45 protein-coding genes and 1 pseudogene (1 of these 46 running past the window's edge) are annotated in these 57671 nt (G+C 34.6%); 19 read left to right on the plus strand and 27 right to left on the minus strand.

Translation table 11 applies throughout. From position 1 onward, the window contains the following. Window positions 1-64: 64 nt before the first annotated feature. Together Q0838_RS04005 and Q0838_RS04010 are read left to right on the plus strand one after the other, a co-directional pair. Window positions 65-1678: a hypothetical protein gene (locus tag Q0838_RS04005; protein WP_298951633.1), complete on the plus strand. Its 1614-nt coding sequence runs from the start codon at window positions 65-67 to the stop codon at window positions 1676-1678. An 83-nt stretch (window positions 1679-1761) separates the two neighbouring features. Continuing rightward, complete coding sequence (locus tag Q0838_RS04010; RefSeq protein WP_298951635.1) at window positions 1762-3414, plus strand: aromatic amino acid hydroxylase; 1653 nt, start codon at window positions 1762-1764, stop codon at window positions 3412-3414. Here the strand turns inward: Q0838_RS04010 and Q0838_RS04015 are convergent. Beyond that, on the minus strand, window positions 3411-4067 hold the full coding sequence (locus Q0838_RS04015; RefSeq protein ID WP_298951638.1) for a histidine kinase: 657 nt from the start codon (window positions 4065-4067) through the stop codon (window positions 3411-3413). The two genes, Q0838_RS04010 and Q0838_RS04015, sit on opposite strands and share 4 nt — an antisense overlap. A 126-nt stretch (window positions 4068-4193) precedes the next feature. Here Q0838_RS04015 and Q0838_RS04020 point away from each other — a divergent pair, with 126 nt between their 5' ends. Both Q0838_RS04020 and Q0838_RS04025 read left to right on the plus strand, forming a co-directional pair. Next, window positions 4194-4496 carry a rhodanese-like domain-containing protein gene (locus Q0838_RS04020; protein ID WP_298951641.1) on the plus strand — a complete coding sequence of 101 codons (303 nt, stop codon included), beginning with the start codon at window positions 4194-4196 and terminating at the stop codon, window positions 4494-4496. A 34-nt stretch (window positions 4497-4530) separates the two neighbouring features. Further along, complete coding sequence (locus tag Q0838_RS04025) at window positions 4531-5361, plus strand: AraC family transcriptional regulator (RefSeq protein WP_298951644.1); 831 nt, start codon at window positions 4531-4533, stop codon at window positions 5359-5361. 184 nt (window positions 5362-5545) lie between these two features. On the opposite strand, the gene Q0838_RS04030 is transcribed toward Q0838_RS04025, so the two are convergent. Continuing rightward, on the minus strand, window positions 5546-6085 hold the full coding sequence (locus Q0838_RS04030; protein WP_298951647.1) for a carboxymuconolactone decarboxylase family protein: 540 nt from the start codon (window positions 6083-6085) through the stop codon (window positions 5546-5548). 235 nt (window positions 6086-6320) lie between these two features. Here Q0838_RS04030 and Q0838_RS04035 point away from each other — a divergent pair, with 235 nt between their 5' ends. From Q0838_RS04035 to Q0838_RS04050, 4 genes are read left to right on the plus strand one after another with little or no spacing between them, the layout of a single operon-like run. Next, window positions 6321-7607 carry an APC family permease gene (locus Q0838_RS04035; RefSeq protein WP_298951650.1) on the plus strand — a complete coding sequence of 429 codons (1287 nt, stop codon included), beginning with the start codon at window positions 6321-6323 and terminating at the stop codon, window positions 7605-7607. Window positions 7608-7663: 56 nt separating this feature from the next. Next, complete coding sequence (locus Q0838_RS04040) at window positions 7664-10792, plus strand: glycosyl hydrolase (RefSeq protein WP_298951652.1); 3129 nt, start codon at window positions 7664-7666, stop codon at window positions 10790-10792. Continuing rightward, complete coding sequence (locus Q0838_RS04045) at window positions 10792-11211, plus strand: hypothetical protein (RefSeq protein ID WP_298951655.1); 420 nt, start codon at window positions 10792-10794, stop codon at window positions 11209-11211. The genes Q0838_RS04040 and Q0838_RS04045 overlap by 1 nt, the downstream gene beginning before the upstream one ends. A gap of 5 nt (window positions 11212-11216) precedes the next feature. Continuing rightward, on the plus strand, window positions 11217-11678 hold the full coding sequence (locus tag Q0838_RS04050) for a hypothetical protein (RefSeq protein WP_298951658.1): 462 nt from the start codon (window positions 11217-11219) through the stop codon (window positions 11676-11678). Between the two features lie 313 nt (window positions 11679-11991). Here the strand turns inward: Q0838_RS04050 and Q0838_RS04055 are convergent, their stop codons facing one another. From Q0838_RS04055 to Q0838_RS04065, 3 genes are read right to left on the minus strand one after another with little or no spacing between them, the layout of a single operon-like run. Next, on the minus strand, window positions 11992-12951 hold the full coding sequence (locus Q0838_RS04055) for a sodium-dependent bicarbonate transport family permease (RefSeq protein WP_298951661.1): 960 nt from the start codon (window positions 12949-12951) through the stop codon (window positions 11992-11994). An 18-nt stretch (window positions 12952-12969) separates the two neighbouring features. Continuing rightward, entirely contained in the window at window positions 12970-13263 is a 294-nt protein-coding gene (locus tag Q0838_RS04060; RefSeq protein ID WP_298951664.1) for a hypothetical protein, read from the minus strand. A gap of 1 nt (window position 13264) precedes the next feature. Then, a complete protein-coding gene (locus tag Q0838_RS04065; protein ID WP_298951667.1) occupies window positions 13265-13543 on the minus strand; it encodes a hypothetical protein in 279 nt (92 codons plus the stop codon). An 89-nt stretch (window positions 13544-13632) separates the two neighbouring features. Here Q0838_RS04065 and Q0838_RS04070 point away from each other — a divergent pair, with 89 nt between their 5' ends. Next, window positions 13633-14565: a LysR family transcriptional regulator gene (locus tag Q0838_RS04070; protein WP_298951670.1), complete on the plus strand. Its 933-nt coding sequence runs from the start codon at window positions 13633-13635 to the stop codon at window positions 14563-14565. Window positions 14566-14612: 47 nt separating this feature from the next. Here the strand turns inward: Q0838_RS04070 and Q0838_RS04075 are convergent, their stop codons facing one another. From Q0838_RS04075 to Q0838_RS04100, 6 genes are all read right to left on the minus strand, one after another. After that, window positions 14613-14789 (minus strand): hypothetical protein, encoded by a 177-nt coding sequence (locus Q0838_RS04075; RefSeq protein ID WP_298951673.1) that lies wholly within the window; start codon window positions 14787-14789, stop codon window positions 14613-14615. Window positions 14790-14886: 97 nt separating this feature from the next. Further along, on the minus strand, window positions 14887-17289 hold the full coding sequence (locus Q0838_RS04080; protein ID WP_298951676.1) for a glycoside hydrolase family 31 protein: 2403 nt from the start codon (window positions 17287-17289) through the stop codon (window positions 14887-14889). 152 nt (window positions 17290-17441) lie between these two features. Next, window positions 17442-19343 carry a 1,4-alpha-glucan branching protein GlgB gene (gene glgB, locus Q0838_RS04085; RefSeq protein ID WP_298951678.1) on the minus strand — a complete coding sequence of 634 codons (1902 nt, stop codon included), beginning with the start codon at window positions 19341-19343 and terminating at the stop codon, window positions 17442-17444. 3 nt (window positions 19344-19346) lie between these two features. Beyond that, a complete protein-coding gene (locus Q0838_RS04090) occupies window positions 19347-20612 on the minus strand; it encodes a glucose-1-phosphate adenylyltransferase (protein ID WP_298951681.1) in 1266 nt (421 codons plus the stop codon). After that, the gene (locus Q0838_RS04095) at window positions 20609-22021 is read right to left on the minus strand and encodes a glycogen synthase (RefSeq protein WP_298951683.1); all 1413 of its coding nucleotides are present in this window, start codon (window positions 22019-22021) and stop codon (window positions 20609-20611) included. The genes Q0838_RS04090 and Q0838_RS04095 overlap by 4 nt, the downstream gene beginning before the upstream one ends. Window positions 22022-22118: 97 nt before the next feature. Further along, entirely contained in the window at window positions 22119-22505 is a 387-nt protein-coding gene (locus Q0838_RS04100; protein ID WP_298951685.1) for a hypothetical protein, read from the minus strand. 492 nt (window positions 22506-22997) lie between these two features. Between Q0838_RS04100 and Q0838_RS14350 the strand changes: the two are divergent. Then, a pseudogene (locus Q0838_RS14350) lies at window positions 22998-23447 on the plus strand (chondroitinase-B domain-containing protein). A 143-nt stretch (window positions 23448-23590) separates the two neighbouring features. After that, entirely contained in the window at window positions 23591-23761 is a 171-nt protein-coding gene (locus tag Q0838_RS14355) for a chondroitinase-B domain-containing protein (RefSeq protein ID WP_366942011.1), read from the plus strand. Here Q0838_RS14355 and Q0838_RS04105 read toward each other — a convergent pair. The 6 genes from Q0838_RS04105 to Q0838_RS04130 form a co-directional block, all read right to left on the minus strand. Further along, window positions 23737-24585 carry a DMT family transporter gene (locus tag Q0838_RS04105; RefSeq protein ID WP_298951689.1) on the minus strand — a complete coding sequence of 283 codons (849 nt, stop codon included), beginning with the start codon at window positions 24583-24585 and terminating at the stop codon, window positions 23737-23739. The genes Q0838_RS14355 and Q0838_RS04105 overlap by 25 nt on opposite strands. A gap of 162 nt (window positions 24586-24747) precedes the next feature. After that, window positions 24748-27165: a glycoside hydrolase family 2 TIM barrel-domain containing protein gene (locus Q0838_RS04110; protein WP_298951692.1), complete on the minus strand. Its 2418-nt coding sequence runs from the start codon at window positions 27163-27165 to the stop codon at window positions 24748-24750. 29 nt (window positions 27166-27194) lie between these two features. Further along, a complete protein-coding gene (locus tag Q0838_RS04115; protein WP_298951694.1) occupies window positions 27195-28385 on the minus strand; it encodes a glycoside hydrolase family 88 protein in 1191 nt (396 codons plus the stop codon). Window positions 28386-28574: 189 nt separating this feature from the next. After that, the gene (locus Q0838_RS04120) at window positions 28575-30098 is read right to left on the minus strand and encodes a RagB/SusD family nutrient uptake outer membrane protein (RefSeq protein ID WP_298951696.1); all 1524 of its coding nucleotides are present in this window, start codon (window positions 30096-30098) and stop codon (window positions 28575-28577) included. Window positions 30099-30113: 15 nt separating this feature from the next. Further along, window positions 30114-33128 carry a TonB-dependent receptor gene (locus Q0838_RS04125; protein ID WP_298951697.1) on the minus strand — a complete coding sequence of 1005 codons (3015 nt, stop codon included), beginning with the start codon at window positions 33126-33128 and terminating at the stop codon, window positions 30114-30116. 207 nt (window positions 33129-33335) lie between these two features. Then, window positions 33336-37367: a two-component regulator propeller domain-containing protein gene (locus Q0838_RS04130; RefSeq protein WP_298951700.1), complete on the minus strand. Its 4032-nt coding sequence runs from the start codon at window positions 37365-37367 to the stop codon at window positions 33336-33338. Window positions 37368-38331: 964 nt separating this feature from the next. On the opposite strand from Q0838_RS04130, the gene Q0838_RS04135 reads away from it, so the two are divergent. From Q0838_RS04135 to Q0838_RS04170, 8 genes are all read left to right on the plus strand, one after another. Beyond that, the gene (locus Q0838_RS04135) at window positions 38332-39159 is read left to right on the plus strand and encodes an SDR family oxidoreductase (RefSeq protein ID WP_298951703.1); all 828 of its coding nucleotides are present in this window, start codon (window positions 38332-38334) and stop codon (window positions 39157-39159) included. 66 nt (window positions 39160-39225) lie between these two features. Next, window positions 39226-40425 (plus strand): mannonate dehydratase, encoded by a 1200-nt coding sequence (uxuA, locus tag Q0838_RS04140; protein WP_298951705.1) that lies wholly within the window; start codon window positions 39226-39228, stop codon window positions 40423-40425. Between the two features lie 126 nt (window positions 40426-40551). After that, window positions 40552-41391 (plus strand): 5-dehydro-4-deoxy-D-glucuronate isomerase, encoded by an 840-nt coding sequence (gene kduI / locus Q0838_RS04145; RefSeq protein ID WP_298951708.1) that lies wholly within the window; start codon window positions 40552-40554, stop codon window positions 41389-41391. A gap of 6 nt (window positions 41392-41397) precedes the next feature. Further along, complete coding sequence (locus tag Q0838_RS04150) at window positions 41398-42186, plus strand: gluconate 5-dehydrogenase (protein ID WP_298951713.1); 789 nt, start codon at window positions 41398-41400, stop codon at window positions 42184-42186. After that, window positions 42187-43407 (plus strand): DUF4861 domain-containing protein, encoded by a 1221-nt coding sequence (locus tag Q0838_RS04155; RefSeq protein ID WP_298951716.1) that lies wholly within the window; start codon window positions 42187-42189, stop codon window positions 43405-43407. It begins immediately after the preceding gene. A 12-nt stretch (window positions 43408-43419) separates the two neighbouring features. After that, window positions 43420-44394, plus strand: a complete 975-nt coding sequence (locus Q0838_RS04160) for a TRAP transporter substrate-binding protein (protein WP_298951719.1) — start codon at window positions 43420-43422, stop codon at window positions 44392-44394. Window positions 44395-44396: 2 nt separating this feature from the next. Further along, window positions 44397-44867: a TRAP transporter small permease gene (locus tag Q0838_RS04165; protein ID WP_298951722.1), complete on the plus strand. Its 471-nt coding sequence runs from the start codon at window positions 44397-44399 to the stop codon at window positions 44865-44867. Window positions 44868-44871: 4 nt separating this feature from the next. Further along, the gene (locus Q0838_RS04170) at window positions 44872-46173 is read left to right on the plus strand and encodes a TRAP transporter large permease (protein WP_298951725.1); all 1302 of its coding nucleotides are present in this window, start codon (window positions 44872-44874) and stop codon (window positions 46171-46173) included. 75 nt (window positions 46174-46248) lie between these two features. Here the strand turns inward: Q0838_RS04170 and uxaC are convergent, their stop codons facing one another. The 10 genes from uxaC to murC form a co-directional block, all read right to left on the minus strand. Then, window positions 46249-47658 (minus strand): glucuronate isomerase, encoded by a 1410-nt coding sequence (gene uxaC, locus Q0838_RS04175; RefSeq protein WP_298951729.1) that lies wholly within the window; start codon window positions 47656-47658, stop codon window positions 46249-46251. 689 nt (window positions 47659-48347) lie between these two features. Then, the gene (locus Q0838_RS04180) at window positions 48348-48488 is read right to left on the minus strand and encodes a hypothetical protein (RefSeq protein WP_298951731.1); all 141 of its coding nucleotides are present in this window, start codon (window positions 48486-48488) and stop codon (window positions 48348-48350) included. A gap of 75 nt (window positions 48489-48563) precedes the next feature. Beyond that, window positions 48564-49982: an acetylxylan esterase gene (locus tag Q0838_RS04185; protein ID WP_298951732.1), complete on the minus strand. Its 1419-nt coding sequence runs from the start codon at window positions 49980-49982 to the stop codon at window positions 48564-48566. 120 nt (window positions 49983-50102) lie between these two features. After that, window positions 50103-50759 (minus strand): bifunctional 4-hydroxy-2-oxoglutarate aldolase/2-dehydro-3-deoxy-phosphogluconate aldolase, encoded by a 657-nt coding sequence (gene eda, locus Q0838_RS04190; protein ID WP_298951735.1) that lies wholly within the window; start codon window positions 50757-50759, stop codon window positions 50103-50105. Then, window positions 50759-51775, minus strand: a complete 1017-nt coding sequence (locus Q0838_RS04195) for a sugar kinase (protein WP_298951738.1) — start codon at window positions 51773-51775, stop codon at window positions 50759-50761. The genes eda and Q0838_RS04195 overlap by 1 nt, the downstream gene beginning before the upstream one ends. 181 nt (window positions 51776-51956) lie before the next feature. Next, window positions 51957-52400, minus strand: coding sequence for a GatB/YqeY domain-containing protein (locus tag Q0838_RS04200; RefSeq protein ID WP_298951740.1), 444 nt, complete (start codon window positions 52398-52400; stop codon window positions 51957-51959). A gap of 159 nt (window positions 52401-52559) precedes the next feature. Next, window positions 52560-54578, minus strand: a complete 2019-nt coding sequence (ftsZ, locus tag Q0838_RS04205; RefSeq protein WP_298951742.1) for a cell division protein FtsZ — start codon at window positions 54576-54578, stop codon at window positions 52560-52562. A gap of 96 nt (window positions 54579-54674) precedes the next feature. Continuing rightward, on the minus strand, window positions 54675-56024 hold the full coding sequence (ftsA, locus tag Q0838_RS04210; protein ID WP_298951744.1) for a cell division protein FtsA: 1350 nt from the start codon (window positions 56022-56024) through the stop codon (window positions 54675-54677). A 4-nt stretch (window positions 56025-56028) separates the two neighbouring features. Next, a complete protein-coding gene (locus Q0838_RS04215) occupies window positions 56029-56703 on the minus strand; it encodes a cell division protein FtsQ/DivIB (protein WP_298951746.1) in 675 nt (224 codons plus the stop codon). 34 nt (window positions 56704-56737) lie between these two features. Beyond that, window positions 56738-57671: the 3' portion of a UDP-N-acetylmuramate--L-alanine ligase gene (murC, locus tag Q0838_RS04220; protein WP_298951748.1), read on the minus strand. Its footprint extends 428 nt past the window's final position; 934 of the gene's 1362 nt are visible here — the last part of the coding sequence; its start codon lies off the right edge, out of view — the gene reads right to left on this strand; its stop codon occupies window positions 56738-56740.

The following is a 57671-nucleotide window of genomic DNA, read 5'->3' on the forward strand; positions in this document are numbered from 1 at the left end:
TAATCTAATGATAAAGATGGTGAAACATGACAGGATGAATCAATCAGAATTAGTAAGTAATTAAGTGACTACCTCTATAAATTTAAATATTCCGCTTTCTCCTAAGAATCAGAAAAAAGACTTTCTACTGTTTAAATTTTATAATACTTGGGAGGATTTCGAAAACGAATCGCAAAAACGATCGTTAATATTTGATGGCAATAATGATATTTCCAGAACCGAAAGGCTTTTAGAAAATGTACAATTTCAAGGAAATAATTTTTACTTAGAATATAAGAAAAAATGGAAAAAATATTTTGTTTTCTCAAATTTGTATTTCAATAAATCGATACTTAATGAAGATAACGATAACACAATAAATCAAGTTGAAAATCGGTTTAATCGTTCATATAAAAATGAAATGTTTTCTTCAAACTTAACCTTAGAAAAAAAAGGGAACAACAACCGGCTTACTACCTTAAAACTAGACTTATTTAGCGGTAAAAATCTTGATAATAAAATATCCAGTGGCCTTATTGACTTCGAACAAGTGTTGTTTAATAACGGTTTTGGTGTTTTTACAAATTTTAAAACGGATTTTATAAATAATGAATCAATACTCATTCAGGGAATGGTAGATTATAAATGGAACAGCTACTCAATTAAACTTGAAGACTTAGACCAATTAATAGAAGAAGATAAAACCATAGAAGAAATAAATGATAGTAAAAGCTCGATACAGATCACTTATAAACAAATGAAAAACTTTATTTTTAAATCATCGTTTTCAGGATATTCTTTTAACCTTTCTAACAATAATAACAAGTTTAAAAGTGCAAGATTAACTTACCCTTCTATTGAACTGACTTATAAAATTAACAGAAATAGACATCAATTAAGTTATCAAAATAACATCAACAGAAATTCACAAAGAATAAGAAACACATTTTTATTGTTTAACAATACGACCACCGCCAGTGTCCAAAATGCTTATAATCTACCTGTTGACTCTCATATTATCAATTATTCATATTCTAAAAGTAATGGGATAAATCGTTGGGAATCAAACATACAGTACACCTCAAATAAAGACATCCTATTAGAATCATTCGATATTAGTAACGATTTAAGTGTTTCAAATAAACGAAATTCAAATAAGGACAGTCAAACATTAAATATTTTAAATAGTTATGATTTTTTATTTTTAAAAAAATGGAGTGCAATTATTCAGTCTAATCTTTTTTATGGTAGTAGTTTTCAACTTTTTGAAAACGATATAAAACCAATTAATTTTTCAGGTGTTCAATTAGATGCAAAAATCAGTAAAAGACTTGGCAAGAGATTTTTTCTAAATAGTGGATATCAATTTCAGTACAATGTTTTCGAGTTACAAGGTAATAACGCCAACTCGCAGTCTAATAACTCATTTGATATGGAATTAGATTATAACTATAATTCTTATCAAGGAAACATACAGATAATGTCAAATAATTTTGGCTCCGATAAATATAATGTTTTTATTAACATCGTTACTTCGTACGAATTGAATAATTGGAAAAGTAATATTAAATTAAGGGTTTTAAATCTTTTAAATATTGATAAATTAACTAGTCAAAATTCAAGCTCCAATAGTCAATCAAATTTTTCTCAATTTATACCAGGGCGAAGAGCATCATTGTCTTGTACATTTCACTTTTAAGTAATAAATATTGATGTAAATTACTCTGATTATACAGAGTTCATATTTTGAATTTTACTAGCTTTGAACTTTACCCTAGGAAAATGTTAGAGAATATAGAAATTAATCCGCTTCTTGAAAGATTACCACCGCATTTAAAACAGTTTATAAAGCCTCAAAATTATGATCTTTATACCTATCAAGATCAGGCAGTGTGGCGATATGTGATGAGGAAGAATGTGAATTTCTTGAGTCAGGTGGCTCATGGATCTTATACTGCTGGACTTAAGAAAACTGGGATTTCTATAGATAACATACCGTCTATGTATGGTATGAATCGCATTCTTAAAGAAATAGGCTGGGCTGCTGTTGCAGTAGATGGTTTTATACCGCCAGCAGCTTTTATGGAGTTTCAGGCTTATAAAATATTAGTCATTGCTGCTGATATTAGAAAACTGGACAATATAGAATACACTCCTGCACCAGATATTATTCATGAGGCTGCTGGACATGCACCTATTATTGCAAGTCCAGATTATGCAGAATATTTGAGACGTTTTGGCGAGATAGGCAGCAAAGCTATTTCTAGCGCACACGATCATGAAATGTATGAGGCAGTGCGCAAAATTTCCATTCTTAAAGAAACTCGTAGTGAGACAGAAAACCCAGAGCTGGATAAAGAAATCGCAGCTGCCGAGGCAAATATAGAGCGTCTTCAAAATAAAGATGTAGAACCTAGTGAAATGTCCTTAATTAGAAATTTACACTGGTGGACGGTAGAATACGGTCTGGTAGGTACGCTAGATAATCCTAAGCTTTATGGCGCCGGATTATTATCGAGTCTAGGAGAAAGTAGAAGCTGTCTAGAGCCTGCGGTAGAAAAAAGACTTTATACTATTGATGCAGCTTATCAAGATTTTGATATCACACGCAAGCAACCTCATCTTTATGTAACACCTAATTTTGCGACGCTAAGTGAGGTACTAGAAGAATTTGCTAATACGATGGCAGTGCGTAAAGGTGGACATCGTGGTTTACAGAAATTAATTAATTCTAAATCTCTAGGGACTATTGAGTTAAGTACTGGATTGCAAATAAGCGGCCATTTTACACGCATGATTACTAATGATGACAACGAGGTGGTTTTCTTTGAAACGACTGGAGAGAGCGCTCTTGCTTATAGAGAAAAAGAGCTTATAGGTCATGGACGCAGTACACATAAAAACGGTTTTTTGAGTCCGCTGGGGAAACTTAAGGGAATCAATCTAGCTATAGAAGATATGGGACCTCGTGATTTACAGGCTTATAATTTTTATGACAACGAGCGCATTGAATTTACCTATGAAAGTGGAATTAGAGTAGAAGGTTTAAACGTCACTGGACAGCGCAATTTGAATGGTAAATTAATGCTCATTCAGTTTACCGACTGCACCGTAACTTATAAGGACGAGGTTCTATTTACACCAGAAGACGGCATGCTTAATCTAGCCGTAGGAAAAGAAATAGTTAGTGCCTATGCTGGCCCTGCAGACTATTACAGCTTTGACCTTGTTTTTCATGAAAGTAATACTAAAACTATAAAGCCAGTTTTCTCAAAAAGAGAAATAGCTATTCAAGGTTTATACGAGAAGGTGCGCAATTATAGAGAAGAAGATAAAATAAATAAACCGTTACTTGAGGAATTAAAAGCTCAAGTAGAAAATGATTATCCTGAGCAGTGGTTGCTTATTGAGGAGATTAAAGAATTGATAGGTTAACTAAAATTATTTAATGGTATCACTGCGTTTACCACAGTACCATTACCTTGTGTGCTGGTCAGTTTTAAGTCACCATTTAATTCATTTACAGCTGTCGTGATTTGTTGAATACCATCTCCATTTGCGACAGCTATGCGATCATAACCTAGTCCGTTATCGTGGGTAATTATATGTAAAAAATCGTTTTCTATAGATGCGATATTGAATATATAATTGGCTTGAGAATGAATAGCTGCGTTGTGCAAGCCTTCATTAATAATAATTAATAAAGACAAGATCTCTCTAGGTTCAAAATTGAGTAATTCCTTTTCTGGAAAATTAATTTTATAGACAGATGGACCTTCTATATTATGGCTATAGAGATTATGAAGTTGTTGAGTGGTATGCTCTATATCTTTTAAAGTAAATTTATTTTTACTGGCTGCAAATTTATAAATCAATGAGACTGCCTTTGTTTTAACGACTGTTTTTTCTGGAGACTTTTGTTCTAATTCTAGTAAAATCGCATTGCGCTGTAATTCAAATTTATGAAGTCCATTTGCTCCTTTTAATCTTCTAGCCTGTGCTTCTTTTCTATCCATCGCTTTTAAAAACTGAATAACTACTAGTCCTACTAGTAAACCGATAAAAATGTACCCAATAATTGCTCCCATGGTTCTAATGTAGGTATTAAAAAGTGATATGTTGTGGTTCCGCTTTCGCGAAAGCGAAATTATAATAACAATTTACTACTTTGCAGGTAAGTAAACTAAAAACAAACGTCTCAATAAAGAAAAACTATGTTCGGTCTATTTAAAAATAAGAAAAAAGAAACAATACAGAAATACCTTAAAGAGGGCGCGCAATTACTGGATGTGCGTACCGCATCTGAATTTAACGGCAGTCATATAGAAGGGTCTAAAAATATTCCTGTACAGGTAATAGATCAACAAATGACTGATCTGGATAAAGAAAAACCATTAATCGTGTATTGTGCCATGGGAGGACGCAGTAATATCGCTGCTGTAAAATTAAAAGCCAAAGGTTATAAAGTAGTAAACGCCGGTGGTATAGGTTCTATGAGGAAATATTTAAAGTCGTGATACTTTAGTTATATATTCTTCCTATTTTTAATTTATGAAATTAGATTACCATAATATCAAAGACGAAGGAAGGTTTACTGTAACAAGTTTTCAATGTGGCCCTTCATTACAGCTTCTTAAAGAAAAAGGGTTATATAAAATAGTCTGGTGTACAGAAGGTGAAGAACAACTGGTTGTGGATGGTTATAATGTCGTGCTTAAAAAGAATCAAGTATTGTTTTGCACACCTGTGAACATAGTAGAGATCCCAAAGGATAATTATGGTTTAATAGCTTTTGTATTTAATCGTGAGTTTTATTGCATACAGCATAATGATTCTGAGGTATCGTGTATGGGAATGCTATTTTTCGGTTCTTCTACAGCACCTATCATAGACTTAACTGTAAAAGAACAAGCTAGTTTTAATGCGATGCTGGTTTTATTTCAGGAAGAATTTGATACTAAAGATCATATACAGGGCGAGATGCTACGTACTTTATTAAAAAGAATGTTGATTACCTCTACCAGACTGATAAAACAAGAAAGTTACCAGCCCGATTTAACGGTAAAACAAGTGGATCTAGTAAGACGATTTAACATACTAGTAGAACAGCATTTTAAAGAAAAGCACCAGGTTGCAGACTATGCAGACTTGCTTTTTAAATCTCCTAAAACACTTTCTAACTTTTTTAAGAAGCATGATGTAAAATCACCTCTTAAGATTATTAACGAGCGCATCGCTGCCGAGGCTAAAAGACTTTTACTTTACTCAGATAAAAGCGCTGAAGAGATAGCTTATGAACTAGGTTATAATGAGCCTAGTCATTTCTCTAAGTTCTTTAAAAAACAAACAGGTTCTAGCCCGCTATCTTTTAGAAAACAATAAATTAAAAGAGACAACATATTTCATTTATTATAAAAGTGGGTTGCTATCCTAAAAACTAGGTGGCAACTCACTTCTTTTTTGGTTTATTTTCATCTTAGACATAAAAAAACAGGCCCGTACTCCTAAGAGACAGACCTGTTTCAACTAACCAACTATGAAAAATTTAACTCTTACCTAAATGTTATTAAGCATTTAAAGGTTGTACCGCTGGGAAATCAACTGGCACTTGAGTTGTATTGTGTAAATAGTTTGAGATGGTTTTATCACCTACTAAAACTATCGTATCTACTAAGTTTTCTTGAGTATAACCTGCCGCTAGAAAAGAATCTACCACAGCTTTATCTGCTCTACCTCTATTCTCTGTTATATTTTTTGCTAGACCTGCAAGAGCATTGTAACTAGTCTGAAAAGATGCTTTACCAGCTCTTAATTCTAGTGTTTGTTCTTGAGTAAAACCATTCATTTGTGCAATTGCAGTATGCGCTGCAAGACAGTAATCACATCCGTTTACTTCACTTACTGCTAGGTTTACTACTTCTTTTTCTTTATTGTTTAAAGATGTTTTTGCTCCAGATAAAGAAAGGTAATTATTTAATGCGTTATTAGATAATGCATAAGTGGCATATAAATTAGGAACAAAACCTAATTGCTTTTCTAGGTTATCAAAAATTCCTTGATTCACTTCGTTTACTTCACTTCTTTGTGGTACATTAAATGTTGCCATGATATTATATACTTTTAATTATTGTTATTTTCTTATCCCTTAGGACACTACAAAGATGCGACAGTAAGTAGCCTTTAAAAATGTGTTCATTTCCCGAGTACTGTTCTATTCTTCCCTAAACCTTTAATTCGACAGGTTTTAATACTTTATGAAATGCTTTTTTACTATTTATATCACTAGCACCTCTTATAAAGCAGTACTTTACTTATTTTTATAATCACAAACCAAAATATTTATGAGCGATAAACAAATAGATCTTAAAGGCGCCATAGCTATAGGTATAGGTGGTATGGTAGGCGGTGGAATCTTTGCCGTACTAGGTCTAGCTATATCACTAGCTAAAGGTGCCACGCCTGTAGCATTTCTTATCGCAGGTATCATAGCCATATTCACAGCCTATAGTTATTCTAAATTATCTCTAGCCTATCCAGACACCGGTGGTACAGTACGTTTTATTAACGAAGGTTTTGGTAAAGGAGTTATAAGCGGCGGACTTAACAACCTGCTCTGGATAAGTTACATCATCATGTTGGCGCTTTACGCTAGTGCATTTGGTTCTTATGCGCCCAATCTAATTACCATCACAGGTGACACCAGTATAGACACCCATATATCTATAAGTGCTGTAGTGATTATCGCCACTATAATTAATTATGCTAGTGCAAAGCTGGTAAGCGCAATAGAAAGTTATGCGGTAATCATAAAGCTTATCATATTGCTTGGTTTTATAGCAGTAGGCATGTACGGTATGAATTCCAGTGCAAATCTAGAACAACTAGACCCTTCTAATTGGGAAGGCACGTTTCAAATCATCACTGGTGGTATGGTCATTTTTGTTGCCTATGAAGGTTTTGAACTCATTGCAAATGCCGTATCGGACTTAAAAGATCCAGAAAAGAACATTCCTAGAGCTTATATGATTTCGGTACTTTTTGTAGTAGCTCTATATATAACCATCGCAATTATTACCGTAGGATCCTTGCCCTTTGATCAAATTAAAGAAGCTAAGGATTATGTGTTATCCGAGGTAGCAAAACCTACTTTGGGACAGGCTGGATTTACCATCATGACTATTGCAGCCTTGATTTCTACGTTTTCAGCTATAAACGCAACACTTTACGGCGGTGCTCGTGTAAGTTATAAAGTAGCAGAAGATGATGAGTTGCCACATGAACTCACCTTTAAATTCTGGAATCACCCTATTGGGCTTTTAATTATCGCAGTGGCTACTTTACTTCTTGCTAATCTTGCACCACTAGAAAGCATATCAACCTCTGGTAGTGCTGGTTTCTTATTATTATTTGCTGTAGTAAATTATATTGCTTTTAAACAGCATAAAAAACTAAATGCAAATAAGATAATCACGCTGTTAGGTACCATTTTATGCGTGGTAGCATTGGTCATGCTTATTATTCAACAATCACAAAGCAGTTTATCTGGTGTTATCATTATCGCTTCTATAATAGCAGCTTGTTTTATAATGGAATATTGGTACAAAAGAACAGAAAAACCAACTTCTTAAACTACTAACTTGTAGTTATCAATTCTCAGCTTATATTTAAGGTAAATTTTCCTACCATGAATAAGTTGTACTATATCCTATTTGCATTTGTTGTTCTCGTTTTCGCGAAAGCGGAATCACAACAATTACCAGAACCACCAGAAGAACAGAAGTTCTATGAATCGCAGGAATTTAGACTCTTGGGACCTTTCCGTGGTGGACGTAGTGCTGCAGTAACCGGAGTTCCTGGAAAACCTAACTTATTCTATTTCGGTAGTACAGGTGGTGGTGTCTGGAAAACCGTAGATGGTGGAAGAACGTGGACTAATATTTCTGATGGCTTTTTGGGCGGCTCTATAGGTGCCGTAACTGTTGCGCCTAGCGATCATAACGTAATTTATGTAGGTGGTGGCGAGAAAACGGTGCGTGGTAATGTCTCTAGCGGCTATGGAATATGGAAAACAGAAGATGCTGGTAAAACATGGACCGAGGCTGGATTACCTAAAAGTCGTCACGTACCTAGAATAGTTATAGATCCTAACGATCATAATACCGTTTATGCAGCAGTGTTAGGAAATATTTATAAGCCTACCGCAGACCGTGGCGTTTATAAAAGTACTGATGGTGGAAAAACATGGAGTAAAAAACTATTTACTAATGATCTAGCCGGTGCGGTAGATTTAATCATAGACCCTAGTAATTCACGTGTATTGTATGCAAGCACCTGGAGATTACAACGTACACCATACAGTCTATCTAGTGGTGGCGATGGCAGCGCTTTATGGAAAAGTACTGATTATGGAGAAACGTGGAAAGAAATCTCAAAAAATGAAGGCTTTGCTATAGGAACTCTAGGAATTATGGGAATTACCGTCTCACCTGTAGATTCTGACAGATTATATGCCATCGTAGAAAATAAAGATCAAGGCGGATTGTACCGCAGTGATGATGCAGGTTTAACATGGAAAAAGACCAATAGTGATCGCAGTTTAAGACAGCGTGCCTGGTATTATACACGTATATATGCAGACACAAAAAGTGTCGATAAAGTTTATGTAGTTAATGTCAACTATCATAAAAGTACCGATGGTGGTAAAAACTTTTCTAGCGCGAGAGCACCACATGGTGATCATCACGATTTATGGATCGCACCAGAAGATTCTGATCGTATGATTATGGGAGATGACGGTGGCGCACAAATCACTTATGATGGTGGCGAGACATGGAGTACCTATCACAACCAGCCTACAGCACAATACTATCGTGTGACTACAGATAATTCTTTTCCTTATAGAATCTATGTAGCACAACAAGATAATGGGACGATAAGAATACCTCATCGCACTACTGGACGTAGTATTACAGATACCGATTGGGAAGGAACCGCAGGTGGCGAGAGTGCACATATTGCTGTAGATCCTAAAGATAACGACATCGTTTATGGTGGTAGTTATGGTGGTTATTTAACTCGTTATAATCACAAGACTAAATCACAACGAGCGATTAATGTATGGCCAGATAACCCTATGGGACATGGTGCCGAAGGAATGAAATACCGCTTTCAGTGGAATTTCCCTATTCTATTCTCTCAACACGAGCCTAATAAACTCTATGCATTTTCTAATAATGTTCATGTAACTACTAATGAAGGACAGAGCTGGGAAACCATCTCACCTGATTTAACTAGAAATGACCCAACAAAACTAGTTTCTAGCGGTGGACCGATTACTCAAGATAACACGAGTGTAGAGTATTACTGTACCATTTTTGCCGCAGCAGAATCTCCTTTAAATGCCGGCGAGCTGTGGATAGGTAGTGACGATGGACTCCTGCATCTCTCTAAAGATGGCGGTAAAAACTGGAGCAACATTACACCTAGGGGATTACCAGAATGGACACAAATTAACAGCATAGAACCTAGCCGTTATGACGCGGCAACTTGCTATGTCGCTGCTACACGTTATAAATTAGGCGATTTCACACCTTACTTATATAGAACTACAGATTATGGTAAATCATGGAAAAAAATAACAGATGGCATCCCATCAGAGCATTTTTCTAGAGTAGTAAGAGAAGATGATCAAGTACAAGGAATGCTGTATGCAGGAACAGAAACTGGTTTATACATTTCTACCGACTATGGAAAGTCATGGAAATCATTCCAGATAAATTTACCTATCGTACCAATTACCGATCTTGCAGTAAAAAACAACAACCTTATCATAGCGACACAAGGTAGAAGTTTATGGATACACGATGATTTAGGACTGGTGAGAGAAGCTTTTTCTAGTTCGCTTGCGCGAAAGCAAGACGAAAACAAACTTTTTAAACCTAAAACCTCTTACCGTATGGCAGGAAATGGTCGTGCAGGTTCCCTTACCGCAGGAGCAAATCATCCTGCAGGAGTACAGGTTCATTATTACTTACATGAGTTGAAAGAAAAAGATAGTGTATCACTTTCTTTTTATGACTCAAAAAACAAGTTGATAAAAACCTATGCTACCTATGATAAAAAGAACAAATTAAAAGTAAAAAAAGGTGCCAACTCTTTTAATTGGAATACGGTTTATGACGGTGCAGAAAAATTACCAGGTATGATTCTATGGTGGGCAAATATGTCTGGACCTAAGGCCGTACCTGGATCATACAAAGTAGAATTATCCATAAATGGTAAAAAGCAATCACAACCTATTACCATTATAGCTGCTCCTAATAGCGAGGCTAGCGATGCAGACATGCTGGCACAATTTAATTATGTAAATGAAGTAAACGCTACGGTAGACAAAGCTCATAAATCAATTAAAAACATACGTGCATTTAATAAAAAACTAAGTGCTTTTGAAATGTTATATGGAGATAGAGAAGAACAAGGTGTTAAAGATATGATTGCGATGTCTAAGGACATGAAAAAGAAATTTAGCAAGGTAGAAAAAGCACTTTATCAAACTAAAAACCGCAGTGGTCAGGATCCTTTAAATTTCCCTATTAGATTAACTAATAAACTAGCTCACTTAAATAGTCTGGCACAAATAGGTGACTTTGCTCCTACTTCACAAAGTATAGAAGTTAAAGATGAATTAACTGCTGAAATAGAAAAGCAACTCGCTATTTTTGACCAAGTTTTACAATCTGATATTAAAAAATTCAACGAGCAATTTAATGCCCTGAATTTAGAGTACCTCGTGATTGAGAAAGAGAAGAAATAATGGAGAGTTTAAAAGGAATTTGGATAGGTTATTATGAATACGGTATAGGGTATGAATTACCCTATTTTGGTCAACGTGTTAAATACCAAATTGAAATCACTTTTGATGACGAGAATATTATAGGAACTGCCAGTGAAGAAAAATCTGAATTCTCAGTAGATTCAGATGCAATTATAAAAGGTTATATCGAAGATGATTTGATTTCTTTCGTAAAGACTTACCCTGTAAAATCCATAATTAACGAAAATAATAAAGTGGAGTCATCAAAAGGTGAACAATTTGTAAATCATACAGGCTACCTTGATAGAGATAAAAAAACGATGTATGGATTATGGACCATCGAACAAAACTATTTAGATCTAGATTACCCAAATGAAATGGATCAAGTTGAAGGAATCTGGTTATTAGAAAAGCAGTAAATAATATGGAGGAACTAAGCGGTTATTGGGAAGGTTATTTTATCTACGGATTAGGTTTTGACCTTCCTTTCTTTGGTGAGAGAGTTAGGCTATTTACCGAGATGGAATTTAAAGACGGTATTATAACTGGACATCATACAGAAGAAAAAGGACCATTCTCAACTGGTAGAACGGTTAATTTTACTGGGTTTTGGGAACAAAATCTAATTTCTCTAACCGTATCTTACACTAGTAATGATGTTATTCTAGAAGATGGTTTCAGTACTGAAGAGATAGAACATGATTTTGAAATCGTTTATAATGGCTCTTTTGATTATAAGAAGAAAGCCATGAATGGTATATGGTTTATGCAAAATGAAATGGACAGAAATATAGATCTAGAAATACCACCTGCCGAAGGTCTCTGGGTATTAAAAAAAGTAAAAAAGCCAGTGAGTGACTTTGACTATTCACTTCTTGGACTCTAATAAGTAAATCTTTTACCATAGCTCTTTTACATGGTTCATACTAGAAAAATCAAAAGGACTGCCATCTAGAAACTCGCCTTTACGACATTGTGGACATTTAAAAAATAGCGAGCTGTATAAAATGGAATTTTTTGAACATTTCTTTTAAATCAAATTTAAAAAGAAGTATTATCTAGCTAGGTAACCTTTGTTACACAACAAGTAATGAGTTTAAATAATTTAAAGAAATATATTAAGTAACTGAAATCCTAAAAAAGAACTTCTCGCTTAAGGAATAGACCTATAGCATAGAAGTTCTTTACATGTTTTTAAACTATTGTATTAAGTATAAATATAACGGTAAACCTATAGTAATATTTATAGGAAATGTTATAGCGAGAGCCATAGGTAAATACAAACTAGGATTAGCCTGTGGAGCAGCAATTCTCATAGCAGCAGGAACAGCTATGTAAGAAGCACTTGCCGCGAGTATCGCTAGTAATAATCTATCACCTGTTTCAGTTAAAGCATAACCTGATAAGATAGCTACTAGACAACCGTTAATAAGAGGTACAATAATGGCAAACACTAATGCAAACCAGCCTTTCTTAATCAAAACACCTATTTTCTTACCACTAGTTATCCCCATGTCTAATAAGAAAACGGCTAGAAAACCTTTAAAAATGTCTGTAGTAAATGGTTTTATTCCAGCAGCCTGTGCATCACTAGCTATGTAACCTATCACAAGACTTCCTAGAATAAGTACCACACTTCCATTTGTAATAGCATGTTTAACGAGGCCTAGTATTTTACTAGTAGAACGATCTCTTCCTTTAGAACATAAACTCATTAATAAAACTCCTACAATAATAGAAGGTGCTTCCATCAATGCCATAACTGCGACCATATGACCACCGAATGGAATATTCTCCATTTCTAAAAAACTTACCGCTGTCACAAAAGTCACCGCACTTACAGACCCATATGCCGCTGCGATTGCTCCTGCATTTTCTAATGAAAACTTTAATCTCAAAATAAAGAAGGTATAAAGTGGGACCAATATAGCAAGGGCTATTCCTATAAATACAGCCCAATAAATATCTGCAGTAAAATCACTATGTGAAAGCTCCTGACCTCCTTTAAAGCCGATGGCAAATAATAAATAGAGAGATATAAATTTTGAAGAATTCTTAGGTATTTCTAAATCACTCTTAACCTGTGAAGCAAATAATCCTAAGATAAAAAACAGTAATGCTGGGTTAGATAAGTTATCTGTTAAAAGATGTAAATCCATAAATAATGGTAGTGTAAATTAATCTATAATTTCAATTTCTAGAATGCCATTTATCTTAATGTTTTTACCCATCGTTAACGCTTCTCTACATACTGCTTTAAATTCTTTTCTTTCTATAGTTAACTCTTTCACACGGCTGTCGTCATAACCTGTATCGCTATGCATATTACCTTCTGAGAGAGAAAGTCTACGCAGTTTATGGAAATTTATTTTTCCTTCTATTAAACTACTTACCACATCTGCAGCTTCTGATGGGGTAAACTGGCCATCAATAAGTTGAACTTTGTTGAGTACTTCTTTACTTGTATTCATCTTAATTTGATTTATTATTAATTTTAATTTTAGATACTATCATTATACTCATTATTAAAATGAGGATGAACATGGGCATGATAAGAAAACGAGACATAGGATGATTTTGAATGAAACACATCACTGAGATAACTAAGTACATTGCTCCTATTAATGCAATCATACTATACCGTAAAACAGTACCTATGGCTTTTAAATTGACATCTTCCATAAACGTCCATACATATCGCAGTTGCTTTTGATAGTTTATAGAATCCCTTCTGTTAAATTGATGTAACATAGATTTTTAGTTCATTTACCGTGCAAATATGCATTACCTAATCCATTAGTTTTTATTTATATTTGTAATGAAATACATAATTAATATTTATGCATTATACTCTGCACCAACTTCAAATATTTCTTCAAATAGTGGAGAAACGTAGCATCACAAAGGCATCAGAAGCCTTGTTTCTTACACAACCAGCGGTCTCTATTCAGCTTAAAAAACTGCAAGACCAATTCCCCATTCCTTTAACAGAAGTAATAGGACGGCAGTTATATGTGACCGACTTTGGTAATGAAATTGCTGAAATAGCAAAACGAATCGTCAAAGAACTTCAGGTTATTGATTTTAAGACAAGCCAATATCAAGGTAAACTAGCTGGAAAACTAAGTTTATCTATAGTCTCTACTGGTAAATATGTGATGCCATACTTTTTATCAGGATTTTTGAACGAGCATAGTGGTGTAGATTTCTCTATGGATGTAACTAATAAGAAGAAAGTTGTTCAGGATTTAGAAAATAATAGCGTAGATTTTGCATTAGTATCTGTATTACCTGCTCATTTAGATCTGGAAAAGCTACCGCTCATGAAAAATGAGTTGTACCTAGTAGGAGGCTCTGAAAGAGTAAAAAATAAAAAAGGAAAAAAAGAAAGCATTTTTTTTGAGGAGCCTTTATTGTATAGAGAACAAGGATCTGCGACTAGAAATGCAATGGAAAATTTTATACAGGGTAAAAACTTAATGACTCGCAAAAAAATAGAATTAACATCTAACGAGGCATTAAAACAAGCTGTCATTGCAGGATTAGGATTTTCAATTATGCCCATGATAGGAATAAGGAATGCCGTAGAAAAGGGAGACATAAATGTTATTCCTTATAACGGTTTACCTATAAAAACTCAATGGAATCTTATATGGCTCAAAAAGAAAAAACTATCACCAGCAGCTCTCGCATTTAAAAATTATATTATTGAAAATAAGGATCAAATAACTGCTCAATATTTTGATTGGGTAAATAACATGGCTTCTTCATAAAAACCTTCTCAAGGACCTTGCAACTATTTGATTTTATTTTGTTTAAATTAAAAAACAGGAGTTGTTTTTAAGCGCATCCAGAAATCTTTGCACCATAAATAGCGATCTGCTATTTTAAATGATACAGAACTTGCAATTCCCACTAATTTGTATCTATCAAAAATTAAGAATTTATTTACGAGCATCCCTTGAGTAGAACGCTCGTTAAATAACGTGGTTATCATATGAGGAGAATGCAAGAAATTTTACTTGTAATTTGTTATTCCGCTTTCGCGAAAGCGAAACACTTACCATCTCCTCAAACATAAGTAGTAAAAGAGGTTATTTACCCACTACATGTAGCTCTACAAAGTTCTTATCGATGTACATAGTTTGAGTTTTTACATCGTACTGTAATTCTTGAAAAGATATTTTTACATTATCTACCTCCACATAATCTATCTCAAAGGGAAGACCTATAAAGTTAAAACGCAATGTTTTATAGGTAGTAGTAAATTTACCATCTTTAAACTGAGAGATGACCATTTCTTTCTCATAACCATTGAAGGATAGATTTCTAAGACTATAACGTCCTTTCTTATAATCATATCCATCTGCGGCGTCTTCATAGACCACAGATTTTTCTTTACCCATAGTATAATATACGTCTAGAGTTAAGAATTCTATTTCCTTTTCACCTACATACTGCATTACAGGATAACGTGGTATCACTGCTCCAGCTTTTACAAAAAGAGGGATTTGATCTATGTCTGCATCTACCCAGGTTTCTTTACCGCCAGATGTGGTTGCTCTAGTCCAGAAATTATACCACTCACCTCTAGGTATGTACATTCTACGTCCTTTGGCATTAGGTTCTAGCACAGGACATACCAGTATTTTATCACCGAACATGAACTCATCATTTCTATAATGGGTTTGCGCATCTTCTTGATCATAAACTACAAGAGATTTTAACATAGGTGTACCTTCTTCTGCATATTGCCAGAAAGTGGTGTATAAGTAGGGTAAAAGTTTATATCTTAATTCAACAAATTTTCTAGTGATGTTCGTCACGTTCTCGTCAAATGTCCATGGTTCTTGATCTCCATGATCGCCGCTAGAATGGACACGACAGAATGGATGAAAAACACCCAGAGCAATCCATCTTGCAAAAAGCTCTCCTGTAGGCTGCTCTGCAAACCCTCCTATATCAGAGCCTGCAAATGACATTCCTGAGAGCGCCATGCGTTGTGCCTGAATATTTGCAATACTTAAATGTTCCCATGTAGCTACATTATCACCGAACCAGCTAGATGTATAACGTTGTGTACCAGAATAAGCAGATCGTGTAATGACAAATGGGCGTTTAGGGTAAATAAATTTCTTTACACCTTCATAAGTGGCACGTGCCATTTGCGCTCCATAGATGTTGTGTGCTTTTCTATGTGAGCATGGATGCCCATCAAAATCGTGACGTACGTCATCTGGAAATGTTTTATTAGGCACTTCCATAACAGCTGGCTCATTCATATCGTTCCATATACCTGCCAGACCATTATCTGCAATGAGGCCTTTAAAAAGATCGGCCCACCATGTTCTTACTTTAGGATCTGTATAATCTGGGAAGTAACACTGTCCTGGCCATACTTTACCCTTCATATAAGGGCCATCTGCTCGTTTACAGAAATAATCATTTTCCATTGCTTCTTTAAAGACACTGTACTCGGGATCTATTTTTATACCTGGATCAATGATCGCTATGGTTTTAAAACCATCTTCTCTCAGGTCACTTATCATTTTAGTTGGGTCAGGAAACTTTTCATTATCCCAAGTAAAACACCTAAAACCATCCATATAATCTATATCTAGATAAATGGCATCACAAGGTATTTGTAACTCTCTGAATTTAGAGGTTATTTCTCTTACATTACTTTCTGGATAGTAACTCCATTTACACTGGTGAAAACCTAACGCCCATAAGGGTGGTAACTCAGGTTTACCAGTAAGCTCTGTATAACCACTCACTACATTATTGACATCTGGTCCATAGATAAAATAATAATCCATAACACCACCTTGTGCCCAAAAACTAGTTACATGATGACGTTCTTGCGCAAAATCAAAAAAGGATCTAAATGTGTTATCAAAGAAAATACCATAGGCTATCTTATTTTGCAAGCCCACATAAAAGGGAACGTTTTTATATAAAGGATCTGTAGTTTTACCAAATGCATACTGGTCTGTGCCCCACATTTCAAATCTCTTAGAGCGCATATTATTATCTGCTGGTTTATCTCCTAGACCGTAATAACTCTCACCAGGTTGTGCTTTTTTAGACATTTTAACTACCTCACCTCCATACTCATAACTTTCCTCAAAATGAAAACCTAATTCATCTTCACAAACAATTTTACCCTGTAAGTCAAATATGCGAGATCTTAGATCTGATTTTGCGATATGACATATAATTTTAGAAGTCGTTATTTCATAATGACTTTCTTTTTCTACTACCTCTAGTTTATTGTAACCACGGTTACTATCTTCATCAATAGCATAAGAAAAATCTTCTTCTAGCTTACCGCCTGTACCATATTTAAATCTAATAACGCTGTCGCGAAAGATCTGTACACGCAAGATTACACCATTATTTGCATGAAAAGTGAGTGTATCTACCACGTGTTCAAAAGAAGTCAACTGACCTGGAAAAACATTTCCTTTACTGTGCAATTCTGTATTTGTAATCATAAGGTTATAATATTCAGTGTTTTGAATACAACTTAAATAAGCTGTAATAAAAAGTTAAATTAAGAAAAAGATTTTTGATTATCCTTTTAAAAAAGAGATAGTTACGCAACCGTTTGAGTTATGGGGTTATTATTAAGAACCACCCTACCTTTCTAAATACTTCCATATACTAACGCAGCTAGCGGTGGTAAATGTAATACGGCACTTTTATCCCTGTTGTTCCAGTTATTATTTTCAGGTACCAATCTTTTTTTTACAGACATGGAAGAACCACCATACTTAGAGTGGTCGCTATTAAATAATAATTTATACTCAAGACCAGATGGCACGCCTACACGGTAGTTCTCTCTAACAACAGGTGTCATATTACAAATAATCACTACATGAGAATCGATACCTTTTCTTATGTAACTAATAACAGAGTTTTCATGATCCTCATAAGAAATCCATTCAAAACCATCCTTATTAAATTGCTTCTCATGCAGCGCTTTTTGATTTATATAAAGTTTATTTAGATCTTTAATTACTTCTTGTATTCCTTGATGGGGTTTAAACTGAGTTAAATGCCAGTCCAGACTGCCATTAAAATCCCATTCTTCATGCTGTCCAAATTCTGACCCCATCATCATTAAATTACTTCCTGGGTGTGTGAACATGTAAGAGTAAAGTAATCTTAAGTTAGCAAATTTTTGCCAGTCATCTCCGGGCATTCTTCCTAGAATGGAACTTTTACCATAAACTACCTCATCATGAGAAAGTGGTAACATAAAATTCTCTGAAAATGCATAGGTCATTGAAAAGGTCAAATCATTTTGATGATGCCGTCTATAGATAGGTTCTTTTTTAAAATACTGTAAAGTGTCATGCATCCAGCCCATCATCCATTTCATACCAAAGCCTAATCCACCGATAGAAGTGGGCTTGCTAACCATAGGAAAACTGGTGCTTTCTTCGGCTATGGTTTGTGTATCTGGATAATTGAGATAAACGGCTTCATTCATTTCTTTGAGAAATGCGATAGCTTCTAGATTTTCATTTCCTCCATAGATATTTGCATCCCACTCTCCTTCTTCTCTAGAATAATCTAAGAATAACATACTAGCTACCGCATCTACTCGCAAGCCATCTATATGGTATTGATCTAGCCAAAACAACGCATTAGAGATCAAAAAGCTTTTTACTTCATTGCGACCATAATTAAAAATAAGAGATTTCCAGTCGGGATGATAGCCTCTTTTTCTATCTGGATGCTCATATAGCGATGTACCATCAAAATTTCCTAATCCATGAGCGTCTTCGGGAAAATGAGATGGCACCCAGTCTAGAATAACTCCTAAACCTGCATGATGACATGCATTTACCAGCTCTTGGAATTCTTCTGGATAACCTAATCTTGCCGTAGGAGCAAAATAACCTGTAATTTGATAGCCCCACGAGGGATCATAAGGATACTCCATAATAGGCATGAACTCGATGTGTGTGAAATTCATCTCTTTGGCGTAAGCTACCAGATCCAAAGAAAGTTCATGATAACTTAAACTTCTATTTTCTTCTAACTTCTTTTTCCAGCTACCTAGATGTACTTCATATACAGAGTATGGAGCGTCTAGAGCGTTGTGTTTTGCACGTGATTGCATCCACTCATGATCATCCCAATTAGGTTTATAATCATAAACTATACTAGCGGTTTTAGGTGGGTGCTCACAGCGGCGTGCATAAGGATCTGCTTTTTCTGTTATAATGCTATTGTGAGATGACTTTATTTTATACTTATAAATGGCTCCATGTTTTACCCCAGGAATAAAACCTTCCCATATACCACTGCTGTCCCATCTTACTTTTAAGAGGTGCTCTTCTCCATTCCAGAAATTAAAGTCTCCTATTACTGCTACACTTTTTGCACTGGGTGCCCACACTGCAAAGTATGTTCCTTTTACACCATCTACGTTTATTAAATGAGCACCTAATTTCTCATAAAGACGGTAATGCTTACCGCTTTTAAATAGGTCGATATCAAAGTCTGTAAATAAACTGTGTATTATAACCTGTCCCATATGTTAAATGGAAAAGCCTTTAGGAATAACTACATTTTTCTTTATAACTACTATTCCTTCTTTTACTACAAATTTATCTGTTTCTATATCCTCTAGGTGTTTACCTCCATTAATTCTAACATCATCTCCTATTTTCACGTTTTTATCAATAATGGTATTTTTTATAAAACATCGCTCTCCTATCCCTATCAAAGCTTCTGGCTTTTCTTTTTCCATGTTTTCTAGGGTCTCATAATCATCATTACCCATCATATAGGTATTAATGACTGTACTTTCTTTTCCTATTCTAGATCGTATCCCGATGACAGATTTTTCAATTTTTGCCGCATTAATTATGCAGCCTTCTGCTATTACTGCTTTTTCTAAGTGGGTTCCTGATATTTTTGAAGTAGGTAGTATTCTCGCATTAGTATAGACACGTTGTTTAGAATCGTAAAGATTAAATTGTGGCATGTCATCTGTTAGTCCCAAATTTGCCTCAAAGAAGGAATCTATATTACCTATATCTGTCCAGTATCCTTCAAATTGATAACTAACTGTTTTATGAGTCGCTATAGCTTGTGGAATTATCTCTTTTCCAAAATCAATATTGGCATCATTTTCCATTAACTCGATAAGCAAGTCTCGATTAAATATATAAATTCCCATGGAGGCCAGATGATTTTTTTTCTGACGTTTCATTTCCTTACTTACGTCAGACTTCCATTCTGGTAATAAACTGGCGTCTGGTTTTTCTATAAAAGAAGTAATTACGTTCTTATTATCTGTCTTTAAAATACCGAATGATGTTGCATCTTTTTCTGTAACTGGTATAGTCGCTATAGATATTTTTGCATTTGCCTCTATGTGAGCTTTTATCATCCCATTAAAATCCATCTGGTATAATTGATCTCCAGATAGAATTAATGCATATTCAAAATCATGACGTAAAAAATGATGCATACTCTGCCTTACTGCATCTGCAGTTCCTTGAAACCAGCCTTTATTATCAGGTGTTTGTTCTGCCGCTAGTACATCTACAAAGGCCGAACTGAAAAAACTAAAATGATACGTATTTTTAATGTGTCTATTTAATGAAGCAGAATTGAATTGAGTCAATACAAAAATTCTCTTTATACTTGAGTTGATACAATTAGAGATAGGAATGTCGACTAGTCTATATTTTCCCGCAATGGGCACTGCTGGTTTTGAGCGACTCTCAGTAAGTGGATAGAGTCTAGTCCCTTGTCCACCACCTAAAATAATACTTAAAACTTTGTCGTTAATCATGATCTGTTGGTTAAAGATTTATAGAGTTGTATGTATGTACTTGCAGACTTATCCCAAGAGTGATCTATGTTCATGATCTGCTTTCTTATTTTTTTAAATCGTTTTTGGTCTTTATAAAGAGTGACTGCCCTTTTTACCGTTGAAAATATATGAGCTGCCGTAGCCTCTAGGTGAATAAAACCAAAACCATCATTTTCTATATCTACAATAGTATCTTTTAAACCACCTGTGCCTCTTACTATAGGTATAGTTCCATATCTAAGAGAGTACATTTGATTTAATCCACAAGGTTCTACTCTGGAAGGCATAAGTAAAAAATCTGCCCCTGCATAGATTACATGAGATAACGCCTCATCATAACCTACATATAGGTTATAAGATCCTTCATATTTCTTTTTAAGTTCAACAAGTCTTTGTTGTGTATTTTTATCTCCAGATCCTAATAATAAAATAGAAACCTCTTGATCTTGTAATATTTGTTCAAAAGCTTCAGGAAAAAGGTCTGATCCTTTTTCATAGACTAACCGCCCTATAAATGCAAACAACGGTTTCTTAACATCTAGATTATAGGTAGTACACAGCCATTTTTTATTTGCTTTTTTACCGCTTAACACACTGCTTTTACTGTAATTCTTTTTAAGAAAAGAATCTGTATTAGTATCCCATACAGTGGTATCGATTCCATTTAAAATCCCTACACATTTTGCGGCTTCATGAGTTAATAAAATTTCTAGCCCATTTGCCTCTTGTTTAAGCTCTTCCATATAACTAGGAGAGACTGTATTTACTCTCCAGGCACATTTTATCGCGCATCCTAGCGGATTTATACTACCGTCCCAATCTAACAGACCAGTGTGTTTTCTATCAAATTGAGGTATAAGATCTATTAATTTATGTGAAAACCAGCCTTGATATTGCGCGTTGTGAATACTTAAAATAGATGGCGTTTTTTCAAAAACCTCGTACTCATGGCAATATTGAGCCATAAAAGGTATCAATCCTGTATGGTGATCATGACAGTGTATCACATCTGGCAGTTGCTCTTTACTAGCTAACCAGTTTAAACATGCTATTTGAAAAGCAAGAAATCGCTTTGCATCATCATCAGAATAAACATAATTTGTAAATAGTAAATCTGGTATTTTAATTAAGTAGAGTTGAAACCCTAGATTTAAATCAACAGGTTCCATTACACTATATCTATAAGAAGAGCTACCTAACTTTAAACTACCTTTATAAGTGCATTTAAACTTGTTTTTTTGCGTAAAAGAAAGGTCATAAAACGGCATGATAACACATGCTTCATGTCCTAAACCGTTTTGATATTTAGGTAATGCACCGACTACATCTGCGAGGCCACCTACTTTGGCCACTGGATAACACTCTGCACTTAGATGTACGATATTCATAATAACACCAGTTAGTTTAAAATAATGAAATAAAGTCCCTTTACACTCCTAAAAATAGTTGAAATTCACAAAATAAACGACTTTCAATTATAAAAATCTAAAATTGTTTTGAAGCCCACATTACTGCCTCGTCTAGTGAAGAGTAAATTTTAAAAGGTTTTGATGAAAAGTTTTTTTCAAAACTTGCTATGTTGACTTTAATGTCATTATCGGCAACCACTACCATACCTATTAAATTTTCTACCATCGCGACTCTAGGGTAAATCAATGGATTTACTGAATAAGAGTTCACTCTGTTAGAGATGTAAATAAATTTTCTATCTTTAAAATATTTATCGTTCAACGCATGGAAGATTTTTAAATCCTCCACATCGACAGAATACCCTTCTTTAACTTGTACCATCAAATAAAGTTCAAATATGAATATATCTGCATATCCTACATCATGATGTCGTATCGATTTCATAAAACTAAGTTGGCTCATAAAGATAGGCTTTTTATTATTTAAAGATAGTTATTTGTGTTCCGCTTTCGCGAAAGCGAGATGACCACAAACATCTATCTCAGAATCACAACCCCAGTTTTTAAACGGCTTTTAAAAGAATCAAGCTGATAAAACGGTACTTTTACATACTTCATTTAGGACTCTTTAGAACTCGTTTTATCGTTATGGTAGATATCTTTAATATTCATAAATCCACCATGTAAAAATCTTATTTTCACTAGCGCTAGCCATAGCTTTAATATTTTGTAATGATCAAAACTGACTTCTCTTACCGTTTCCAGTACAGAAGAGCTACCTACTGCAATTAGTGACTTTAAAGCTGGAGATGTTATCCTAATGAAAAACGATATATGAAAAGATGCGCAAGTTAAAATTCATGGAATGGAAACAAAGCAGAAACACCTGGTAAGGTCATTTTAAAAGGACAGTCTTTTCTTTTAAATGAAGTGGTGAATATCTAGTAACCGGAATATTTATTTTAAAAATGGATACACACCAGACAAAGCTGTTCTAATTTTTAAAAAACCTCTAGATTCTATCGTTGTTAGCTGTCGTGTTACTAGAACTATTATAGAAGATTTTACACAACCTGACCTTCATAGAAAAGATCTCCACATAGAGCTTTATGGTAAACATAATGAACTAGATCACAATTACATCGCTAGGAAATCTAATAAGGGACCTGCTTTAAAGGTATATCTTAATAATTATGAACATGTAAATAATTATCATAAGAGACATCATAAAGATTTCTGACCTAGATCTAAAAAAAATAAACTGAAAGCTGAGACCATGCAAGTAGGTGCTGGTAAAACGTCTAGGACACTTTCATATACTCCAGTAACTTATAATCTCTTTAAAGTACAGAATGACGAGGTGGGAATTATTTCTAACAAATCCAACCTTAATACCTTTTTTTAATCATGTCATTCCATAGAGTGAAGGATCTTTAATTACTAAGCATGGTGATTATGCTAAAACAAGTGCTAACATTATTAATAGGTAATGATAACACCGCTGTAAATGTAAATACAGATCGGGCACAGGTTTTACAACCGTCTTAAATAAGATCTGCACGACATGATAAGGTCCTAATTATAAACTATCTTCTGTATAATGACAGGTTTATATCTTATCCTATAAAGACATATGATAAAATAGATGATGTAATATTTAAGAATAATCTATTACTAAGCAATAAACATATATTTCAGCCTGCTTTTCTTGACTTATAAAAGATATTAAGCAACAGCCCTGTAATAACCATTACCATACCTAAAATAGCCCACACTGTATAAATTTCCATAAACCAAAACGCACCTATGAGGACAGTAAAAATAACTTCTAGATATTTAAGTGGGGCAACCTGATTTGTAGATGCTATTTGAAAAGCCTTAGTCATAAAAAGCTGCCCTACAAAACCTACAATACCTAGACTACTTAAAATAATCCATTCATTACCTTGAGGATTTCTCCAATTATTAAGAGCTAGTAAACCACCTAGCAGGGTGCCTATCGCCATAAAATAATTAATGATTACAACAGGATGATCTTGCTTACCTATCTTAGAAATAGTAACAAAAACGATTCCCATCATTAATGCAGATGAGCATATCATGAAGACACCTATAAAACTAAGATCGTTATTAAAACCCTTCATTACCAGTACTCCAGAAAAAGCTAATAAAAAAAATAAACACTGTATAGGCCTTATCTTTTCTTTAAGCCATATCACAGCAAAAATAGCTGCAAATACAGGAGATAAATACCTAAGCACAACGGCAGTACCTACAGCTAAATATTTTAAAGAAAGGAAAAACAGTATTAAAGATATAGCGCCAGCAACACCACGAGTAATCAACAAGATGCGTTTATTTCCTAAAACTGGTATTTTCTTGTAAAATAAAAATCCCATTGTAAGAATTAAAGTACCGAGCGATCTAAAAAACACTAATTGATAGGCGCCGAATTCTATCAAATATTTTACAAGACCGTTCATAAACGCAAACGCTAGTGTACTTAATAACATGTAAACGATGGCTTTATGTAGGTTTTTCACATTAAATAAAATAAAGCAGGCATGATGTTAGTAAATAATGCCTACGCGGCCTAGAATGGACAAATTTACAAGTTCTTCTTATTTTTTTACTCTTAATTTAAAATGGAAAACAATTAGAACGTCACAAGACGCAATAATTTTTTTTCTAATTAAAAGATAATTTTATTCTATAGTTAAATAGGTCCCTTTAAAGCTTTGATTGAGAACCATCACCTCAATAGGTGCTCTATTTTTATTAGGTATAATTTCTATAGACGCTCTACCATTTGCCATTTTAATAGATTCACTTCCTGTAGGTGTTCCTAGACTTTTTAAAGTAGTCGCACCTGACAAAGCTTGAAAATATACACGCTCTTCATAATCTAGGCAGGTTAGCCCATCAGCATCTTTAGCATAAGCGGTAAGCAAGTAATTACCATTATCTATTTTTTTATACTCTAGATCTAGTTGAACTGCTTTGCCATTTTTAATAAATCTATAATTCACATCTAACTCATCATTTACAACAGTTCCACCCTTCATTATACCTACTGCTTTCATGGTATTTACTCCTTCTTTAAAATCTACCATCCATGTTAATCCTGAGGCAGGAAATTTAGCAATGTCCTTTGTTTTAGTTCCCATAGAGATTCCATTCATAAAAAACTCTACTTCTTGAGCATTAGAATAAACACTTATCTCACGTTTAATTCCTTTGAGACCTTGACGCTCTGTCCAAGTGTGTGATTCTATCCAGGCAAATGGCTCATCACTCCAGTAACTTTTAAAAACATAATAAGAATCTTTAGGATTGTTATCGCGATCTACGAGACCTTTTTGATTCATGTAAGGAATATCATTTTCTGGACGTAATGGTGTCCCAAAATCTTTAAAAGCCCATTGAGCATTACCTACAAAAGTAGAATCAGTTTCTGAAATACGTAAATGCCAGTCAAAAAGGTCTACCATATAATTTTCACTCCAGTCTCCTATTTGCGCAATATTTGCAATGCCAGTCTGGACTATTGCTTCTTCCCATCCATCTGCCTGTATAGCACCTTCTCCTGTAATTGGGTTTTCCGTATGACGTCCTACATGGCTAGAACCACCATATTCTGTATGGATAAAATGTTTGTACTGCGACTTATATTGTTCTATGGCTTTTCCATAACTTTTATAACTACCAGAGTACCATCCAGACCATATAGACGGAGAAAAAACGTCTACAATATCTGCACCTTCATAATATTTTCTGATGGCCGTTACTCTATATGGATCCATCTCATGAGAAAGATCATGAAGAGATTGTAGGTATTTGTTCATTTCTACCGTGTCATCGCCATTTTCAAAATCTGGCAACCAGTACATCTCGTTTCCTAATGACCAGAAAATGATACTGGGATGATTATAGTTTTGATTGATCATTTCCTTTAACATGCTCGTGGTGTTTTTTTTCCAAGTTTTATTTCCTAGTCCACCGCGACACCATGGCAATTCATCCCAGACTATTAGACCTAGCTCATCACATGCTTTATATATTTCTGGATCTTGTGGATAATGTGCTAGACGCACAAAATTAGTCCCCATACTTTTTATTAACTCCATATCTGCACGATGCTGTTCATTACTCATCGCTGCCCCTACTCCTGCATGTTCTTCGTGCCTGTGCGTCCCTCTTAAAAGCAAGCGTTCACCATTTAAAAAAAAGGCCCCATGATCTTTAAACTCAAACCAGCGTAATCCTACTTTCTCCTCGGTTTGGTCTATAATTTGATCACCGTTTTTAATCACAGTAGTTAACGTATAAAGATTAGGGTTTTTAGGACTCCATAATTCTGGGTTTTTAATATTATCAAAAGAAATACTAGTAAATCCATCTATCTTAAGAACTTCGTTTACAAACATTTGTTTACCAGATGGAGATTGAAGAGTAGCATATATTTCATAACCTTTTATGGTATTAGCTACATCTACATCTATAATTACATTTGCTCGTTCTTTAGATACGTGAGGTGTAGAAACTTTTACTCGCTTTATATGACTCTTTGGTAAAATCTCTAAAAAAACATCGCGAGTAATACCTCCATAAATAAAGAAATCGCTTTTTTGAGAAGGAATCACTTCTGGATCATAACTATTATCTACTCTTACATGTATTTCATTCTCTCCAGGTTTTACAACATCTGTAATATCTAGTGTAAATCCTATGTAACCACCTATATGACCTCCTACTTTTTTTCCATTCACAAAGACTTCAGAAACGATATTCACTCCTTCAAAATACAATTGATAAACAGCATTTGAATAAACTGTTTCTACATTCAATTTTTTCTTGTACCAGCTAGAACTACGGCGGTATCCTGGATCGAGATCTGTTGCATCTAGTGCGTTCCAAGAGTGCGGCAAGTCTATCCTTTCCCATTCCTTTATATCTTGAATTTCAGAAAACTTCTCTTCAGGTCTTTCTAGATAGTACCAGTTCTTATTAATATTAATTTGGCTGCGTTTTAAATCTGGCTTTACACTACTAGAAACACCAGAATTACATGAGGTCACTAGAATATAAAGAATTATAGAGAGGTATTTAAAAGTAGTTCTCATTAGATAGAAATTTGAAATTGTGGTGTTCTTTATTTTTTTACATCTTTAAGTCTAATCATTAATTCTAGGAAATAATAGTCCCCATAAACAATAGGCTCATCCATTTCAGACCTTTTAGACCAGTCTCCAGAACTGTGTTGTAAAATAAATGGAGCATCTACAGTTGCAGGAAGTATGTATTTTTCGGTTTTTAAAGTGTTTAATACTTTATTACTGTAATCAAGGTAAATTTGATTATTAGTATAACCATATAACTCAACCATAGCAGACGCTACGATTGCACCTGCTGACACATCTCTAGGTTCTTCTGGAATATTAGGAGCATTAAAATCCCAATATGGAATACCATCATCAGGTAAATTTTCATGATTTAAATAAAATCCAGCCGTTTTTTCAGCTTGCTCTAGGTACTTATTATCTTTAGTATATCGATAAGCCATGGTATAACCATATATACCCCATCCCTGACCGCGTGCCCAGGAAGAGTCATCGCTATAGCCTTGATGAGTCACTTTATCTTTAACCGCTCCATTAATGGTATCATAAACAACTACATGAACGGTACTATTATCTTCTCTGAAATGATTTTTTAAAGTAGTATTTGCATGCGTAACTGCTATTTTATGAAAAGTAGAATCTCCAGAAAGTCGAGTCGCTTCAAAAAGCAATTCTAGATTCATCATATTATCTATGATCACAGGAAATTCCCATTCTTCTTTTTTAAAATCCCAAGATCTTATCGATTGTACATTAGGATTAAATCTGGTGGATAATGTTTGAGCACTTTTTATTAAAACATTTTTGTAGTTTTCATCAAGTGTACGATTGTACCCTAATCCAAAACTGTTATATACCTTGAACCCCATATCATGAGTACCACTATTATATTTTTCTTTTTCTATAAAGGAGGTCCATTTTATTGCGCTTTCGCGAAAGCGAGATTCACCAGTAAGATCGTGCAACATCCACAAATTACCTGCATAAAAACCACTGGTCCAGTCCTTAGATGGTCGTTTTAAGATTTGTTTTTTATGCCAGTTGTAACTTCTAGGAAATGCTGTAGAATCGAGTGGATAGTTCACCACATGATCAAAACGTTTTTCTAATAAATCATCGATCGAGGTAACGTTTACTTCTTTTGTATCTTTTATTTCGTTCTTACAGGATATGAATGTAGAAACCAAGATAATAACTAGGACAGTTTTAAGGTTTGAAATCATTTAATTGAGGATTTAAGAGTTATCAAGAGTTTATCATACTCACTTAAACATATAAGATGCTATAGTTTTTTGAAATTGTAACGAGTTAAAAATAAATCAATAGCTTGAATTAAAAATTCAAATTACGGTATACAAAAATCCCAATGACCTAGAGCCATTGGGATTTAAGCAGTTGATTAATACAAATGATTAATATCCTGGATTATTAGGTAGAAGATTTGGGTTTCTAGCTATTTCATCTGCAGGCAATGGTAAAAGGTAATCTCTAGAAGGGTCAAAATTAGGTCTCTCTTCAAAGGCGTTAGGCCCAGAAAATACTTCATTTCCTAAATTGCGACGTTTAATATCATACCATCTTTTAAACTCAAAGGCTAACTCATATGTACGCTCTGTAAGTACTGCATCTCTAAAATCGTCCTGAGATAGTCCATTTATACTTAAAGGTGTGCTTCTTGTTGAACCACCTGCATTTCTAGCTCTAGCTCTTACACGATTGAGGTAACCTTCAGCAATTGCACTAGGACCTGCTTCATTAAGTGCCTCAGCAGCGATTAATAACACCTCTGCATAACGCATCTGCGCATAATTGAGCTCAGATCCACGACCATTAGAATTTGAAGTGGTTCCTATATTACGATTATATTTTGCTATAAATGGTTCTGCTAGGTTTCTTGAATCTGCAGTAGACCAGGTTTGATACGGCAACATGGTAGGTATACCGTTTACTAGAAACATACTTTCTGTAACAAAACTTACATCTCTTCTATAATCGTCAGATGGCCATGCATTATAAAAAGCTTCATTAGACATGATCACAGACCATCCTTCTCCATTAGGTGTGATATTATCTCTTATTCCAGTAAGTGCTGGCATATAGTCCTGTCCAAAGTCACCATCTCTAAAACCGTTAAAATCCAAAGAGAACAAAGGTTCTTTAGAAGATTGCTGCTTTGAAAAATCCCATAAGTCAGCAAAATCATCTTCTAGTTCTAGGTCAAATAAAGCTTCATCGCGTATAATATCTTGTGCTTTTACAGCTGCCATAGGGTATTCACCTCTGGTTAAATATACAGAAGCTAGGTAAGCCATAGCTGTAGCCTTAGAAGGCAAAGCTCTAGTAGGCTGCGTGTTTGGCAACCATTGCTCAGCAAACATAAGGTCGTTGATAATGTTTTGATAAACATCTGCTTCAGAAGTTTTTGCAATACTACTAGCAGCAGAGAGGTCTGTTACAGGTGTATCTAAATAAGGAATATCTCCATGTAGCCTTACTAAATGATAATAAACGTATGCTCGTACAAAATAAGCTTGAGCGATAATAGGATTTAAAGTCTCCGGAGAAGACCCTACAGATTCTGAGCCTGCAATGGCTTGATTACATGTGGCAATTACTTGATATGCTCGTGGCCAATATTCTATTATCATTCCGTTATCATCGCTGACTGTAAACTCGTCATGATCACGTCTTCTTTGTGATGTATTGATACCTATGCGAGCAAGGTCACCTCTAACCATTAAAGGCAAAGACAATTTCCTACCCCAAAAGGCCTCTTCTCCCATTAATCCATATGCTCCATTAATAGTGGATTGAACCGCAGTGTTAGAGGTATAAAATCCATCTGGGGTTAATTGCCCTATAGGTTCTTCTTCTAGATCGGAGCAACCGATAAAAGCTATGCTAAAAGCAAAAAATAAATATTTTATATTTTTCATGTCTCTATTTTTTTATTAAAATCTTAATCCTAGACTAAAAGTTACTGTTTTGATATTAGGGAAGTTACCATATTCAAACCCCTGGCTGGTATTATTTTGTAAATTGTTCCCTCTATTATTGTAGCTCACTTCTGGATCTAATCCAGGATAGTCTGTAAAAGTCAATAAGTTTTGAGCACTCAATCCTAAACGAATGCTCTCAAATCCTATTTTAGAGGTAAGGTCTTGAGGTACATTATATCCTACAGCAAGGTTTTTTAACCTCACGTAACTACCATCATAAACAAAACGTGAGGAAACACGTTGTGCTCTCACTGCTGCGATAGGTACAGAACCATTAGGATTAGAAGCAGAAAATCTGTCTAATGCCTCAGTCGTAGCGTTTGCTGCTCCACCAGCTAACTCACTAAATGTAAAACTATAAATATCTCCACCTACGGCTCCTTGAAAGAAAATATTCATATCAAAGTTCTTATATTTAAAGGTATTATTGATACCAAATGTAAAATCCTGATTAGGATCTCCTATAATGGTTCTATCGTCATTATTAATAACCCCATCATCATTTAAATCTGTAAACAACTCACCACCAGCTGCAGCATCACTAGTTATAGATGCAGTTCCAGCAGGTGCAATTCCTGTAGTATTAACACCTCTATACTCAAAACCATAAAATACACCTACAGCTTCTCCTTCCCTTAATAAATGCGTTTGATCGATCAAGAAACTACCAGGGGAAGCGTCTAGAAAAATATCTTCACCATCGACTAAAGAAACAACTTCATTAACGTTTCTTGAAAAATTTAACTCAGTAGTCCATGAAAAGTTTTCCTTAACTATGTTTCTAGAGGTAAGTACGATTTCTAAACCACGATTATTAACTTCACCAGCATTAACTAATCTTTCAGTATCAAAGAATCCAAAATATTCTGGTGTACTACTATCTCCTAGAATAAGGTCTTCTGTATCCATGTTATAAGCATCAACACTTAAAGTAAATCTATCCTTTAAGAAACTTACATCCACACCTATATTTCCTTGATAAGTAGTTTCCCACTTTAAATCTGGATTTTCAATGCGTAAAGGAACGATAGCATTAACTGTTTGATCTCCTGCAACGGAATATATAGACTCAAAAGCTGCTAAAGAAGCATAAGGATCAATCCCTGGATTACCTGTGGCACCATAACTTAATCTTAACTTAAGATTTGAAATATTTTCACTATCCTTTAAAAAATCTTCGTTGCTTATATTCCAACCTAAAGCTGCAGATGGGAATAAGGCATATTTTTCATTTTCTGCAAATACTGAAGATCCATCACGACGTAAAGTGGCGGTTAACAAATACTTGTCATCAAAAGAAAAATTCACTCTTCCGAATTGAGCCTGAAAAATACGTTGTATCCTTGATGATTGAGGTGTTAAAGGACTAGAACCTTGATTTAATCCATAAAATGAACTGCTATCAGATATAAAATTTTGAGCTCCTGCAAAGCTATCTTCTCTTAATTCATTTTGATGAGAATATCCTAAAACTGCTGAAAAATCTAGCTTATCAAAAGTTTTTGCATAGGTAAAATAAGTTTCAGAAAGAATGTTAGTTGTTCTAGCATTTTGAATAGTTGCCTCTCCTCCATTTGCACCAGAAAGCAAAGTTGACGGAGAATAAGTTCCTAAGGTCTGATTAGTAGTGTCAAAACCTAATGTAGATTTTAAAGATAGTTCATCTGTAAAAGAATATTCTGCGCCGGCATTAATTCTAGCTATATCTCTTTTTGTGTTTTCAATTTCAGAAGTGGCTACTGCAAATGGATTATCTACTGTATCACCTACATCATTAAGAGTAAAAACACCTGCATTATCACGAATACCTAAAGACGGATTGAAGCGTCCTGCTAGAGATATTACATCTCCACTACCTGTTCCACCTGTACTTGCTTGAGAAGACACACCATCTTTTTCACTTCTAGAAACAAAAAGACTGGTTGATAATTTTAATCTATCTGTTACCTGTGCATTTAAATTTCCTAGTAGAGAGAAGCGATCAAAGTTAGAGTTAATAACTACTCCATCTTGCTCAAAATAGTTCATAGAAGTATAAAAATTAACTCCTTTTCCTCCTCCAGAAACAGAGACTTGATGTTGTTGAGTAGATCCACTGTCGTAAATTAAATCTTGCCAATCTGTATTTGAATCACCACCTACAAAACTAGGGTTTATCTCTTGTTGATAAGCTGTAAATTGATCGGCATTTAATAAATCTAATCGATCACTAGTAGATTGAAAAGCGTAGCTACTATTAATTTCAACTACGGTCTTTCCTTCACGTCCTTTTTTAGTAGTTACTAAAATAACACCGTTAGAACCACGAGCACCATATATAGCTGTTGCACTAGCATCTTTCAATATTTCAAGAGATTCTATATCTGTAGGTGGCGGTAATGCGCCTCCTATAAAACCGTCAACAACTATTAAAGCGGCACTACTTGCTCCTATAGAAGTATTACCACGAACTCTAATATTAATAGGAGCACCTGGCTCACCACCATTTGATGTTGAAACAGCAACACCGGCAGCACGTCCTTGTAAGGCCTGTTGAACGGTTTGTACCGGGAAGGCATTTAATTCCTCAGAATCTACAGAAGAAACAGAGCCCGTAACATCGCTTTTCTTCACTGTTCCATAACCTATAACTACTACCTGTTCTAGTAAAGCTAGATCATCCTGTAAGGTTACATTAATTACCGTCTGTCCATTTACAGGTACATCTAATGTCGTATATCCTATAGAACTGAACATTAAAACAGCATCTGCATTAGGAACAGTAATGCTATAATCACCATTAAAATCTGTAGATGTACCTGTAGATGTACCTTTAATGGAAACACTTACACCTAATAACTCTTCTCCTTCACTACTTACAACTTTACCAGTTATCGTAGAAGTTTGCGCATAAGTTAAGAATGAACCAAAAATGCAAATTAGCAAGAGTCCATATCTTAATAATTGCGGTTTGTTTTTTTGTTGCATAAGATTTTGTTTAAATTGAATTATTTTAAGTTAGTTGATAAAAATGTCCTACATCGATTGCGAAAACTATCTAACACCGAACACCCTTTTAAAGATGTGATAAAATTAACTGAAGCTTAGCGATCAATAATTCAGAAAAGGGTATACAAAAATCCGAAACCCTTAAAAATACAGGGCTCTCGGTGAAAATCACACATTTATTATAAATTACTCTGAGAATTTCTTAGAATAGTTTGATGGAGTTTCCCCATATGCTTTCTGGAAGCATTTACTGAAATATTTAGGGTTTCTAAACCCAACTTTATAACTCACTTCAGAAATATTAAGCGTTCCTAATTCTAGAAGTTGAGCCGCTCTTTTCATTCTAAAATGTTGAATAAACTCATTTGGAGTAAAGTTAGTCCATGCCTTTACTTTAATAAATAACATCGTGCGGCTTACCCCTAACTCAGAACTGAATGATGGTATATCAAACTGTTCGTTTGGAATGTTCTCCTCTACTATAGCGATAGCTTTTTTGAGTAGTTGCTCATCTACAGAGGTTACATTTATCTCTTCGGGAGAAAAGTCATTTGAAGAACTAAATTTCTCTTTGAGCTTTGCCTTACTGTGCAATAAGTTTTTGATGCGTAGTTGAAACTCATTTATATTAAACGGTTTACTTATATAATCATCTGCACCTCTTTCTAGTCCCTCTAGTTTATAGATTAAAGAAGATCTAGATGTTAATAGGATCACCTGTATATGGCTGGTTCTAATATCCTTTTTCACATTTGCACACAGCTCTGTACCTGCCATTTTAGGCATTACCACATCACTTACTATCAAGTCTGGACTGTTTTTAATAGCCAGTTTAAAAGCATCTTCCCCATTATCTGCCTGGATAACGTTAAAATCTGATTTTAATAAATTAACCATAAAAGAAAGTAAAGAGTGATTATCTTCTACCACTAGTATAGTAGGCTTATTAACGTCATTTAATAGGTATAGATCTTCATCACTACTTGAAAATGGATTAAATTCACTTAACTGGGACGTATACTGAGATAAATCATCACTGAATTTAAAGTCTTTTAAAATTTGATTATCGTTAAGATGATCTCTTCCTAATTTTAAAGCAATTTTAAAACTAGAACCCTTGCCCTTTTCACTTTCTATCTCTATCGTGCCGTGGTGTAACTCTACTATATTTTTTGCAATATTTAAACCTATACCAGTACCTTGGTGAAATGGAGAAGGTTTTTCTCTATTTGCCTCTACCTCATAAAACCTATCAAATACTTTTTCTTGTTCTACTGGTGATATACCTATACCACTGTCATTAACGTGTACAAAAATTTGTTGATCATTTTTTGTGATCTTAATCGCTACAGCACCACCTTTTTCAGTAAATTTAAAAGAGTTTGAAATAAGATTATAGAAAACTCTTTCTAGTTTTTTTCTATCATAATAAACTAGAATCTCATCTTGTACAGATTCAAAAGTGTAATCATAAGCTCCCACCTTTGCGTATTCCTTAAAACTTAAATAGATTTCTTCTAGAAACTTAACAATGTTACCTTGAGCACTTTGCAGCTCAAATTGATTTTGTTCTAATTTTCTAAAATCCATTAATCTATTAATCAATTGTAGGAGATGATTTGCGTTACTCTCTACAACGAGTAGTTTTTTATACATTTTATTACTTCCTTTATAGTCGGCAAGCAATTGCTGTAATGGGCCTAAAATAAGGGTGAGAGGTGTTCTAAATTCGTGAGATATATTTGTAAAGAATTTTAATTTTGCCTCGTTTATACCACGATCTCTTTCTTTATGTAATTGCTCAAATTTAAGTTCTTGCTGTAATCTTGTTTTAGATTTTAAGACACTAAGTATAAAATAAATGGCAATTCCTAGAACTAATACGTACAGTAATAACGCCCACCAGCTTAACCACGGTGTCGGTTTTGCGGTTACTTCTAGTGCAGTGATACCGCTTTTTGCACCATCTCCATTCATACCTCTCACTTCAAAAACATAATTCCCAGAATTTTGTAGTGTATAGGTAGCTGTATTTTGACTAGTCGTATTCCAGTTTTTTTCTAGACCGCTTAACCTGTATTCATATGTATTACTCGATGCATTATGAAAATTAGGTATAGCAAATTCTATAGTAAAATTACGTTGATGATGATCTATTTTTATCGCTTTCGCGAAAGCGATATTATCAACCACATCTCCCTGATATTCTAAGATAGGTTTACTATCATAACCTGTAGAAAAACCAGTTATCAAAACTGGAGGTGCAAAAGAATCTTTAAACAGTCTTGCGGTATTAAAACGTGTGATACCAGATATACCACCAAAAAGTAGGTCGTCCTGATTTAATTTAATCGCCGAACCGTTACTAAATTCATTACCCACAAGACCGTCTTTCTTATCCTTAAGCGCAATGACCTTTTTTTCTATTGTATCATATTGCAACACACCTTGATTACTGCTTAACCATAAATAGCCGTCTTTATCTTGTAAAATTGCGTGAATAGTGGTTATTTCTATTCCTTCATAATTAAGTACGACTTTTTTAAATGCCTCGTTAGATTTCACAAAAAGTCCATGTGATTTTGTACCTACCCATAGATGATTATCAGAAGATTGAAATATAGTTAGTATATCAAACCCTGCATCTTGATCACTATTAAATAAATAGTTTTTAATAGTGTTATTTTTATCTAGATGATTAAGACCATTTTCTGTTCCTATCCACAATGTGTTGTTATTATCTAACAATAATGTTCTAACGATGTTACTACTTAAACCTGTGCTTTTATTATGGTAAAAGGTAGGTGCTTCTGGTTGTGTGGGCACTGCGACCACACCTTTTCCAAAGGTCCCAACGTACAAGTAATCTTGATTTTTTGCAAAGGCATATATCCCAGTATTAGATAAAGAATCTTTAATAGCAGCAAGGTTACCAGGCTTCTCAAAAGAGTTCGTTTTTACGTTATAAATCTGGAAACCATGTGTTAACATACCTATAAACAATTGATCCTTATCTAGGTAACTGGATTTTATATTATCGTCTAGTAGGTTACTATTTGCTGTGGTAACGTAAGAAAAAAGCTCTGTTTTTAAATCAAGAATATTTAAACCTCCTTGTTCTGTACCTATAAATAGATTTTTATTATTTGCCTGTAAAGAGCTTACTACAGAATAGTTGAGCCCAGATTCTTCTCCATTGTTGATATAATTTCTAAAGTTATCATTAGCAGCGTTCCATATATTTGCACCACCATAATAAGTACCTACCCAAATGGAGCCGCTAGAGTCTTTGTGTAATGATTTTACAGAATTTTTTGATAAACTATTTTTATCTTCTAGTTTATTTTGAAGATGTATTACTTTACCTTCTTCAAAGATAAAAACGCCATTATAATTCCCTATCCACAATCTTCCTGAGTTGTCTATTTTTAACTTTCTAATACGATCTATCTTTTGCACTTTGTTAATAGGGTGTGACCGTATTGATTTAGTATCTTTATTATAGATTAATACACCAGAATTATAAGTCGCGAGTAAATAATCATTACTGCCAGATGGTATAATATCAGATATATGCTCCTCTTTATACGCAGGTATTCTTTGAGCATCGTACTTCCCTATATTTTGCTTGATTACTAACCATAAACCTTTGTTAGAGCCTATTATATAAGAATCATTTTCTAGTTCTACGATACTCTCTACAAGAATGGAAGAGTGCATTGTTTTAAAAATATCGTTATAAAAAACATTTTCTTTAGGATCATAAATAGATAATCCTTTGTTAGTACCCAGCCATATATTGCCATCCTTTGTAGAGTACACTTCTTGAATTCTATTACTTAGTATGGAATTTGTATTCTCCTGAGCAAAATACCTTGTGAACACTTCTTTTTTAGGATCATACAGATTTAATCCATTATAGGTACCTATCCATAACTTACCATCTAGACCTATCTCTAGCGATAAAATATCACTACTACTTAGAGAGTTTTCATTATCATCTTCTGTTTTAAAGACGGTGATTTTATGACCATTATAACGATTAAGACCATCTCTAGTTGCTATCCACACCTGCCCTAGATTATCTTGCTCTATAGCTGTTGCACTACTTTGAGACAGACCATCGTCGGTAGATAGGTGTTTAAACTGAAAACGACCTGCCTGAGGTGTCGCAAAACAAGAAATAAGAAAAAAAACGGCGCAAAGCAATCTACACATAAAGAATGAAATAAGTTGGGCTTTAAAAATAGTTAAATAGTTTGATTTTAAACACAATTAAAGCTAGTCGTACATAAGACTACCATTCAACAAGTTAATTCATAAATCGTCCTAATAATGCATAATCTTACCGCGGTGCTTCCCCATTAAAGGGTGTATTCACACCATCTTTTAACATACCAGACTATAATCTGTTTTTACAGTTTCATTACTGTTTAGTTCTATTACTAGAGTGTACAGAAGTTCTTTGATCCTTTTAAAAGATAAAGCAGCTATAAAATTTATTCTAATTACAGAGCTATATTTTGAGGCTCATGAAAACTTCTCTACACGACATAATATCCTATGTCTTAGCAATAATTTATAGAATTAAATTGTTGTAGAACTTACTTACCTTTTATTGCATTGATTAAATTTTCACCATCTTATATACCATAATTTGCGACTACTTTACAATAAGTCGCACTAAATAAGCACACCGTTTTAAATAACTGTAGTAAACTCTCCCTTTTTATCACCTTTTTAACTCTAGCCAGGTGAATGACTATTCTTTCTTTATAAGGACTCTATTAAAAAAACGAAAAGGTTTGTGTCGCACAAGAGCATAGATTTATAATCGTGAAACTATACAACATAAGAAAAAATAAAAACGTGATTACATTTTCATTAAAGCAAGAATCTAATTTATCCTGTTTAATAAAAATAGATGGAGCTATCTAGATGGAGCTAACACATATAGATGTATACATTTATGATGAGGATTTGTATGATTTTACTCATTATAAATCAAAATGTATAACCTACAGACAGCAACACTATTAAAATTTAAAACACTGAAAAACATAGTGTTGTACTTATTCCTCCCTATTATGAATAATAAAACGAGTAGAAATAATAACATTTCACTAAGAAACACTCATATTTGAGTAAAGAAATAATTCAATCCTCATCTTTAAATCATCTTATGTATAAAACTATAGTTTTAACCGGCGCCGGTGGTGTTTTATGTAGCACCCTAGCCCATGCACTTGCAAAACAAGGTCACCGCATTGCGGTTCTAGATTTAAGAAAAGAAGCCGCAAACACTGTCGCACAAGAAATAAATAAAGATGGTGGTGATGCAATAGGTGTAGCAGGAAATGTACTTGAAAAAACATCTCTAGAAAATGCCAAAATAGAAATCAACAACACCTTTGGAAAAGTAGATATACTTATAAATGGTGCAGGTGGTAATCACCCCATGGGAACTACTAGCAATCCATTTTTTAAAATGGAAGATCTAGATAATAATACAGAAGGATTTAAAACTTTTTTTGATTTAGACCCTAAGGGAATAGAATTTACATTTAACCTTAACTTTCTAGGTACCTTATTACCTACACAAGTGTTTGCTATGGATATGGTAGGCCGTGATGGCTGCAGTGTTTTAAACATCTCTTCCATGAATGCATTTACACCATTAACTAAAATACCAGCTTATAGCGGTGCAAAAGCTGCCGTATCTAACTTTACACAATGGCTAGCTGTGCATTTTTCTAAAATAGGCATACGCGTTAACGCAATTGCACCAGGTTTTTTCTTAACAGATCAAAATCGCGCACTTTTAACAAATGAAGATGGCAGTGCTACTGCTCGTGGTAATCAAATTATAGGTCAGACACCTATGGGCCGTTATGGAAAGCCAGAAGATCTAGTCAGTACGGTGCAATGGTTATGTGACGACGGCGCAGCCTTTATTACTGGTATCGTGGTTCCTATTGATGGCGGTTTCAGCGCTTACAGTGGTGTATAGTAACTAATATAGAATGGTGTATTTTTATAATCTCGTTTTCGCAAGAGCGGAACAAACACATAAATCATGAATCTAGAGCAAACATGGAGATGGTACGGTCCTAAAGACCCTGTTTCACTTAACGATATCAAACAAGCCGGTGCAACCGGTATAGTAAGTGCATTACATCATATCGCAAACGGTATGGTATGGAGCGTTGAAGAAATTACAAAACGTAAAGAAATTATAGAAAAAGCAGGCTTAACCTGGTCTGTGGTAGAAAGTGTACCCATTCATGAAAATATAAAAACTAAATCTGGAGATTATAATAAATATATAGAAAATTATAAAACGACACTTAAAAACTTAGGGGATTGTGGTATAGACATAGTATGCTATAATTTTATGCCTGTACTAGACTGGACACGTACTAATTTAGATTATGCAGTTCATGACGGTTCTACAGCATTAAGATTTGAAGCAGCTGCATTTGCAGCATTTGAATTATATCTATTAAAACGCCCAGGTGCAGTTAACGAGTATACTCTACAACAGCAACAAGCTGCCCAAGAATATTTAGAAAATTCCACACCAGAACAGCATCAAAAACTTATAAAAAATATTATAGCAGGATTACCAGGTGCCGAAGAAGGTTATACCTTAAAAGAGTTCAACGAGATTCTAGCGACCTATAAAAATATAGGACCTAAAGAATTGAAGGAGAATCTATTTCACTTTTTATCTCAAATAATACCCACTGCCGAAAAAGCTGGTGTACTCATGTGCATACACCCAGATGACCCACCTTTCCCTATCCTAGGGTTGCCACGCGTAGTAAGTACAGAACAAGATATAGTAGATATTTATAAAGCTGTAAAAAGTCATAATAATGGTCTAACGTTTTGCACGGGATCCTTCGGTGTGAGAACAGATAATGACCTCGATGGAATGGTCAGACGTCTGGGAGATCGCATACATTTCATTCATTTAAGATCTACTAAAAGAGATGCTTCAGGTAACTTTCATGAAGCAGACCATCTCGATGGAGACGTAGATATGTACGCGGTAATGAAAGCGCTGGTAGAAGAACAAGAAAAAAGAAAAAAAGCAGGTAGGCAAGATTTAAGAATGCCATTTAGGCCAGACCATGGACATAAAATGCTCGATGATTTAAATAAAAAAACTAATCCTGGTTACTCAGGAATAGGACGTTTACGTGGCCTTGCAGAATTGCGTGGCCTAGAATTAGGAATAAGAAGATCTATTTTAAATCATCAAGACCATTAATTGATTTACCTATTTTAAAAATCACTGCTCACAAGTAATTAATAAATTAATAAACTAATCTTCTCACACATATGGTTAGTGTCTAAAACACTCACAACCATCTATTGAGAAATAAAAAAATAATATATGTCAACTAAATTTGAAACGCGTTATGCCTCTAGTCCTAAGACTGTAAAAACATACGATACTACGCAACTAAGAGAAGAGTTTTTAATTGAAAAACCTATGGTAGATGGCGAGATTAATTTAGTCTACACACACTATGATAGATATATAGCAGGTGGTGCCGTACCTATAAAAAAATTAAAGTTAGAATCTATAGATCCATTAAAGGCTGAGAATTTTTTAGATAGACGCGAGATGGGTATAATAAATGTAGGCGCAACAGGAAGTGTAGATGTAGATGGAACTATATATGTGCTTAATCATAAAGATGCATTATACATAGGTATGGGCGCTGTTAACGTTACTTTTCATAGTGCTAATTCTAATGACCCTGCAAAGTTTTATATCAACAGTGCTCCTGCACATAAATCATATCCTACACAAAAAACAAGTCTTGCCGAAGCTAATAAGATAGAATTAGGAAGTCTAGAGACAGCAAATCACCGCACGGTATCTCAAATGATTATAGGCGGTATTATAACAACATGCCAACTTCAAATGGGTATGACAGAATTAAAAGTAGGTAGTGTATGGAATACCATGCCTGCTCACGTTCACGATCGTAGAATGGAAGTCTATTTCTACTTAGATGTGCCACAAGACCAGGCAGTGTGTCATTTTATGGGACAACCCCAAGAAACTAGACATATATGGATGCATAACCATCAAGCGGTGATATCTCCACCATGGTCTATTCACTCTGGTTCTGGAACTTCTAACTATACCTTTATTTGGGGTATGGCCGGAGAGAATCTAGACTATAATGATATGGACGTTGCAAAAATCACAGATCTTAAATAAACAGCTATGAATCTATTTGATATTAAAGGTAAAGTAGCATTAGTTACTGGTAGTACACACGGTTTAGGAATGTCCATGGCTCATGGATTAGGACTGGCTGGTGCAACTATCATCGTGAACGGGAATTCTTCACAGCAAAAAATAGACGATGCTGTTGCGCTTTATAAAAAAGCTGGAATACACGCTGTAGGATATAAATTTGACGTTTCAAATGAAACAGCTGTTGAAACCGCAGTTAAAAAAATAGAATCTGAAGTAGGTCCTATAGACATTCTGATCAATAACGCAGGAATCATAAAAAGAGTTCCGCTGGCAGATATGGATGTAGAAGAATTTAAACAAGTCGTGAACATCGATTTAGTAAGTCCATTTATAGTTTCTAAACATGTCGTAAAAGGCATGATGGAACGTAAGGCAGGAAAAATCATTAACATTTGTTCTATGATGAGCCAGTTAGGTAGGAATACGGTAGGTGCATATGCGGCTGCAAAAGGTGGTCTAGTCATGCTTACTAAAAACATGGCAACAGAATGGGCTAAGCATAACATACAAGTAAATGGAATAGGTCCTGGATATTTTGCCACTTCACAAACAGCTCCTATACGTGTAGATGGTCATCCATTTAATGATTTTATCGTGAACCGCACACCAGCAGCAAAATGGGGCGACCCAGATGACCTAGCAGGTGCGGCCATTTTTCTATCCTCAAAAGCAAGTGATTTTGTAAACGGCCATATTTTATATGTAGATGGCGGGATTCTTGCCACTATAGGAAAACCCTCTAACGAAGAATAAATGAAGCATATTTATATAATTTTTGTAGCGCTCTCCACTCTCTTACTAAGTTGTGAAGAGAAGAAAGAAGACTCTTATTTTGTGCTAGAAAACGCAATCGATTTCGCAAGAAATGAGGTTGTGGTAATCTCTAAAAATCAACTATTAGAAAAATTACCTAAGCTGGATAAAAGTCACATTTTGATGTTTACCGATTCTCAAGGAACAGAAGTCCCTTATCAATTAGATGACCTGGATAAAGATGGAGAATGGGATGAAGTGGCTCTCGTTATGGAATTTAATCCTAATGAAGAAAAGAAGATTAATGTTTCCGCTTTCGCGAAAGCGGAATCGCCACAATACGCAAAGATGACAGATGTACATTTTGGAGTTGGTATAGCAAAACCTAATGCTAATGAAGTTCAAAAATATACACGCAGTTACGACCCTAGAGAAAAAGATCAAATCTTCTTTCAAATGGAAGGACCAGCTTGGGAAAATGATAAAGTAGGTTTCCGTATGTACTTTGACCCAAGGAATGGGATTGACATTTTTGGGAAAACTACTTCTTTACCTACCCTGCACAAACAAGGTTTAACTACAAATTATCACGAGAAAGCAGATTGGGGAATGGATATTCTCAAAGTAGGAAACTCACTAGGTGCTGGCTCTATAGCTTTTAAACATCAGGATTCTTTGTACCGACTTACAGGATGGAATGGAGCTCGTTTTGAAACCATTACCGAAGGACCTGCGAGAGCTATCTTTAAAATGACATATTTAGATGAGTTAATAGGTGAAAAACCATTTAACATAGTCCATACTATAACCATAGAAAAAGGCGATTGGTTCTATAAAAGTGATATTGAAATTCACGGTATTGTTGACGGTATAGAATTAGTTACTGGAATTGTAGACTTAAAAGAAAACAGTAAAAGTTTTTACCAGACTAAAGAGAAAAAACAAGTGTTTACCTCATATGGTAAACAATCAGAAAATGAAGATCATTTAGGAATGGCTATTATAATTGGAAATTCTAATGTAAGAAATAGTGAAGCTCCTAAAGATGGCCCTGGAATTACTAACACACATCTTCTGAATCTAGGAGAAGGAAAAAACCACACCTTTTATTTTATGAGCGGTTGGGAAGCAAGTGATTCACAGTTCAAACATGAAAAGACATTTAGAGTCGCTGTTAATAAAACGGCTACAAAAATATCTAGCCCGATAAAGGTCCGTTAAAAAAAGAATTCTATGAAATTGAAATACATATTACTTTTATTTCTGACCGCTATGCTTATAAATAGCTGTACAGAAGGTAAAACTAGTAAAACTTTAAGGCTAGCCCATGGTGTAGACTCACAGCATCCTGTTCATAAAGGAATGGTAGTTCTAGGTGAAAGTCTAGATCGTATCTCTGAAGGAAAGTTAAAAGTTCAAATTTATCCTAATGGTCAGTTAGGTGGCGAGCGAGAAAGTATAGAATTACTTCAAATAGGAAGCCTAGACATTGCAAAAGTAAGTGCAGGAGTTCTAGAAAATTTTATCCAAGAATATAAGGTATTCAGTATCCCATACCTATTCAGAGATAAAAATCACATGCATGGTATTTGTGATGGCGCTGTAGGTAAAGGGATTTTATCAAAAGGTAAGAATTTTAATCTTCAAGGACTCACATTTTACGATGCTGGTAGTAGAAGTTTTTACACTAAAGAAACGCCTATAAAATCGCCAGCAGATCTTGAGGATATGAAAATACGCGTCATGAAAAGTAATACGGCCATTGCTATGGTTAATGAATTAGGTGGCGCTGCCACTCCTATATCCTATGGCGAGTTATATACCGCATTACAACAAGGCGTAGTAAGTGGTGCAGAAAATAATATCCCGAGTTACTTTACTTCTAAACATTATGAAGTATGTAAATACCTAAGTATCGATGAGCACACCTCAGTTCCTGATGTACTGGTTATAGGTACTGAAGCACTGAGCAGACTGAGCGATCAGGAAAAGAAATGGTTGAATCAGGCTGTAGAAGAATCAAAAGTAGCGCAGCGTAAATTATGGGAAGCGTCTGAAAAAGAATCCTTACAAAAAGCAATAGAAAGCGGCGTACAAGTATTCTATCCAGAAAAAGAACCGTTTCAAGAAGCAACAGAAAATCTTTTAAACGAGTTTAAGGAAGATCCACTATTAGGTGAATTAATTGAGTCCATCCAAAATAATTAATGATGAGAAAAATAATAGACTCTATATTGGGTAAAATATGCCTAGCATTACTTACCATTATGCTACTAGCTGTAGTATGGCAAGTGTTTGCGAGATTCATTCTACAGTCTCCTAGCACTATTACTGATGAAATTTCTAGTTATTCCCTGATTTGGGTTGGATTACTAGGTGCTGCTTATGCCACAGGCCAGCATTTACACTTGGCTATCGATTTATTACCAGAAAAATTAGTAGAGAAAAACAATAAGCTCTTTGACGGCTTTGTTTATTTGTGCGTGTTTGCATTTAGTTTTTTTGTAATGATTTTTGGTGGTGTAAGATTATGCCAACTCAGTTTTCAGTTTGAGCAAAAGTCTGCATCACTAGGGATTCCTTTAGGGTTTGTATATCTCGTAGTTCCTATAGCTGGGGTACTGATTTGTTATTTCAGTCTAGATTCCTTTTTCAAAACATTAAAATCTTCAAAAGCTTAAGAACATGAATTATATAGAGATTTTAATATTAGTATTGAGTTTTTTAGTCTTTTTATCACTGCGAGTTCCTATTGCTTATGCTATCGGACTTGCTGGTTTTATAACCTTAGTTTATTCTATGCCGTTTTTACCATCGGTAACTACAATGGCGCAACGTATGGCCACTTCACTAGATAGTTTTACACTAAGTGCTATACCATTTTTTATTCTAGCAGGACAAATTATGAATCGAGGCGGAATCGCTGTACGACTTATTAATTTTGCCAAAGCTATAGTAGGGCCACTACCAGGTGGACTAGCATTTGTAAATATTATTTCATGTATGCTTTTTGGAGCTATTTCTGGTAGTGCTGTTGCTGCAGCTAGTGCCATAGGTGGCTTTATGAATCCTATGATGGAGAAAGATGGTTATAGTAAACCTTTCAGCGCGGCGGTAAATATTACTAGTGCCACCACAGGTTTAATCATACCGCCTAGTAATGTATTAATTGTGTATTCACTAGCCAGTGGTGGTGTTTCTATAGCGGCATTATTTATTGCTGGTTATGTACCTGGATTATTGTTAGGACTAGCCTTAATGATAGTAGCTGCCATTTATTCCATTATTAAAAAATATCCAACAGATAAGCTTGTTAGTGTTAAGGTGTTTTTTAAAAGATTCTTTGACGCTTTACCTAGTCTTATGCTTTTAGTAGTCGTTATAGGTGGAATAGTAGGCGGAATATTTACAGCAACAGAGGCTAGTGGAGTAGCCGTTATTTATACACTAATTTTAGGATTTGCTTATAAAGAAATTAAATTAAAGGACCTAACCACTATCTTATTAGAGACTATTAAAACGAGTTCTATTGTACTATTATTAATAGCTACTTCTATCGCTATGAGCTGGGTAATGTCTTATGAGAACATCCCGCAAGAAATAAGCAGCGCACTATTAGGAATAAGTGAGAACCCTATTATTATTCTTATTCTTATCAATTTGATATTACTATTTGTTGGGATTTTTATGGATATGACACCAGCAGTATTGATATTCACTCCTATCTTCTTACCTATTGTAACCGCTATGGGAATGGATCCTGTTCATTTTGGGGTTATCATGATTATGAATTTATGTATAGGACTATGTACACCACCAGTGGGCTCTGTTCTCTTTGTAGGTTGTTCTGTAGCCAATTTAAAAATCCAGAAAGTCATACGACCTATGCTGCCATTATTTGTAGCCATGATTGCAGTACTTGTTATGGTAACTTACTTTGAAGATATCACACTGTGGTTACCTAGAGCTTTTGATTTAATAGACTAAGAGCTGTTTCTAAAAATTAAAAGGCCTGTAATATTTCTATTACAAGCCTTTTTTTTTACGCTATGATATTAAAAATTACGCTTTTGCGAAAGCGAAATAATCAATAGCATTATGGTAACATATATCACTTACTATTTTACCCAGCCACTTCTCATCTGCAGGAAGCTCACCATTCTCAACATCTTTACCTATCAGATTACAAAGAATACGACGGAAATACTCATGCCTAGGAAAACTCAAAAAGCTGCGTGAATCAGTTAACATACCTACAAAAGTACTGAGCATACCCAAGTTAGAAAGTGTATTAAGTTGTTTTTCCATACCATCTTTTTGATCTAAAAACCACCAGGCGGCACCATATTGTACTTTCCCTCTTATCGTACCATCATTAAAATTACCTACCATAGTCGCAATCATCTCATTATCTGCTGGATTTAGATTGTAGATAATGGTCTTTGCCAGTTGGTCTGTACTGTCTAATTCATTGAGATAACTACTTATTGATTTTGCATGAGAAAAATCACCTATTGAATCAAAACCTGTATCCGGTCCTAATTGTGATAATAATCGCTTATTATTATTTCTAATAGCACCTAGATGAAACTGTTGTGTCCACCCTTTTTTGTGATACATCTTACTCAGCTCTAACATTAGTTTTCCTGTAAAATATCGCGTTTGCTCAGCGTCTAGACTCTTACCTGATCTAATTTTTGAAAACAAAGCATCTACCGCGTAATCATTAGAATTACTGTAATACAACTGCTCTAGTCCATAGTCTGCCAGTCGACAGCCGTGATTATTAAAATAATCTACTCTATTTTGTAGAGCCTGCAATAAATCATCATAAGTATGAATATCAAAACTTACAGCTATTTCTAAGTCTGTTATGTAAGCCTTATAAGTGACTGCGTCTTGTACACCAAATGCTTTGTCCGGTCTAAAGGTAGGTAAGACCTGTGGTGATAATCCTTGTTTTTTAATACTAGCATGATGTTCTAGATTATCCACAGGGTCATCTGTTGTACATAACAACTCTACATTTTGTTGGTGTAATAATCCTACAGTAGAATGTGATTGTTGCGATAACAATTCATTAGATTTTTCATAGACTGCTGTCGCATTATCTGCAGTTAATAATTGATTTATATTAAAATAACGCTCTAATTCTAGATGTGTCCAGTGATATAATGGATTGCGTAGTGTGTACGGTACTGCTGCAGCCCACTTAGAAAACTTTTCTCGGTCACTAGCATTACCTGTAATGTACTTTTCATTAATACCTAGAGCGCGCATCGCTCTCCATTTATAATGATCGCCAGATAACCATACTTGAGATATATTTTCAAATTTACGGTTAGTCGCTATATCCTCTGGAGATAGGTGATTATGATAATCTATTATAGGTAGATTTTTTGCATAATTGTTATACAGTCTTTTTGCAAAATCATTTTGCAGTAAAAAATCTTCAGTGATAAATGAATTCATAGGATGTGATAATAATGTTAACAAATATCATTCTTATAAATAGTAATTCCAATCTTAATAAGACCGTAATTGTATTGAAACATTCATTTTAGGAGCGTTATAATCTATTTAAAGTGTTACATCTAGAAGGTATCTTTTTTTTTACATAATAAGTACCAGATAGATAATAACTGTATGAAGTTAATTTTGTTAAAATCACAATTAGAAACAGTAGAAAAACTCCATAAACGTTACCTCTATATACACTATAGAAATTCTAATACCTAGATGAAATGTATCCTATACTACTGGTTCAAAATTGTATAATAGATCTGAGCATAACCTAACTAGAATCAAAAAGAGCATCGCCATATGCGTTAATAAGATACAGTAATTCATGTAACGCAAAGAAACCTCGATTAATCTACACCTATTTCTTAAAAAAGCTGGTGCAAGGTCAATGGGGTTTAGGAATTTAGGTTATTGTAAAGATCTAAATCTAATTGTTATCATAAGCTACTTTTACCTACTAGTGCATTTACGTACATCACAAGATACTAGACTCCTATTCTATCTACTCCATGAGAGTGTAGAGATTGTAAAATCTGCAAAAACTGTATATGAAAAATGATACCAACACTGTAATAACCTCTAACATTAAGGCATCCCTTACAGCTGGACTGGACCTCGATAAGGCTCATATTTACTTTCTATACCATCATTGAAACCTCTACCGGATAGTTTAATTTCTGGTAAGAGAAATAAATAACAGACCGTGTATGAAACATTGCTTCATTATCTAGTACATCTAGCACCTCAACACGATCTAGTTCTTTGATATTAAATAACAAGCAAGAGAGACAGAAGGTAGTTGCAAAAAGTCAAAGTCTTTTTTTTAAAATTGTAATAGTGTAAGTTATGCTCCTTTAATACCCTGAAACTTTAATTTTATTGAACAACCATTTTTTGGCTTGTTGTTGTATTTCTGGGTACATCCAGTGCGCCGCATCATACGCAACTTCGACTGTTTTCTTTGCTTTAATTTCATGCAACATAGCAGTAACAGAACTAGCAGGAACTATATTATCATTATAACCATAAGCGTAATAACCAGGTGTTTTAAGGTTTCTAGCAAAATTTACAATATCATAATATCGAGCTACAGCTCTTTTTTCTTCGGTAAAATTAAAGCCTGTTTCAAAGATTCTAGGCCAGCCACCAGCACGTCCATTATTAAAACCATCTAGATCTGATAATGCGGGATAAAGTGCTGCAATCGCATCTACCCTATCATCCAGTGCCGCTGTCATTATAGCAAGTGCTCCACCTTGAGATCCTCCCATTACTGCTAGATTATCACCATCAAATTTTTCTACAGTATGGATAAAATCAAGAGCTCTAACACATCCTGTATAAACGCGCTTATAGTAATATGCGTCGCGGTCGTCCATTCTGTTCCAATAATATTTATATAAAGCTCCTTTATCAAGATTATCATAAATATCGCTACCATATAAGTTAACCGGTATACCGTGAATACCTATTTGCAAAGAAATAACATCATCACTCTTATTAGTACCATTATAAGCCCGTACACCAGCTCCTGGAACGGTTAAAACAGCTGGATAAGAACCCTCTTTTTTAGGTACCATTAAAATTCCATAGATATAAGACTTCTTACCGTTATTAAATCTTACATGATAAGCAAGATTTTTATCTGTATCCTGACCAGGAAGTCTGGTATACTGAGGATTCAGATCTATTTTACGTGCTTCTCTTATCGCTGTTTTCCAAAACGAATCAAAATCTGCTGGCATTTGAGTAAATGATTTGATCTTATCCACCTCTATTCCTGCAGTAGCAGTATTTGAAAAAATCTTACCCTTTTCTTTATAATTTACTTTTAACCTTAAAAAACCTGGTTCATCCATTGGAATGCCTTCTATAATTCCTTGACCAGTTTTAAGTGTAATTGAAGACTTAATTATAGGTTTCATTTGCTCTTCAAAAATGGTATAATTGATTTTAGCATTTTTAACTAGTTTACCATATTTAAAAATAGAAATCTCAAAATCTGCCCTTTCTCCTACTTCATATTCATAACTATCACTTAAAGGAGCAACAAGAATTCTGATCAGATCTTCTTTTTGTGATTGACACATTGCCGATAGACCTGACATTAATAGTGCTAGGATAATATAATTTTTCATGTTTAAAGTTCCAAACTTGTTATAATTAAGACCATATGCCCGCTCATCAATATAAACAGTTAAAATAACAATATCCACCCATTCAAATAGCTTATCATCAAAATATCTTCTTATGAAGCTTATCAAAAAATTCATAAGGGTAAAGCTGCAACTATTTACCTTTTAATTTATGCTGAGTTCAACTCATAAGTGCAAAGATCTTTTTATTTAGGACTTCAATAGGATTGATAAAATGGGCATTATTTCTATAAATGGCTACTTATTTATCGTTTTAGCAACTTCTACCGCGATAGATATATCTTTTTCTAGACCATGAAAGTCTCCGCGGCTTATTTTTTGTTTATCAAAAAGCTGACTTCCCATTCCTACACAATTTACTCCTGCCTTAAACCATTCTCCCATAGATTCACTTGTGGGCTCTACACCTCCTGTAGGCATAATTGCTAGGTGAGGCATAACTGATTTTACCGCTTTCGCGAAAGCGGAACCAATAACATTTGCAGGAAATATCTTAATCATCTCACAACCTAAATGCATGGCAGTGATCGTTTCTGTAATCGTAGCCACTCCAGGAATATATGCAACATTATTTTTTTTACAATATTCAGCCAGTTCTATTACAAGACCAGGTGAAACAATAAACTGTGCACCGCTCTCTATAAATTTTTGTGCTGTTTGAGAATCGTAAATTGTTCCTACTCCGATAATTAAATCAGAATAATCAGAAAAATTCTTGAGTACTTTTTTAAAAGTTTCTAATCCATTTTCACCACGATTTACAAATTCAAAAATCCTAACACCTCCATTATAAGAGGCCTGTATCGTTTTGATCACAACGTCGCTATTTTTATTAAAAAAAACAGGCACTATTTTATGATCTTCTGTGAGCTTTATAAAATTTTTACTGTCCATTATCTTAAAAGTCTTCCTACACTATTACCACTAACTAGTTCTTCTACTTCTTCTTTACTGCTTAAGTTTACATCACCTATAGTACTGTGTTTTAAAACAGAGGCTGCTATCGCAAATTCTATAGTTTGCTGCTCATCTAGATTTAATAATCCATATATAAGACCGGCCATAAATGCATCTCCACCACCTATGCGGTCTACGATATTTTTCATTTCATAAGTCTTAGATGTAAACATCTTACCATCTTTAAATAGTACTGCAGCTAGCTCATTTCTCGACGCTGACATTGCGTTGCGTATGGTTTTAGAAAATACTTTTATGTGAGGGTATTTATCTTGAACCATTTTACAATTAGTCTGCCAGTCTTCATGAACTATACCTAAACAGTTTTCTAAATCAACACGTCCACCTACGACTACATCTGTAAGTTGCACAAGACTAGGCATGATTTCTAGCGGCTGTTTACCGTATTGCCATAAATTTCTTCGGTAATTAATATCACCGCTGGTGCTTATACCTCTTTTACGAGCTTCTTTTAATGCACGAAGAGTAACATCTGCAGCTTTTTGAGAAATAGCTGGAGTAATACCACTATAATGAAACCAGTCAGCACCTTTAAAAACTAAATCCCAATTTACCTCTGACTCATCTAGATCTCCAAAAGTGGTATCAAAACGATCGTAAACTATTCTAGAGGGTCTTTGCATTGCACCAGATTCTAAATAATAAATACCTAAACGCCCTTCTTTACGGACTACACCTTTATTACTTACACCATTTAATTTTAGAAAACGAGAAACACGCTCTCCCAAATCATTGTGAGGTAAAGCCGTTATGTGTGTAGCTTTTAATCCAAAATGCGCAAGAGAAACACCTACATTAGCTTCTGATCCTCCGAAGGTCACATCAAAATTTACAGTTTGAAATAATCTTTTATTATTAGGTACGGTTAATCTCATCAAAACCTCACCCAGAGTTACTACTTTTTGTGACATAATTTCTTTTAGTTGAGACACAAACTTAAGGTTTATCCATATATTAGTTCAACAATTACACAATCCTGTACCTAATGAGTATAATTTTCTCTATGGACCATGTGACATAACCTTCTATAATGGCGAGCAACTCTAAAAAACTATAGGTAAACAAAAAGGCTGCAAGAGAATGCAGCCTTTTTGTTTACTATTTTAAAACAGATTATGTAAGTTGTGTTTTTACTACTGTACTTATAGTTCTTCCATCTGCTTTGCCCGCTAGTTCTTTATTTGCCATACCCATTACTTTACCCATATCTTTCATACTGTCGGCTCCAGTCTTAGAGATAATTTCTTTGATTACTGCAGTAACTTCTTCTTCACTTAATTGTTCTGGCAAGAACTTTTCTAACACGGCTGCTTGCGCTAGTTCTGGCTCAGAAAGATCTTCTCTATTTTGTTCAGAAAATATACGAGCACTATCCTTGCGTTGCTTTACTAGTTTCTGGACAATTTTTATTTCGTCTTCCTTAATTAAATCAGCTCCACCAGATGTTTTTGCTAGTAAAATTTCACTCTTTACGGCTCTTAATGCTGCTAGAGCTGTTTGATCTTTTGCTTTCATGGCGTCTTTCATAGCTGCCATGATATCTTTTTCTAAACTCATAATTTAATTATCTAATTACCGCTGCAGTTTTACTTTATCACAACGATTATGTTTTCTATATTGCTCTTAATGTCATTCAAAAATACAAATTTGAATGGCATAAAAAAACCCAAATACCATTACAGTATTTGGGCTACGTGCATTTAGGGGAAAATGCATCTAGTCTACATTATCATGTAGAAAAGAATTATTTTTAGATCGCAACTGGATTTCATTATCCTCATTTATTGAAAGAGTCGTTCTAGATCTCTCTCCTTCTCTAGGTAATTTATCTAATTCAATACCTTGCCTTAAATATGCTGGTTGCTTTTCTATCTCGTCTAATCGATGAGAGTTCTTAAATTTATAGTTATAAGCATGCATTTTACGTCTACGTTCTTCTGCTCTTTGCACTAAGACCTCATTAAGTGGTAAGTCTGTAGGGTCTACTTCTTTATTTATTTTTACTGTTTTTACTTCTTGTAGTTTTATAGGAGCAGTTTTAGTTACAATTTTAATCTCTGGCTCTACAGCTGCCTTTTTCTCTTCCTTCTTGTGTGGAGGTTTTGCATTATTTAAACGCTCTTCTTCTTCAGCATAATCTTCTAGAGAATACACTGTAATCCCTTCTTGAGTATCGTCCTTTACAGGGTCGATATTAGTAGGCTCGTTATCTTCAATATCTTCTAAATGAAGATACTTTTTTGCTGGAGTCGTTTTCTCTTCTTCTTTTAATTGAGCAGATAAAGGCATGTCAAAGTCTAAAAAGAATTGATCTTCTTCTTCTTTTTTTACTTCAGTTTCTTCTTTAATTACTGTTTGTTCATTTGGCTCTATGTTTTCTGTAGGCACTTCTTTAATTACAAAGTCTTGACTCTGGTCTAAAACTTCTTCATAAACCACGTTTAAGTTGTTTATAAACTCTGTAGAAGGAATTAAAACGTTTTCATCCACAACTGGAACATTAGTTTCTTCTGGCTCTTCATCACCTAATTCATGTACTATAACTAGAGGTTTTTCTGGTTCTACTGGCAGGGGAATTTGTTTTGGTTCCGCTTTCGCGAAAGCGATATCCTTATCCATCTCTTCTTCAAGGTCCATGATAAGCTTACCTGCTACAACATTGCTATTTACCTCGTCTAGGACTGCTGTAGCACGTTGCTCTTCTTCTAGTGTATGGATAATTCTTTTTGCCTCGGTATTTGAAATCTCGTTTTGTTGCTCTACATCAAAACCAGTAGCTATAACCGTTATAGAAATTGCGTCTCCTAAAGCCTCATCTTCACCAACACCCATGATAATGTTTGCAACACCACCAGCTTCATCCTGAATATGCTCATTTACTTCTCCTATTTCATCGATAGTTATCTCTTCGGTTCCAGAGACTATTAATAGCAACACGTTCTTTGCTCCAGATATTTTATTATCATTTAAAAGCGGTGAATCTAGTGCTTTGAGAATCCCATCTTGAGCGCGGTTAGAACCAGTAGACTGTGCACTACCCATAATAGCTGTACCGCTATTTGCAAGTACTGTTTTTGCATCACGTAAGTCAATGTTTTGAGTGTAGTGATTTGTTATAACCTCTGCAATACCGCGAGAGGCAGTAGCAAGTACCTCATCTGCTTTTGAGAATCCTGCTTTGAAACCTAGGTTTCCATACACGTCTCTCAGTTTATTATTATTGATAATTATAAGGGAATCCACACTTTTACGGAATTTTTCAATTCCTTTTTGTGCCTGTTCATTACGTATTTTTCCTTCAAAATGAAACGGCGTAGTAACGATACCCACCGTAAGTATGTCCATATCACGAGCTATTTGAGCAATAACTGGCGCCGCACCTGTTCCTGTACCACCACCCATTCCTGCTGTGATAAAAACCATTTTAGTATTACTATCTAATAATGCTCTTACATCTTCTATACTCTCTTTTGCTGCATGTTCTCCTATTTCTGGATTTGCTCCAGCGCCTAGACCTTCTGTTAAGGTAACACCTAACTGTATTTTATTAGGTACAGGGCTGTTATCTAGTGCTTGAGAATCTGTATTACAGATTACAAAATCCACTCCTTTAATACCTTGCTGGTACATGTGTTTGATAGCATTACTACCGCCACCTCCGACACCGATGACTTTTATTACATTAGATTTATTTTTAGGCAAATCAAACGCGATGCTGTTAAATTCTTCACTCATAATATGGCTACTTTATGTTTTAAGCTTGTGGATATAACACCACGGTATTTTTTTTCTTTTCTTGTTTTAAATAACAAATGTGCTGTTACTAGATAGCTACTCTGCTTTATCTAAAAAGTCTTTAAACTTAGTCGCCCAGGAATCAAAAATACCTTTACTTTTAGGTTCTTGAGTCGTGGTGTTTTCTTCTTCCACAGCTTCTACTATATCCTCTTCTTTTTCTACAACTACCTCGACTTCTTCTTCCATGATTTGTTCTTCTACTACTTCGTCCACGTTTTCACGATGTGCTTCTAGACCTTTCATGACTAATCCTACTGCGGTTGCAAATAATGGGCTTGTGTTTTCTGTATCACTGCCACCAGCTAGATGCTCGTTAGGGTAACCTATTCTACTAGGCATTCCTGTAACATATTCTGCCAGTTGTTTTATATGTTTTAACTGGCTACCGCCACCTGTTAGAACTACCCCAGCTATTAATTGCTTTTTAGGCTCTTCATGACCGTAGTTTTTTATCTCAACAAAAACAGTTTCTAAAATTTCAATAACACGAGCATGAATAATCTTACTTAAATTTTTAAGTGTAATTTCTTTAGGCTCTCTACCTCTCAGTCCAGGAATAGAAACTATTTCATTTTCTTTATTCTCACCAGGCCATGCACTACCGAATTTAGTTTTAAGTAATTCTGCCTGCTTTTCAATAATGGAACAACCTTCCTTTATATCTTGTGTTATAATATTACCTCCTTGTGGAATTACAGCGGTATGACGTATGATACCGTCTTTAAAAATAGCAAGATCTGTAGTACCGCCACCTATATCTATTAGTGCTACACCAGCCTCTTTTTCTTCTTGACTAAGCACAGCGTCTGCACTTGCAAGAGGTTCTAATGTAATAGCTTTCAGTCCTAAGTTAGCACTTTTCACACAGCGATAAATATTACGTATAGAGGCTACCTGACCTACGACAACATGAAAATTTGCTTCTAAACGACCACCGTACATACCGACTGGTTCTTTAACATCTGACTGCCCGTCTATTTTATATTCTTGTGGTAAAACATGTATAATTTCCTCACCAGGTAACATAACTAATTTCAAAACCTGATTACATAATTTTGTAATATCATCTTGATCAATTACCGTTTCACTATCTCCACGAGTGATATAATCACTGTGTTGTAAGCTGCGTATGTGCTGGCCGGCTATGCCTACTGTAACATCACTTATTTTTATACCGCTTACACCTTCTGCCTGACTAACGGCCTGTTGTATGGATGTTATGGTTTGTGTAATATTATTCACTACACCTCTATGTACTCCTAAGCTTTTAGACTTACCTACACCTAGAATCTCAAGTTTGCCGTATTCATTCTTGCGACCTATCATAGATACAATCTTTGTTGTACCTATATCCAGACCTACTGCATATTCTTGTTGTTCCATTTCCCTACCTTTTTGTTACTACTACTTGATTATCAAATCTCAAGTCTATTGTTTTAATATCACCTAGTTGTTTATCCTTTTGCATCTTTGCAAGAAATGCTTTGTAATTAATCATCTTATGATTTAATTTTTCCACTCTTCCTAACTTCACTTTAAAATGAAACGCTCTTACAGAAAGGGTCACTTCTTGTCTTTTATCAAATTTAATTTCAGTAAAAGATGCTTTTAATAAATCGTCGTTTCTAATAAAATTGATTAATTCAAATGTTTTATCTTGTACCTTTTTATTAAAGCCATAAATAAGAGGCACATTAACGGTGTGTTCTTTTGATAACGGCATCATTAAATTATCCTGGTCTAGATATGCGCCTGTCTTACCCATTATTCTTGCTATAGGCTTTTTAGGGTGCACAACAGCTTTGAGTAATCCATCTAGAGATACAGAAACCTCTGCATCTCTGATCATTGCGTTTTCAACTAGTCTTAATTCACACTTATTCAAATCTAGATTTTCTATTATCAAGTTATCTATAGAATCGCCGTTTTGTATCAACAATTTATTAACGTTCTTTTCTGATATCAACGGATCACTATAGTCTGTAAATGTGATACTTACATCCTTGAGCTTTCTAGATTCATATCTACTAGACGCAAATGCATAAAGACTGATTACCAACATGACAACCGACACCAATTTTATGATATTTTTTATGTTATGCATTAGACCATTTTTCTGTTAATTTGTTAACTTCTACACCTATATCTCCAGCTCCTAACATGATTACAATTCTTGTACCCATATCGTTAATAAACTCTTCTATATCGTCTTTATCCACAACAGTAACCACGTCAGGTGATTGCTCAAGAGAATGAATCTTTCTACATAATAATTCTGAGGTTATACCATCTAGAGGTAGTTCTCTAGCTGGATAAATATCTAAAAGAGCTACTTTATTAAACCTGCTCAAAGAAATAGCAAATTCTTCTATAAAATCTCTTGTTCTAGAAAATAAATGGGGTTGAAAAACTACTAGCTTTTCTTGGTCTGGATACATTTCTGTAACCGCTTGATACACTGCATCTATCTCTTTAGGATGATGCGCATAATCATCAATTAACACTCTGTGATCATTATCTACTCTGTAAGTAAATCTACGTTTAACACCAGGAAATGATGCGAGTGCATATCTTAACTTTTCTGGATTTGCACCTTGTTCTAACGCAACCGCCATAGCAAGTATTGCGTTACTTAGATTATGTTTACCTGGTAATTTTAAAAGGCATTTATCTATTTTACCGTGAGGTGTTTTTAAATCAAAATGATAAGCACCATCTATGATTACCTCATCGATAGCTTCATAATCGCCAGAATCTAATCCTACTTTTAAACCTTTAAGGTCTAATTTTTCATTTAATAACAAGGTTTTACCGTCTAGCAGGCGGGCAAAATCATGAAAACTCTTTTTAAAAGTCGCGGCATCTCCATAAATATCAAGATGATCTGCATCCATAGATGTTATTCCTGCGATATCTGGAACTAGTTGCATGAAAGATCTATCAAACTCGTCTGCCTCTACTACCATCACGTCTGTACCAGAACAGAGATAATTAGTATCATATTCTTCCATAATTCCTCCCAAAAAAGCA

The organism is uncultured Nonlabens sp. (assembly GCF_947495285.1).
Taxonomy (GTDB): domain Bacteria; phylum Bacteroidota; class Bacteroidia; order Flavobacteriales; family Flavobacteriaceae; genus Nonlabens.

What these genes read in the sequence shown, in the direction of transcription:
- Q0838_RS04030 (WP_298951647.1), bottom strand. Translation starts at nt 6,085, where the DNA reads ATGGCAACATTTAATGTACCACAAAGAAGTGAAGTAAACGAAGTGAAT.
- Q0838_RS04060 (WP_298951664.1), bottom strand. Translation starts at nt 13,263, where the DNA reads ATGAATACAAGTAAAGAAGTACTCAACAAAGTTCAACTTATTGATGGC.
- ftsA (WP_298951744.1), bottom strand. Translation starts at nt 56,024, where the DNA reads ATGGAACAACAAGAATATGCAGTAGGTCTGGATATAGGTACAACAAAG.
- Q0838_RS04040 (WP_298951652.1), top strand. Translation starts at nt 7,664, where the DNA reads ATGAATAAGTTGTACTATATCCTATTTGCATTTGTTGTTCTCGTTTTC.
- Q0838_RS04025 (WP_298951644.1), top strand. Translation starts at nt 4,531, where the DNA reads ATGAAATTAGATTACCATAATATCAAAGACGAAGGAAGGTTTACTGTA.
- Q0838_RS04115 (WP_298951694.1), bottom strand. Translation starts at nt 28,385, where the DNA reads ATGATTTCAAACCTTAAAACTGTCCTAGTTATTATCTTGGTTTCTACA.
- Q0838_RS04160 (WP_298951719.1), top strand. Translation starts at nt 43,420, where the DNA reads ATGAAATTGAAATACATATTACTTTTATTTCTGACCGCTATGCTTATA.
- uxuA (WP_298951705.1), top strand. Translation starts at nt 39,226, where the DNA reads ATGAATCTAGAGCAAACATGGAGATGGTACGGTCCTAAAGACCCTGTT.
- Q0838_RS04185 (WP_298951732.1), bottom strand. Translation starts at nt 49,982, where the DNA reads ATGAATTTTTTGATAAGCTTCATAAGAAGATATTTTGATGATAAGCTA.
- Q0838_RS04110 (WP_298951692.1), bottom strand. Translation starts at nt 27,165, where the DNA reads ATGAGAACTACTTTTAAATACCTCTCTATAATTCTTTATATTCTAGTG.
- Q0838_RS04200 (WP_298951740.1), bottom strand. Translation starts at nt 52,400, where the DNA reads ATGAGTTTAGAAAAAGATATCATGGCAGCTATGAAAGACGCCATGAAA.
- Q0838_RS04215 (WP_298951746.1), bottom strand. Translation starts at nt 56,703, where the DNA reads ATGTTGGTAATCAGTCTTTATGCATTTGCGTCTAGTAGATATGAATCT.
- Q0838_RS04035 (WP_298951650.1), top strand. Translation starts at nt 6,321, where the DNA reads ATGAGCGATAAACAAATAGATCTTAAAGGCGCCATAGCTATAGGTATA.
- Q0838_RS04045 (WP_298951655.1), top strand. Translation starts at nt 10,792, where the DNA reads ATGGAGAGTTTAAAAGGAATTTGGATAGGTTATTATGAATACGGTATA.
- uxaC (WP_298951729.1), bottom strand. Translation starts at nt 47,658, where the DNA reads ATGAATTCATTTATCACTGAAGATTTTTTACTGCAAAATGATTTTGCA.
- eda (WP_298951735.1), bottom strand. Translation starts at nt 50,759, where the DNA reads ATGGACAGTAAAAATTTTATAAAGCTCACAGAAGATCATAAAATAGTG.
- Q0838_RS04015 (WP_298951638.1), bottom strand. Translation starts at nt 4,067, where the DNA reads ATGGGAGCAATTATTGGGTACATTTTTATCGGTTTACTAGTAGGACTA.
- Q0838_RS04155 (WP_298951716.1), top strand. Translation starts at nt 42,187, where the DNA reads ATGAAGCATATTTATATAATTTTTGTAGCGCTCTCCACTCTCTTACTA.
- Q0838_RS04075 (WP_298951673.1), bottom strand. Translation starts at nt 14,789, where the DNA reads ATGATAACCACGTTATTTAACGAGCGTTCTACTCAAGGGATGCTCGTA.
- Q0838_RS04165 (WP_298951722.1), top strand. Translation starts at nt 44,397, where the DNA reads ATGAGAAAAATAATAGACTCTATATTGGGTAAAATATGCCTAGCATTA.
- Q0838_RS04130 (WP_298951700.1), bottom strand. Translation starts at nt 37,367, where the DNA reads ATGTGTAGATTGCTTTGCGCCGTTTTTTTTCTTATTTCTTGTTTTGCG.
- glgB (WP_298951678.1), bottom strand. Translation starts at nt 19,343, where the DNA reads ATGGGACAGGTTATAATACACAGTTTATTTACAGACTTTGATATCGAC.
- Q0838_RS04120 (WP_298951696.1), bottom strand. Translation starts at nt 30,098, where the DNA reads ATGAAAAATATAAAATATTTATTTTTTGCTTTTAGCATAGCTTTTATC.
- Q0838_RS04065 (WP_298951667.1), bottom strand. Translation starts at nt 13,543, where the DNA reads ATGTTACATCAATTTAACAGAAGGGATTCTATAAACTATCAAAAGCAA.
- ftsZ (WP_298951742.1), bottom strand. Translation starts at nt 54,578, where the DNA reads ATGAGTGAAGAATTTAACAGCATCGCGTTTGATTTGCCTAAAAATAAA.
- Q0838_RS04125 (WP_298951697.1), bottom strand. Translation starts at nt 33,128, where the DNA reads ATGCAACAAAAAAACAAACCGCAATTATTAAGATATGGACTCTTGCTA.
- Q0838_RS04020 (WP_298951641.1), top strand. Translation starts at nt 4,194, where the DNA reads ATGTTCGGTCTATTTAAAAATAAGAAAAAAGAAACAATACAGAAATAC.
- Q0838_RS04170 (WP_298951725.1), top strand. Translation starts at nt 44,872, where the DNA reads ATGAATTATATAGAGATTTTAATATTAGTATTGAGTTTTTTAGTCTTT.
- Q0838_RS04135 (WP_298951703.1), top strand. Translation starts at nt 38,332, where the DNA reads ATGTATAAAACTATAGTTTTAACCGGCGCCGGTGGTGTTTTATGTAGC.
- Q0838_RS04080 (WP_298951676.1), bottom strand. Translation starts at nt 17,289, where the DNA reads ATGATTACAAATACAGAATTGCACAGTAAAGGAAATGTTTTTCCAGGT.
- Q0838_RS04055 (WP_298951661.1), bottom strand. Translation starts at nt 12,951, where the DNA reads ATGGATTTACATCTTTTAACAGATAACTTATCTAACCCAGCATTACTG.
- Q0838_RS04095 (WP_298951683.1), bottom strand. Translation starts at nt 22,021, where the DNA reads ATGAATATCGTACATCTAAGTGCAGAGTGTTATCCAGTGGCCAAAGTA.
- Q0838_RS04100 (WP_298951685.1), bottom strand. Translation starts at nt 22,505, where the DNA reads ATGAGCCAACTTAGTTTTATGAAATCGATACGACATCATGATGTAGGA.
- Q0838_RS04070 (WP_298951670.1), top strand. Translation starts at nt 13,633, where the DNA reads ATGCATTATACTCTGCACCAACTTCAAATATTTCTTCAAATAGTGGAG.
- kduI (WP_298951708.1), top strand. Translation starts at nt 40,552, where the DNA reads ATGTCAACTAAATTTGAAACGCGTTATGCCTCTAGTCCTAAGACTGTA.
- Q0838_RS04050 (WP_298951658.1), top strand. Translation starts at nt 11,217, where the DNA reads ATGGAGGAACTAAGCGGTTATTGGGAAGGTTATTTTATCTACGGATTA.
- Q0838_RS04010 (WP_298951635.1), top strand. Translation starts at nt 1,762, where the DNA reads ATGTTAGAGAATATAGAAATTAATCCGCTTCTTGAAAGATTACCACCG.
- Q0838_RS04150 (WP_298951713.1), top strand. Translation starts at nt 41,398, where the DNA reads ATGAATCTATTTGATATTAAAGGTAAAGTAGCATTAGTTACTGGTAGT.
- Q0838_RS04090 (WP_298951681.1), bottom strand. Translation starts at nt 20,612, where the DNA reads ATGATTAACGACAAAGTTTTAAGTATTATTTTAGGTGGTGGACAAGGG.